Genomic DNA, 55,870 nt, shown 5'->3' with positions numbered 1-55,870 from the left:
CACGCGACGACAGCGACCATGTCGCCTGAGTGCCATCGCGCTGAAGCAAAACGGGAAGCGCAATGTAGGACCCTTCCGGCCCCTCCGCGAAAAGATCGATTTCGTCGGTTTCGGAGACTTTGGCCGTAATCACGAACTGGTGACCCTTGTCGGTGGTCTTGGCATCAAGGCCGAGAACCTTGGGAGCAGCATTGCTCATGGCAGCTGGTACAAGTTCCAGATCGCGGTCGATGAGTTTTGTCGCCAGCGCATCGGTCTTGTCGTCCGGAGAAAGGCTCAAGGACAGGTTGGCATCGCCGGGCACGCATATGTCCTTGCAAATACCGAAGAACATGGAGAGAGACAGATCAACCGGCTCTCCGGCGTTTTCAGGCGTGACGATCACCGGCAGAACAACAGCATCATGATAAACGATGGAATTAGAAAACCCGTCGTCGTAGCGACTGGGCGCAGGGAACATGACATCGCTTTTCTGCAGGTTCTTCGACGCTTCAAAGTCGATCATCGGCGGAATGCCGGCCTCGCCCGGAAAACGCCAGTAGGTGTGCCAACCTGGCTCCATCGAGAATTCGATGCCGGCCTTGTAGGTGCCATCCTGCAGCGGCCCGGACGCAATCAGGCGCACTGCGCCGCCGTGGACGCTTGCCCATTCGGTTGCCGCAGCGCTGGCCGCACCTGAGGCAAGGAACGGCAGGGACGTACAAAATGCGAGTATTATGAACAGTCGTTTTACCATGCCTCTTTGCTAGCGGATCTGAGGCTGTTCGTCATCATTGGCCGTGCCCTGCTTGCGTCATATCTGCGTGACAGGGTGGTGAGGTCACGCAAGCTTGGCGCGTGCTCACAATGATACTATTCCGCAGATCCCGGCGTTAACAATTTGGTAAAGTCGGGGTACTCTTTTGGATCTTTGATTTGAGCAGAGCGGCGAGACCAGTTGGCGGGACCGGCTACAGGGAACGATGATCGGTTTCATGAAGGAGCACGGAATGACGGATTCGCTCGAAGGTCAGTTTCTGATCGCCATGCCAAACATGGATGACGGACGCTTCGATCATTCTGTGATCTATGTCTGCTCGCATACGGAGCAGGGCGCCATGGGTTTGGTGCTCAACCAGGTCGCGCGGCATCTCAGTCTTGAGGACCTGCTTTTTCAGCTCAACATTCTGAACGACGAAAACGCCATTCGCCTTCCCACCAGAATTCGGGAAATGAACGTCCACAAGGGCGGCCCGGTCGAAATGGAACGTGGCTTTGTTCTGCACACGAATGACTACGTGTTGGACAGGTCGACCCTTGAGATCGACAACGGAATTTGCCTGACCGCGACACTGGAGATCCTGAAGGCTCTCGCCGAAGGTCGCGGTCCGGAGAAGGCAATGCTCGCACTTGGCTATTCCGGATGGGCGCCCGGACAGCTGGAAAGCGAGATCCAGGCAAATGGCTGGCTTACCGGCCCAGCCAGTCGGGACCTGGTGTTTGATCCGACTTTTGACGACAAGTGGCAAAGAGCTTTGCAATCCATCGGCATCGATCCGGCCATGTTATTCGGCACTGCTGGTCACGCGTGATTGCGACCGACTGCTGCAAATCGACGCTTAAGGCGGTTTGCAGGCGAGGGTTTTGTTTTAATTCCGGCTAAGTTTGCTCTAGGGTGCGCCAAAGGCGAATACGCTTGATGAGTAACGACAGTTTGGAGGCAATCGGGCGGTGAAATACTTCAGTACGCGCGGCGAAGCACCTGTTCTCGGCTTTTCCGAGGTTCTCTTGCAGGGACTGGCGCGCGATGGCGGCCTCTATCTCCCCGAAACATGGCCCACGTTCGACGCCGACAAGATCGCGTCCTTTGCTGGAATGCCCTACGCAGACGTCGCCTATGAGGTGATTCAGCCGTTTGTGGCCGGCGAGATTTCTGATCAGGAACTAGGCGATATGATTCGTGACGCCTATGCCGGGTTCCGGCATGAGGCCGTTACGCCACTGGTCCAGATCGGCGCCAACAGCTTTGTCCTCGAACTTTTCCATGGTCCGACGCTGGCCTTCAAGGACGTGGCAATGCAGCTGCTTGGCCGCATGATGGACCATGTCCTGACCAAAAAGGGACTGAGAGCGACCATCGTTGGCGCAACCTCCGGGGATACCGGCGGTGCGGCGATCGAGGCGTTTCGTGGGCGCGACCGGACAGACATTTTCATTCTGTTCCCGGATGGGCGCGTGTCACCGGTGCAGCGCCGGCAGATGACGACGCCGACAGAGGCGAATGTCCATGCTTTGGCTCTGACCGGCAACTTCGATGATTGTCAGTCCATCGTGAAGGGCATGTTCAACAACTTCGGCTTTCGCGACCGGGTTGCGCTTTCAGGCGTGAACTCCATCAACTGGGCGCGAATTCTGGCCCAGATCGTCTACTATTTTGTGTCCGGGGTTGCCCTCGGCGCACCGCATCGCAAGGTGTCTTTCACCGTTCCAACCGGGAACTTCGGCGACATCTTTGCGGGTTATGCGGCCATGCAGATGGGGCTGCCGGTCGAGAAGCTGGTCGTCGCCACGAATGTGAACGACATTCTCGCAAGGGCATTGGAGACAGGCCGTTACGAAATGCGCGGTGTGACCGCAACCAGTGCGCCGTCGATGGACATTCAGATTTCGTCGAACTTCGAGCGACTGTTGAGCGAAGTCAGTGGCCGCGATGGCAGCGCTGTACGCCGCATGATGAACCAGCTGACACAGTCAGGCAGCTTCACCATCGAAGACGGCCCTCTCGCGGCCATGCGGGAGAAATTCCTTGCCGGGCGCTGCAATGAGGCGGAAACCGCCGAGACCATCGACAGCGTTCTGAAACAAAGCGGTTATCTGTTGGATCCGCATACGGCGATTGGTGTCCATGTTGCCAAGGCGCATGACAGCGGCGAAACGCCGATGATCATCCTGGGCACTGCGCATCCGGCGAAGTTCCCGGATGCTGTCGAGGCGGCTTGTGGTGTGCGACCTGCTCTTCCACCCGAACTCCAGCCGATGATGAGTGCAGAAGAACGCCAGGAAATCCTGCCCGCGGAGCAGGATGCAGTTGAACGCCACATCGAAGAGCATGCCCGCGCCGTGCATAGCGGGGTTTGACCATGCAGGTACGTATAACGAAACTGTCGAACGGCCTGACCGTGGTGACCGACGAGATGCCGCATCTGAAGACGGTTGCGCTTGGCGTCTGGGTGCGCACCGGGTCCCGCGCCGAAACGAGTGAGCAGAACGGTATCACCCATCTGCTTGAGCACATGGCTTTCAAGGGAACCCTGTCTCGCACAGCGCGTGAAATTGCCGAGCAGATCGAGGCTGTCGGTGGGGAGCTGAACGCCTCCACCAGCATCGAGCATACCAATTACTATGCCCGTATTCTCGCCGAGGATCTGCCACTCGCAGTCGATCTACTGGCTGATATTCTGCAGAACTCGACCTTCGACAAGGATGAGCTGGTGCGTGAACAGCATGTCATCCTTCAGGAAATTGGCGCTGCCTATGATTCCCCCGAAGATCGCGCCTTTGATTTGTTTCAGGAGGCTGCCTGGCCGGATCAGGCGTTGGGCCGACCCATTCTTGGAACGCCGGAGACCGTCAAGGGCTTCTCTCACGACGCCCTGAACAAGTATCTGGTTGACCGGTATCGCGGGCCTGACATGGTCCTGTCAGCAGCCGGTGCCGTCGATCATGACGAACTGGTTCGCTTTGCGGAAGAGAAGTTCAAATCCATTCCGTCGTCACCTGCCCAGGCTGAAACGCCAGCTCTCTACAAGGGCGGAGAGCAACGGCTGACAAAGGACCTGATGGAGGCCCAGATCCTGATCGGCTTCGAGGGACGACCTTACAAGTCGAAGGATTATTATGCGATCCAGATCCTGGCGTCCGTCCTGGGCGGAGGCATGTCGTCGCGCCTTTTCCAGGAAATTCGGGAAAAGCGCGGGTTATGCTACGCGATATACTCCTTCCACTGGGCGTTCTCGGACACGGGTCTTTTCGGTCTGCATGCCGCGACCAGTCGCGAAGACATCGCCGCCTTGATGCCTGTCATTGTCGATGAGCTGAAAACGGCCGGCGAAACCATCACCGACCAGGAAGTCGCACGTTCCAGAGCACAGATCCGCGCGGGCCTTATGATGGCACTTGAAAGCCCGGCGGCACGGGCGGGACAGATCGCCCGCCAGATCCTGGTCCATGGCCGCATTCTCAGCATCGAGGAAGTGTCAGACAAGATCGATGCGGTGACCGTTGAGGATATTCGCCGGGTGGCGCGGGAAACCTTCGTTGATTCGACACCGACGCTGACAGCCGTGGGGCCAGTGGATACATTGATGAATGTTGACGAGCTCGCCAGCCGCCTCGCTGGATCAGAGCCTCTGTCCGCAAAGCAGGTTGCCGGCCAAGCAGCAGGCGCAATGTAGTAAGGACAAAAGAGGGGAGGCAGCCATGTCTTTGTTGCGACCCGTGCTTTCCCTGGATACCGATCCGCGTATCGAGACCGACGGACATTATTTGCGTCCGCCGGTCATGACCGATTTCCGCCAATGGGCCAAGTTGCGCGCAGAAAGCCGCACCTTTCTCAGCCCTTGGGAGCCGATCTGGCCTGCAGACGACCTGACAAAGGCAGGCTTTCGCCGCCGTTTGCGGCGCTATGCCCGCGACCGACGGGATGGGCGTAGCCAACCATTTCTTTTGTTCTGCGCGCGAACCGATGAAATTCTTGGCGGGTTGACCCTGTCGAACATCCGCCGCGGTGTCAGCCAGTGTGTGACGCTCGGCTACTGGATGGGCGCCGCGCATGCTGGCAAGGGCCACATGTCCGCGGCGGTCTCCGCCATCCTGCCATTTTGCTTCAATGATCTTGGTCTGCATCGGATTGAAGCGGCCTGCCTGCCATCCAATGAAGCCTCAATCCGTCTTCTTCAAAAAGCCGGATTTGAGCGCGAAGGGTATGCACGCAATTATCTATTGATTAACGGGACTTGGCAGGATCACATACTGTTCGCCTGCCTGGCCGAAGATCATGCCAAAAAACGCTCCGCGCTTCCGCTTTCTTACGGGGGCAAGCTGAAAGAATTCTTGTGACATGCAACGCAACCCGGTACTTCTTCGCCCCATGTGGAATGTGATACCGGAACAGCTTGGAGGCGCAGTAAAAAGCCTCGCTGTATTGTTGATTGCGCTGCTGGGTATCCTCGCAGCCAATCACGCACGCGCCGTCGAACCAATCCAGGTCCCACTTGACGTGGATGCCCTCGATCTGACGAATGCGATTGAGATTCACGCCGGCACAGGTCCCCGAATTCAGGTGTCCACTGCGCCCGGTGCAGACGGTATTGTTCGACGGATCGAAGTATCATCGAGGGATGCGAGCAACACGGACTGGGCGGTCTTTGCTCTGACGAACACCAGCGACGAGCAGATCGACAGGCTTCTGGTTGCGCCCTTCTTCCAGCTCGTTGGATCCCGCCTGTTCTGGCCGGATCTCGGCTCCTCCCGGATCGCGTCGATCACGCCAAGCCAGGGCATTGCGCCTGAGCGCCAGAAAAGTCTCGAAGCGGATGTGTTCCTCATCACGCTCGACCCTGGCGCCATCGTCACTTTCGTGGCTGAGATGACAACGCCGGATCTTCCGCAATTCCGGCTGTGGGAGCCTGACACCTACAAGGAAACGATCAACGCCTACACGCTCTACCGAGGCATTATCCTTGGTATTTCGGGTCTTCTCGCGCTCTTTCTGACGATACTCTTCGTGGTCAAGGGAACGGTCATGTTTCCGGCGACCGCCTCGCTTGCCTGGGCAGTGCTGGCCTATCTGTGCATCGATTTCGGTTTCTTCAGCCGTGTTTTCAATTTGACCCAGGGTGATGATCAGCTCTACCGCGCTTGCGCCGAAGTGATGCTGGCAGCAAGCTTGATCATTTTCCTCTACGCCTATTTGAACCTGAACCGCTGGAACATTCATTACAGCCACCTGGCGCTGACGACCTTGGTGCTTCTTCTTGGGCTTCTGGGCGTGGCGGTCTGGGATCCTTCGATTGCAGCCGGTATCGCGCGCCTGTCGCTTGGCATCATCGGCGTTCTCGGCTTCGCGACGGTCATGTTGCTCGCCTTCCAGGGCTATGACCGGGCCATCATGCTCATCCCCACATGGTTCCTGCTGATCGCCTGGCTGATCGGCGCGGCGCTGACGGTGACAGGCGGCCTGGCAAATGACATCGTTCAGCCGGCCCTAGGTGGCGGGCTTGTGCTTATCGTGCTGCTGATCGGATTCACGGTCATGCAGCATGCTTTCGCCGGCGGTGCGATTGCCCAGGGCCTGATCTCTGATGTGGAGCGCCGCGCTCTGGCGCTGACCGGGTCAGGAGACATCATCTGGGACTGGGATGTGGACCGGGACCGGATCTTTACCGGCAACGAAGTCGAAGACCTGCTCGGCCTGCGCCACGGAACTCTGGATGGTGCGGCAAGGGATTGGCTTGAGATCCTGCACCCTCAGGACCGGGATCGTTTCCGCGCGACGCTCGACGCCGTCATCGACCAGCGACGTGGCAGGGTGCAGCAAAACTTCCGGCTGAGATCTGAGGATGGCCATTTCCGCTGGTTCCGTCTGCGCGCGCGTCCGATTGTCGGGTCGGATGGTGAAGTCATCCGCTGTGTCGGAACGCTCCTCGATATCACCGAAGAACGCACCGCCGAGGAACGCCTTCTTCATGACGCGGTCCACGACAATCTGACCGGCCTGCCCAACCGCGAACTGTTTATGGATAGGCTGAGGATGGCTCTGGCGCGCTCGCGCGCCGAAGGCAGCGGTAAGCCGGCAGTTCTGGTCATCAACCTCGACCGCTTCAAGCAGGTCAACGACAGCATTGGCCTGTCTGCTGGCGACAGCATTCTCTTGACTGTGGCGCGTCGTCTAGGGCGTCTCGTTGGACAGCAGGACGCGCTTTCCCGGCTGAGTGGCGACCAGTATGGCCTTGTGCTCCTGTCCGAGCAAGAACCGGATCGCGTGGTGACCTTGGCAGATTCCCTGCGCAAGGCCGTGCGCGCGCCCATCACCTTCGGTGATCGCGAAATCTTCCTGACCTGTTCTGTCGGCATAGCGCTGTATGAGGGCGAAAAGCAGAGCGTTGAGGACCTGGTCACCAACGCTGAGATCGCCCTTAATCATGCCAAGCGGCTGGGCGGCGACAGGCAGGAGGTCTTCAGGCCGATCCTGCGGCCCCTGGGCAAAAACGTTGTCGACATGGAAGCGGACCTCCGCGAGGCGATTAAGAAGGAGGCGCTCGGCGTCTTCTTCCAGCCGATCGTGCGTCTTGAAGATCAATCCATCGCAGGATTTGAGGTCCTTGCGCGCTGGACACATCCAAAGCGTGGCAAGATTGCGCCGTCTGAATTCATACCGATTGCCGAACAGTCCGGACTGATCAACGAACTCGGCACTTACATGATGGAAAAGGGGGCCGCTCAGCTTGCCTTCTGGCAGCGCGAAATCAAGATGTCCAAGCCGCTGTTTGCCAGCATCAACATGTCGTCGCGCCAACTGCTCAAGCATGACCTGATCAACGAAGTGAAGGCCATTCTCTCGCGCCTTTCACTGGCCCCTGGGACCCTCAAGCTCGAACTCACCGAGTCTCTCGTGATGTCCAATCCGGAGTATTCGGCAAAGGTCCTTGAGCGGTTGCGGGCACTGGGCGCGGGCCTGTCACTCGATGACTTCGGCACCGGCCATTCATCCCTGTCCTATCTGCAACGCTTTCCGTTCGACACGATCAAGATCGACCAGTCGTTTGTAAAAGCTGACGGTCAGTCCGCTCGCCCGGTCTTGCTGAGGTCCATCGTGGCGATGGGGCATGACCTGGGCATGTCAGTGGTCGCTGAAGGCGCAGAGAACGAGGCCGATGCGCTGGAGCTCTACCAGCTTGGCTGCGAATATGCTCAGGGCTACTTCTTTGGACAGGCCATGTCGGCCGACGAGGCAACCAAGTTGCTCCGCAGCATTCCGGCCGAGACCGAGCCTGCTTGAGGTAAGACTTGTGAGCACCACAGACGGTCTAGCCGGCGGTGATGTTCAGAAGGCCTGAACAGGAATAGTCTTCAGGGTACGACGATAGCCAATTCGTCTTTGGCCGCCTCGATCATCACGGGTGTTGTGCCGAAGGCATCACCATCGATCTGCACGGCCACAGGTCTCTTCGCGAAAAAACGGGCTTTTTCGAATGCCGTCACCGTTACGCCCTTGGCTTTGTGTACCCGCCCCATCAAGAGTGCGAGGCCAAACCGGACGGCAGAGACGGGATCGTCTTTTCGAAGCACAAGAACGTGCAGCCCATGGGTCGTTACGGACGCATCGGGGCAGACCACGAAGGGCCCACCGTAAAACCGGCCGTTTGTGGCCACCACAAGCTTGCCGGTGAACTTCTGTCCGTCCACATCCACATTGATATCGGAGCTTTCGCGGCTCATGCCGATTTTCAGCGCAGTAAAAACATAGGCGAGTTTGCCGAATTTCCGCTTCAACGCCAGCGAAATGCCGTGAACCACTTCTGCATCAAATCCGGCGGAAGCCATCAGGATGAACGGGTGGCCGTTCGCAAGCCCAAAGTGCAGCGGCTGGGTACGGTGGTTCAGAATCGCCCGTGCAATTGCAGCCGGACGGCTGGGCAGGCCCAGCTCGTGGGCGAGCACATTGGCCGTGCCGCATGGGATCACCGCAAGGTCGGGAGCCGCCGGGTTGGTCTGAAAACCGGCGATCGCATCATTGACGGAGCCGTCGCCGCCGGCAATCGCCAGGACGTTCACGGCAAGACGCGGATCGGCCGCAACCTCGCCGATCTCGCCCGCATGCGTCGTCAACCTCAGCGTGACGCGGCAACCGGCCTCCGTCAGATAAGACTGGATTTTCTCGAGCTTGCGTGGATTGTACCCACCGCTTGTCGGATTGGCGAGGATGAGGACGGTCTTGCCCTTCGCCTCGGGCGCGAGGTCAGGCAGCGCATGGGAGGGGGACCAGAGGGGTCTCATGTGTCTGACCCTTCTTCGTCGCCGGAATAGCCAGGCTTGTAAGGAGCCATTCCCTTGCGCGCGAGTTCGTCGGCACGTTCGTTGTCGGGATGACCCGCATGCCCCTTGACCCAATGCCAGGTCACGTCATGGCGTTGACGCGCTTCATCCAGAGCCTGCCATAGCTCCACATTTTTGACTGGTTTGTTGGCCGCGGTGCGCCAGTTCTTGCGCTTCCAGCCAGCCATCCACTCCTTGATGCCGCTGCGCACATAGGTGCTGTCGGTGTAAAGATCGACTGCGCAGGGGCGCTTGAGGGCATTCAGAGCTTCGATGGCCGCCGTCAGTTCCATGCGGTTGTTTGTTGTCGAGCCTTCGCCGCCACACAGTTCCCGTTCATGCTCGCCAAAGCGCAAAATGGCGCCCCAACCGCCAGGCCCAGGGTTTCCTGAGCAAGCACCATCCGTATAGATCGTAACCTGATTGTTTTCTGTCATAGGTCCAATCCGTAGGATTTCACGCTTTCAACGCCTTGATGAAATCTGAGCTTCTTCAGGTACTCGCGCGGATCTTTCGGCGTGACCAGGGCGCCTTCAGGCACGCTCAGCCAGTCATAGAGCCGGGTCAGAAGGAAGCGCAGGGCCGAGCCGCGTGCGAGCAGCGGCAGGGCTTCGTATTCTGGTTCACTCAAGGGCCTGACCTTGGTGTAACCGTTCAGCAGCGCCCGGGCCTTGGTGACATTGAAGGCACCGTCCTGTTCAAAGCACCAGGCGTTGAGGCAGATTGCGACGTCGTAGGCGAAAGCATCGGTGCAGGCAAAATAGAAATCGATCAGACCGGACAGCTCATCGCCCAGAAAGAAGACGTTGTCTGGAAACAGGTCCGCATGGATGACCCCTGTGGGCAGATCCTTCGGCCACCGACCCTCCAGGTGTCTGAGTTCTTTTTCGATTTCCGCCGACAGGCCGGCCTGAACCCGGTCTGAATTCGAACCGCATTGCTCGAAAAGCGGACGCCAGTCGCCAACGGTTAGCGCGTTGGGCCTGACCATCGCAAAGTCAGCACCGGCCAGATGCAAGGCCGCCATGCCGGCGCCGAGCTCGGCGCAATGTTCCGGGCGGGGTCTTTTGACCCACATGCCCTCAAGAAATGTGACGATTGCAGCTGGTCGCCCGGCAAGCGTTCCCAGAAGCTCGCCCACCGTGTTGGCAACAGGCGTTGGGCAGGAGATCTCCTTCGCCGCGAGATGTTGCATCAGGTTCAAAAAGAATGGCAGGTCATTCGGATCGACGCGCTTTTCGTAAAGCGTCAGAATAAAGTAGCCAGCCTCTGTGTGCAGCAGAAAGTTGCTGTTCTCGACGCCTTCCGCAATGCCCTTGCACGAGAGCAAGGCACCAATGTCGTATGTGGCAATGAAGGCGGCGAGCTCTTCATCGGCGACGTCCGTATAAACTGCCATAAATGTCTACTCTGCAGCCGTGGGCGCTTGTGTGGGAGCTTCGCGCAATTCCCGCGGCAGGTTGAAGGCAATCGTCTCTTCGGCCGTGCGAACGGTCTCGACAGAAACGCTGTATCGGTCGGCAAAGGCCGCGATGATTTCTTCAACCAGTGTCTCGGGCGCAGATGCACCAGCGGTCAGACCAAGGGAAGAAATGCCGGAGAACGCGTTCCAGTCAATGTCGCTGGCTCGTTGGATCAGGTGAGACGTTGTACATCCTGCACGCTCGGCGACCTCGCGAAGCCGCTGCGAATTGGAAGAGTTGGGCGCTCCGACCACGATCATCGCGTCCACTTCAGGAGCGACGGCCTTGACGGCCTCCTGGCGATTGGTGGTCGCGTAGCAAATGTCTTCCTTGTGCGGAGCGACAATATCCGGGAACCGCTGTCGCAGCACCTCAACAATTCCCGCTGTGTCGTCCACAGACAGGGTCGTCTGTGTGATGAAGGCCAATTGCCGGTCAGTCTTGGGTTGGAAATCGAGTGCGTCGGCCTCGGTTTCGATCAGCGTCACGGTGCCTTCAGGAAGCTGACCCATGGTGCCGATCACCTCGGGATGACCCGCATGTCCGATCAGCAGAATTTCACGTTCGCGGCGATGATGAATCTCCGCTTCCTTGTGGACCTTGGACACCAGCGGGCAGGTCGCGTCGAGGAAGAACATGTTGCGTGAGCGGGCATCCTCGGGCACGGCTTTGGGCACGCCGTGGGCCGAAAAGATGACCGGCCGTTCCTGATCCGCTGCGGGAATCTCTTCGAGCTCTTCCACGAAGACCGCGCCTTTGGTTTTCAGGCCGTCGACCACGAACTTGTTGTGGACGATCTCATGGCGCACATAAACCGGACGGCCATATTTTTCCAGAGCCAGCTCGACGATCTGAATTGCCCTGTCCACACCAGCGCAAAAACCACGAGGTGCGCACAGGTGGATCGTCAGGGCAGGCCTCTCGGAGGTTGGTGCTGTCATTTTGGTCCTTCGGACTGTCATCAGTCCGCAATAAGGGGCGCGAGCTGGGTCCTGTCAAGGTTCAACTGAATCGCATGCAGCCTCAGTCTCGCCAAGGTTTGATGGACCTGCTATGTAGCGCGGCCGAAGCTTAAAGGGAAACATGCGGGTGAAACATGTGTAAGGGCATTGAAACTGTGGTTAAACGCCGGACGGGTCTCGTTCTCGCCGGAGCGCTTTGCGCAGGCTTGCTCGCCGGTTGCATGAGCAGTTCCGATGAAGTGACGTCAGGCGGTGCCAGCGTATCCTCCAAGTCAAAGAGCTGGCTGACGGGCATCACCACAAGCGGCAAGGGGCCCATCGAGGTCAACCCGGATGCTTTTGTTGCCGACGTCTACTGCCCGCCGATCCAGCTTCAGACCGGCACACACCTGATCATGAAATTTGCTCGGCGAAAGGAAGAAACGCCGGAGAACCTCCTCTATCAGGCAACTGTTGAAGAGTGGGCGCGGGAGTGCGCCCGCGAAGGAACGGATCAAACGCGCATCAAGATCGGTCTTTCCGGCGATGTTACTCCAGGCCCGGCGTGGTCTGGCGGTGAGGTCTTGCTCCCTGTCCGGGTCGCAGTCATTCCCTCAGGCAGTGATGCAAAGCCCCTTTACTCCGAAATTGTCTCGGTGCCGGTCACCGTTGGCGCCGGTGCGCCCAGCGAAGCCTGGACGCTGATCGAGAGCAAGTTCACGGTTCCGCGCAATCAGGAAATGAAAATCGTGGTCGGTTTCGACGAGGGAAAGCGCCGTTGAGAACGGTCGCTTATCGTTTGAGCCGTCTGGCTTATTGACAATAGGATAGGCGCGCCACAGAATTGATCACATCGACCCGGGTCGTTCTCGAGTCGACAGGATGCTCATTTGAGCTTCCGATAGCCCTAGCGGGAGAGGCCGGATGAAACAGACCGGCGCCGAAGGAGCAACCGCCCCGGAAACTCTCAGGCAAAAGGACCGCTAGGACATCAACGCTCTGGAAAGCAGTTAACCGGCCCGGTGAAACGGGAAGGAACGGCTCACCGAAGGAGTAACCGTTGATCACCTGTCTTTCGGGCTGGAGCAGCGGGAAATCTCTCAGGTACTCGGACAGAGGGGGTACGGACGGGCCGTTATGGCCGCGTTCCCGTGCAACCTTGAATCTGAGGACCTTACATGGCTGAGCCGGACGCTCCTGGCGATCTTCAAAAGACACCGCTTTACGACCTTCACGTCGAACTCGGCGCCCGCATGGTGCCGTTTGCCGGATACGAGATGCCGGTCCAGTATCCGGCCGGCATCATGACAGAGCACCTGCAGACCCGTGACAGCGCCGGTCTGTTTGACGTCTCGCACATGGGCCAGGCGAAGCTGGTTGGGCCGGACCATGAGACGACGGCGCGGGCGCTGGAAGCTCTTTGCCCTTCAAACATGGTCGAGCTGAAGCCGGGCAAGCAGCGCTACACCGTGCTGCTGAACGCCGATGGAGGCATTGTCGACGATTTGATGGTGACACGTCCTCGAGACGAAAGCCTCGACGGTCACCTTTTGCTCGTCGTCAATGCGTCTCGCAAACATGTCGACTATCCGCTGCTGGAAGCCGGTCTCCCAGACGGCGTTCGCCTGGAAATTCTCGATGATCGCGCGCTGATCGCGGTGCAAGGCCCCAAGGCGGTGGAAGCGGTCGCCGCTCACGCACCTGCTGCGGCCGATCTCGAGTTCATGTCCGGCGATTTCATGGAGTTCGACGGCATCTCCTGTCATATCTCCCGCGCCGGTTACACGGGCGAGGACGGCGTGGAAATGTCAGTGCCGGCCGGTGCTGCGGAAGCCATCGCCCGTGCGCTGCTTGCCGATGACCGGGTCGAGCCGATCGGCCTTGGTGCGCGTGACAGCCTGCGCCTTGAGGCCGGACTTTGTCTTTATGGCCATGATCTCGATGAAACCACATCGCCGGTTGAAGGCGCGATCACATTCTGCATGCAGAAGCGCCGCCGCGAAGAGGGCGGTTTTCCAGGTGCCGAACGCATCCAGGCTGAACTGAAGGATGGTCCTGGCCGTGTGCGTGTCGGGTTCAAACTCGAAGGCCGCGCGCCTGCGCGTGAAGGTGCCGAAATCCAGCTGCCCGGCGGTCCGGTGATCGGCACGGCGACCTCTGGCGGCTTTGCCCCCAGCGTCGGCGCACCGATTGGCATGGGCTATGTGCCAGCCGAACATGCCGCCACGGGCACCAAGATCAATCTCGTTGTGCGGGGCAGGGAACTGCCGGCGGAAATCGTCGACATGCCCATCGTGCCGAACCGCTATTACCGCAAACCCAAAGCTTGACTACATTTCAGAGAACGGACGCAATCATGACCACCTATTTCTCAAAGGACCACGAGTGGATCGCAGTTGAAGGCGATGTCGCAACGGTTGGCATTACCAAATACGCCCAGGAACAGCTCGGCGATGTTGTCTTTGTCGAATTGCCCGAGGCCGGAAAGGCGCTTTCACAGGGGGACGAGGCAGCTGTCGTTGAATCGGTCAAGGCAGCCTCCGAGGTCTATGCCCCGATCGATGGCGAGGTGGTTGAAGCCAATGAGGTGCTGGCCGAAGAGCCGGCCAAGGTCAATGAGGACCCCGAAGGCGGTGCCTGGTTCATCAAGATGAAAGTCGCCAACGCCGACCAGCTTTCCGACCTGATGGACGAAGCCGCCTACAAGGCGTTTGTGGACACTCTCTGAGATGCCGGGACACGTCTACACCGCCGAAGTGACATGGAAGCTCGATGGCGAGGACTTCGCCAAAGGCAAATATTCACGCGCCCATATGTGGCGCTTCGATGGTGGCGTGGAAGTGCCCGCATCAGCTTCACCCTCCGTGGTTCCACTGCCGTTTTCTTCTGAAAGCGCGGTGGATCCGGAAGAAGCCTTCGTTGCCTGCCTGTCATCCTGCCACATGTTGACATTTATCGATCTGGCGCGCCTCTCGAGGTATCGGGTGGAAAGCTATCGCGACAAGGCCGAGGGCGTCATGTCTCGCATCGATCGGGGCCGGATGGCTGTGACGAAGGTGATCCTGCGGCCGCAGATTACTCTTCTCGGCAGCTCGGCGCCTGACCCGAGCTTGTTCGCCGATCTGCATGAGAAGGCGCATGAAATGTGTTTCATCGCCAATTCCGTCAAGACCGAGATCGAGATTGCGCCAGAGCCTCTGCGCCTGATCCCGGCATAACAAAAGAGCCGAACCGCCATGCGTTACTTGCCTCTTTCCGACACTGACCGAGCTGATATGCTGGCGCGGGTTGGCGTTGACAGCATCGATGAGCTGTTTTCCGATATCCCGGAGAAGGCCCGCCTCAACGAGGTTCTGGACCTGCCGCGTCGTGCCGGCGAACTCCAGGTAGAGCGTCACCTGTCCAACCTGGCCGCCAAGAATGTACCGGCTTCCACTGTGCCGTTCTTCGTTGGCGCCGGTGCCTACAAGCACCACGTGCCGGCCACCGTCGATCACCTGATCCAGCGCTCCGAGTTCCTGACCTCGTACACGCCGTATCAGCCGGAGATCACGCAAGGCACGCTGCAGTATCTCTTCGAATTCCAGACCCAGGTTGCGCGCCTGACCGCCATGGATGTGGCCAATGCCTCCATGTATGACGGTTCCACCGGCACCGGCGAAGCCGTTCTCATGGCGCACCGGGTCACCAAGAAGAAGAAGGCAGTCCTCTCCGGAGGTCTGCACCCGCAGTACCGGGCCGTCGTCGAAGGCCTGTCTGAAATGGCCAACGATGATGTTGTGTCCTTGCCGGCAGACCCGACGGGCACGGAAGACATTCTCTCGCAGATCGATGACGAGACCTCGTGTGTTGTGGTGCAGTCGCCGTCCTTCTATGGCCAGCTCATCGACCTGAAGCCGATTGCCGAAAAGGCGCATCAGCACAAGGCGCTACTGATTGCCGTCTTCACCGAGGTTGTCTCTCTCGGCCTGATTGAGCCTCCCGGGGCGCAGGGCGCGGATATCGTCGTCGGCGAAGGCCAGTCCATCGGCAATGGCTTGAACTTCGGCGGTCCTTACGTCGGTCTTTTCGCCACCAAGCAGAAGTATGTCCGTCAGATGCCGGGCCGTCTGTGCGGCGAAACGGTGGATGCCGATGGCAAGCGCGGCTTTGTTCTGACGCTCTCCACCCGTGAGCAGCACATCCGCCGCGACAAGGCGACGTCCAACATCTGCACCAACTCCGGGCTCTGCTGTCTGGCTTTCACCATCCACCTGTCGCTTTTGGGCTCCAAGGGACTGGGCCAGATGGCGCGGATCAACCACGCCAACGCAGTGAAGCTGAAGCAAGAACTTGCCGCCATTTCCGGCGTTGATGTTCTCAACAGCGCCTATTTCAACGAGTTCACCGTCAAACTGCCGAAGGCGGCGGCAGGCGTCGTCGAAGCACTCGCTGAAAAGGGCATTCTGGCCGGTGTGCCGGTCTCCCGTCTGGAGCCGGGCAAGGCAGAACTTGAAGACCTGCTGGTCGTGGCGTCCACCGAAGTGAACACGGATGAAGACCGCGCCGCCCTTGCCGGCGCTCTGAAGGAGGTGCTGGCATGAGCATGAACACTCAGGGACGTCCGACCTCTGCGGGCGATGCAGGAACCGCCTTCCAGCCGAAAACCTTCACTGGCAACCGCGCACTCGACATGGAAGAGCCGCTGATTTTTGAAGTCGGCCATCTGGATGTGACCGGTGTCGATCTGGACGAGCCGGAAGGCTTCGAACCGCAGCTGGGCACCCACGCCCGCGCTGACGAACTGGATCTGCCGGGTCTCGCCGAACCGGAAGCCATGCGCCACTACGTGCGCCTGTCGCGCAACAACTACGCGATTGATGCCGGCCTTTATCCGCTCGGCTCCTGCACCATGAAGCACAATCCGCGGCTGAACGAAAAGATGGCGCGGCTGCCGGGCTTCTCCGACATTCATCCGCTTCAGCCTCTGTCCACGGTGAAGGGCGGCGTCGAGCTGATTGACGAATTGGCCCATTGGCTGATGGTCATGACCGGCACCTCCGCCGTTGCCATGAGCCCGAAGGCTGGTGCCCACGGTGAACTTTGCGGCATGATGGCTATCAAGGCCGCTCATACGGCAGCGGGCCGCGATCCAAAGATCGTTCTGGTTCCAGAGAGCGCCCATGGCACCAACCCGGCAACCGCGGCTCTTCTCGGCTACAAGGTCGTCTCTATTGATGCCAAGGACGACGGCACTGTTGATTTCGATGGCCTGAAAGCAACCATTGCCGAGCATGAAGGCAACATCGCCGGCATCATGCTGACCAATCCGAACACCTGCGGGCTGTTCGAACGCGACATCATCGAGATCGCCGAGGCGATCCATGCCGCAGATGCCTATTTCTACTGTGATGGCGCCAACTTCAATGCCATCGTCGGCAAGGCGCGTCCCGGAGATCTTGGCGTCGATGCCATGCACATCAACCTGCACAAGACCTTCTCAACGCCCCATGGCGGCGGTGGCCCGGGCTCAGGTCCGGTGGTCCTTTCCGACCGCCTGGCGCCTTTCGCGCCGCTGCCGTTCCTCCGCAAGGGTGAGAACGGTCCGGAGCTGGTCGAGACCACGGCCGAGGTCGAGGACGGAGAAAAGCCCTTCGGCCGCATGACCGCCTTCCACGGCCAGATGGGCATGTATGTGCGGGCTCTGAGCTATATGCTGAGCCACGGCTCCGATGGTATGCGTCAGGCCTCTGAAGACGCGGTGCTGAACGCCAACTATGTGCGTGTCGGCCTGCAGGATCTGATGACACTGCCGTTCGGTGAGCGTCCGTGCATGCACGAAGTGCTTTTCGACGACAGCTTCCTCAAGGACACGGGTGTCACCACCCTCGACTTCGCCAAGGCGATGATCGACGAAGGGTATCACCCGATGACCATGTACTTCCCGCTGGTGGTTCATGGCGCGATGCTGATCGAACCGACGGAATCGGAAAGCCGGGCCTCGCTCGACCTCTTCGTTGCAACCATGCGCGACCTGGTGATGAGCGCAAAGCGCGGTGAGACGGAACGCTTCTCTGGCGCGCCCTATCTTTCGCCCCGCCGTCGTCTCGACGAGACCTTGGCTGCCCGCAAGCCCGTCCTCAAGTGGACCGCCCCGGAACCGGCGGATGTTACGCCGGTCGCTGCGGAATGAAATATAAAATGCCTGCTCAGTATAAGTTAGCTGAGCAGGCATTGAGTTATATAAGGAAGAATGAGCCCAACCTCACGAGAGACCCCGATCATTATGATCGTTTTTTACTTGGGCGAGTGATTTGGTGTCGCGACCATCCAGGACTGATGCGCGCCTCTAAACTCGCACAGAACTAGGAATTTTTCGGAACTATCAAACTCGGAAAGTTCTTTGTGTTTGAATGGATTTCGACCGGCTTGTTCGAGAACCTCAATCGCATGAGTGCTGGCGAAATGCGTCGCTAGTTGATCGGTAATGCCTGGGGCAAGTGGCTCATGTAGTTCGATTATAAGTGTTGCTTTCGCAAACGTACTTGGGTCGAGTTCTTTGAGGATGGTCTCATGCCCCTCGATATCCATGATGATTAAAGAAGATGGGTAAGCGGTTAGGTCCTCTAGAAGACCATTGCAATCAACAGCGCCTTTCATAATGATATTTGAAGCTACTCCAAGGAGCTGTTTGCAAGCGGCTTTTGCATCTGCATTTATCTCATATCCGATCAGTGGGAGTTTCGGATGAAGATGTTGAATACACGAAAGATAGTAACCGTCTGACGTGCCTACATTGATTACGGCGTCGGGACTCCCATCGAGCCCATTCATGATTGCTGCTTGGATCTCTAATTCATACTCACCCAAGACACGGGATACATAATCGGCGCCAACCTGGGTGGAGCCTGGTTCAATGATTCTGGCCCCTTTGAACGGTCCCTTCAGAGCATCATGCCCAAGTTTTTGCAGGAGTGCCGCGTTAATCGCTGAAACATGTTTGTAGACAATGCTTCTATTTGTCTTTGTGCTGTTGGATGTCTTTATGACTGTGTAGCCGAGCGGCTTAAGTAGAGCGTTGGCGGCGCTTCGAAAAAGGCCCATGTTGTTATCCGTTGTATGATTCTGCTAACTAGTAGTATATACTGCTTATAAAGCGCTTTGATATCGGGATTGGAGCACAACTGAAGACGCTCATGAGTATCCCAGCACCAGCGTGCGTGCTTTTTGGCATTTTCCCGAAGCGTTAGTAAGCAAAAAATACCTAAATTGACGATATAAAAGAGATCTACACGCTTCTTCTGAGCGCGCTGCCTTGCTGTAATGCTTAGATGACGCATATATTAGCGGGAGGTGGTGGGACTGGAGAGCAATGTTTCCGCGGCCGGACTTTGATGAGTGCGTGGCATGCCCGATTGCTATCTGGAGCCGCTGAAAACTCAATATGTACGACCTAGTGATGAGTGCAAAGCGCGGTGAGACGGAACGCTTCTCTGGCGCGCCCTATCTTTCGCCCCGCCGTCGTCTCGACGAGACCTTAGCTGCCCGCAAGCCGGTCCTCAAGTGGACCGCCCCGGAACCGGCGGATGTTACGCCGGTCGCTGCGGAGTAGCTGATTTTGAAAAATTGAGTTGGAAGAAAACCCCGGCCATTTGGTCGGGGTTTTTGTATTGGACGCGTTATTGACAAATCAAACGTCATAATGACAATATTATTGTCATTATGAGTGGTGCTGCTGAAACTTCGGAGCTTTATGAGCTCATCCGACTAATACGTCCGGTGCATCGGCGACTGGCGAGAGCCGTTGAAGCCAAACTCGTTGGCACCGGCATATCCGTCGGCATGCGCGCAGTTATGGAAGTCCTGGACGAGGCGGGAGCAACGTCTGTCCCGGACATTGGCCGGGCACTGTTCCTGGCGCGTCAGCAGATCCAACTCCTGGTGAATGACCTGGAGAAATTGGGATTGATCGGACGGCACCCCAATCCAGCGCATAAACGCTCACCACTCTTCGCGTTGACCGACAGCGGACGTACGCAATTCGGCGAAATCAGAGCGGGTGAAGACGCAGATATTGCGCTTGTCAGCAAGAGATTCTCGTCAGCCGAGGTGGCTGCGGCGCAGCAAGTCGTCTGCGCGTTGCTCGATCATTTCGCTGAATTCGAGGATGACCCCAACCGGCCTCGTGGCCTCGAGTGATCCAGCAAGGAGATTTCAAATGGAGCTGATTTGGCTGTTGGCCGCCGTCGGAGGACTGATCGTCGCAGGCCTTGTCTTCTGGTCGGTCCTGGTTCTACGGAAACTGGGCACGCCGACACGAGGTGTGAAGATTGACGTTAAAACCCGGCGGAGGTCCGCGCTTGTCATCATCGATATTCAGGAGGATTTCACGCGGAATACCGGCAAGAACGCTTTTGACCCAGAGGAGCGGAAACAGGTTCTTGCCAGAACGAACAGACTGATTTCAAAAGCGCGGCAGGATGGTGAGGATGTGATCTTTGTTCAAAATGTCTTCCGGGATCTACCTGTCATCCTTGCCATGAAGATCGCGTCGGGAGGAATCGGAACACCCGGTCGGGACGGTCTTCGGCTTGACCGCGAGCTGGATGTTGGATCTGAGCCTGTGTTCGAAAAATCTATTGGCGACACTTTTTCCAACAAAGACTTCGACGCCTATTTGGCCGAAAAAGGGATCGGGTCCCTTAAGCTCGTCGGCCTCGATGCCTGTCATTGCGTTCAGCTCACTGCCAAGGGCGCGCTTCAAAGGGGGTATGAGGTCGAGGTTATCGAGCCGGCCTTGTTGACGGCTTTTCCCGAAAAGTGGCCGAGTTTCAGTACGGAGCTGATTGGGCTAGGGGCTCGTGTCTCCGACGAAACGGCTGTTTCTTGATGTGATCAATCTCAGGGCGTGAAATTTAGTTTCGATCCAGCTTGACAACCTCTGTGAACTTCCCGCATTTAAAGCTCCATGAAGCAGATCGCCGCACCCACTTTTGTGTACTTTTATTACGTCACCGACATATCGGCGGCTGCGTAGGATCTTGTCTCACTTCTAGAACCTCAAAAAAGCCGCCGCGTCAGGCGGCTTTTTGGTTTCAAGGCTCCTGGCGGGCAAACCCCCAGGAAAGCCGAAATGACAAATCACATGATCGAAGCCGGCAAGCCGGCCGCAAAACTCAAGTCTGAAGCCCTGCAGGTTCTGTTGGAACGCGGACTGGTGCATCAATGCACCGATCTGGAAGCACTGGATGCCAAGCTGGCCGCCGGGCCTGTGACAGCCTACGCCGGATTTGACGCAACGGCCGCCAGTCTCCACGTGGGCCATTTGATGCCGCTGATGACCATGCGTTGGCTGCAGAAGCTTGGTCACAAGCCGATCATCGTTCTCGGCGGTGGCACGTCCCAGGTTGGCGACCCGAGCTTTCGAAATGAAGCACGCCCTCTCTTGGAACAGCAGCAGATCGCGGCCAACATCGCGGGTATCCGGCGCTCCATAGAACGCTTGCTGGATCTGGAAGGCGAGGACGGCGCGCAGCTCGTCGACAATGCTGAGTGGCTCACCGAATTCCGCTTTCTCGAGTTCCTGCGCGATTACGGCGCCCATTTCACCGTCAACCGCATGATGACCTTCGACAGCGTCAAGTCGCGGCTGGACGCCCAGATGCCTCTGACCGTGCTGGAGTTCTGCTACATGATGCTCCAGGCGGTCGATTTTCTCGAGCTTGCCCGCAGGCATGACTGCTCCTTGCAGGTTGGTGGATCCGACCAATGGGGCAACATCATCAACGGCGTCGAGCTGGGACGAAAAGGCGAGGGGCGGCAGCTCTTCGGCCTGACCGTGCCGCTGATCACCACCGCGAGCGGGGCGAAAATGGGCAAGACGGCTGCGGGCGCCGTCTGGCTGCACCCCGAGCATTTGTCGCCTTTTGCTTTCTGGCAGTTCTGGCGCAACACGGCGGACGCGGATGTGCCGAAGTTCCTGCGCCTCTTCACCGAGCTGCCGATGAATGAAGTGATCCGTCTCTCCGAGCTTCAGGGCGCGGAGTTGAATGAGGCAAAGAAAATCCTGGCAACCCAGGTGACCACCATCGTTCATGGCGCAGAAGCCGCACGTCATGCGCTGGAGCAGGGCGATGCCTTGTTTGCCGGTCAGGCGGACAATCTGGAGCCGACCCATCGTCTGCCCCTGGTGAGACTGGCTGAAGGCCTGGGGCTCCTGGAGCTTCTGGTTGATGTCGGTTTTGCCACGTCCAATGGGGATGCCCGGCGGCTCGTGGAAGGCGGTGGTGTGCGCCTCAACTCCAAGGTTGTCGATGACCCGCGCCGCCGGATCTCAAGCGGCGACATCGGCGCGAAGGATGCCCTGACCCTCGCTGCCGGCAAGCGCCGTAAGGCCCTTGTCCGGTTTGAGTGAGGAGGGAACGCACCCGCAGCTTCATCCTGAGGAAGCCTTAAGGGCTGCCTCAGGATGAGCGAGCGCGACGTAAGGATCAAACGAAGCTCATATAGAGGCGTTTGAGGAAATTGAGCTGAGCTGCACGATTTTCGAACATGGCTTCCGGGTAATATTGCAGGTCGGTCTGGATCGGCGTTTCAACGGTCACACCACGTGGGCTCATGTCTGTCTTGATCACCTGGGCGGACTGGCCGAGTTGCATGAGCTGATCCAACAGGGCGGGGTAGTGAACTCCATAGAAGGTCTCTGCGGCCTCCGAGCTGGCGAAGGCATGGCCGGTGTGGGCATTGCGATCTGCAGCCGTGGCGTCCACCACCTTCATTGGCCGGTAGTAATTGTTGGTCTTGACCTGATCGCCGCCAAAGACACTGCCTTCCAACGGGCCGCTGTCCACGTAGACAATGGAATTGTTGAGATCAGGCCTGTGAACAGCAGCATTTTGATCGATGATTTCCTGGGTGGTCTTGGCGTTGAGCTTGAGGGTGGCAATGGCTGCGGTGATGTCCGTTGCATTATCGCCGAGATATGAAAACAGGATGTTGTCGTTGTCATCACGATTTTCCTCAAAGCTCTCGCCTGAAACCCAGGTTCCAGTGTAGAGCCCAACAACCCGTGTCGGCCTCTCGAACATGCCAAAGCCGGACCTGTGCAAGGGCCGCAACCGTAGGAAGGGACCTGCTCCGGTCATGTAGTAGGTGCTGGGAAGCTGACCTGGAGTGAACACATTTGCATGCGTGTCGATGTCGATCGTCGCAAACAGCCGGTTGGCCGGTTTGATCAGAGCGATTGGCGTTGGGGTCGGCATGTTCAGATCCTCATATTGTTCCGCTCGCTGCCTCGCGGTAGACCCTCGACGCGGTTGCTCCCGGCGCGCGTGAGACGCAAGAAACAGCGCCGCCAGAATCACCTCTGTGAGTGAAAGCGTCATCAGATCCTCCGGTCCGTGAGGCGAGCGTTCTTTCAAGAGGACGGGCGGGAAGCGTGCATGTGAAAGGAAAGCGGTCGATGCGTTTGACCGCATTCCACGCTGAAGATTTCGCTTGATCTGGAGCCACTCCAGGCGAGTAGGCTTGCTGCGTCATGATCGAGAATGAAGTTTTCATCGACGGTGAAAACTGGAAAGGCGGACACGATGCGAATTTCAGAAGCTGCCTCTGTGAGCGGGCTGAGCGTTGACACCATCCGGTTCTACGAAAAGTCGGGTCTATTGCCGCCGATCGGCCGTGGGCTGGATGGAAATCGCAAGTTCTCGGCCGAAAACGTCGATTGGCTTGTCCTCATGTCTTCGCTGCGGGAAACGGGAATGCCGCTTGAAAAGATGCGGCACTTTGCAGAGCTTTATCGCTCGGGCAATCGCACCATTTCGGAGCGCAAACAGGTGCTGCTGGATCACGCCGAACACCTTGAAACCAAGCGGGCTGCTCTTGATCATTGCGCCAGTCTGCTTGAGCGCAAACTCGGTCTTTATGCAGAAATCGAAGAGGTCCCAGCATGAGAATCATCGTCATTGGAGCCAAAGGTGATATTGGCCAGGCCGTCTGTGCTGAGCTGGGTGCTCGCCATGAGCTTGTCATGGCGGGGAGGTCGAGCGGCGATCTGCGTGTAGACATCGCCGACCGATCTTCCGTCGAAGCCATGTACGCAAACGCCGGTGCGGTGGATGCTGTCGTCTGCACCGCCGGGGATGTGCACTTCAGTCCCCTGGCAGACTTCACCAGCGAGGACTTCATGTCGACATTGCGAGAAAAGGTCATGGGGCAGGTCAACCTGGTGCTCGCGGGATTGGAAAGGCTTCCGGATGGCGGTTCCTTTACCTTGACTAGCGGAATTCTTGATCGTGAGCCGATCCGAACGGGTGCCTCAGCTGCAACGGCGAACGGAGCACTAGGCGGTTTCGTGAAGGCCGCCGCCATCGAGATGTCGAGGGGGCTCAGGGTCAATGTGGTGAGCCCCGGACTTCTGGACGTGTCCGCACCCAAATATGGCAGCTGGTTTCCAGGCCACGACCCAGTTTCATCCCGCCGCGTCGGTCTCGCTTATGACAAGAGCGTCGAGGGCGCGGCCACGGGGCAGGTGATTATCGTGGACTGAGAGGACGCCGCGGGGTTCCTTCACGCCCGGCCGTCGGTGAACTGCACCAGATCCCAAAGGTTGCCATAGAGATCTTTAAAGACGGACACGATGCCATAAGGCGCTTCGTTCGGCTCACGAATGAACTCGATGCCTTGGGCCCGGTAGGCTTCATAGTCACGCCAGAAATCATCGGTCCTTAAAAACAGAAACACACGGCCGCCGGCCTGGTCGCCGATGTAGTCTGCCTGATGATCATTGGACACGCGGGCCAGCACAATTGAAGCTGCACCTTCACCCTTTGGTTTCACCAAGACCCACCTTTTATCCTGCTCGGGCTGGTAGGTGTCCTCCACAAGCTCAAAGCCCAGCTGGCCGACATAAAACGCAAGGGCTTCGTCGTAGTCACGGACGACAAGAGCGACGTGGGCAAGGCTTTGGGGCATGAAAGGTCTCCGCAGATTGGGTGGCAACCTTAGGAGGCAGGCCATTCTGGTTCCAGCGAAAACCAGAACAAAACGCTTCGCCTACAATGCATGTGCCCAGGTTCACCAATCATAACAGCACGGTAACAACGGTGTTAGTTCAGCTGACATGCGCTTGAAACTGCGGAGGGGCGTCCCTTAGTTGGCCTCAGTCAACATGCGATAGCAGTGTCCGGCCTTTCTGCTGAGTGGCAGGACATCTTTCCAATCCTGAAAGGCAAACTTCATGAATTTACTCGCTCGCAGCGACCTGAAGAACATTATCCTGGCGGGGCTCGCCGGTGAGCTGGCCTTCGAACTGTACGGATGGCTGGTCTCGCCGGTTATCTTCGGTGTCAGGCTTGAGCCCGCCAATCTTGTTGCGGGCCTGGCTGGAAAGTTTCTCGGCCTGCCCCTCCCTTATGCCGCGGCTTTCGCGGTGCATTTTCTGATCGGCGCTGTGGTGTTTTCTTCGCTTGTCCTGCTGATGCAGCGTGTCAGCAGGCTTAGTTTTGCCGTTTCCGGGGCGCTCGTCGGATTTCTTCTTTGGTTTGTTGCGCAGGGCTTCCTCGCACAATTGGTCGGCCGCAGCTTCATGATGGGCTTTGGAGCCTACACCCAGTCCTCGTTTGTCGGCCATGTGGGCATGATGCTCATCATCGGGCTTGTCCTTCAGGCCATGATGAGACGTCAGGCACCAGGCGGAGCGGGCCAGACAACGGCAGCGGCGTAGTTTTGAACACGTCTGAGTGCACATAAAGAAAAGGCCCCTGCTTCATTGCTGAGGCAGGGGCCATTAGGAGCCGCGGGGATGCGAGGCCAGTTTCTCTTGTGTGTCCTGCTTATGCGCGCAGGCGGGATCTGATTTCTTCCCGGAGTTCATCAATCGGCGATCGCTTGCGGCCGCTCTTGATGTGCCAGAACGTCCAGCCGTTGCAGGACGCTGCGCCCTGAACCAACGCACCGACCTTGTGGATCGACCCCGTATGCTCGCCGCACTTGAGGGAACCGTCCGCACGAACAACCGCAAGATGGCGGCCCTTGGAACAGGTCAGTTCCGCGCCGGGTTCAAGTAGGCCCGCCTCGAGAAGGTTGCCGAAAGGAATGCGTTTTTCTGCGCGCTTGCCCTTTTGCATGTCGAGCGACGCGCCTGATCCCATTTCAATGGCATCGATCCGAGCTGTTGCCGCATCGATATAGGCCTGCTCACGCTCAACACCGACGAAGTTGCGCCCGAGCTTCTTGGAGACGGCGCCCGTGGTGCCTGTACCGAAGAAGGGATCCAGAACGACATCGCCAGGGTTGGAGGAGGCCGTCAGAACCCTGTAGAGCAAGCTCTCCGGCTTCTGTGTCGGGTGTACCTTCTGCCCGTCGCCGTCCTTCAGCCGCTCGCCGCCCGTACAAAGGGGCAGGTGCCAGTCCGACCGCATCTGGAGATCGTCATTGAAGGTCTTCAAGGCATCATAGTTGAAAGTCGGCTTCGCCGTCTTCGACTTGGTCGCCCAGATCATTGTCTCATGCGCATTGGTGAAGCGCTTGCCCCGGAAGTTCGGCATCGGATTGGACTTCAGCCAAACGATGTCGTTCATGATCCAGAAGCCGAGATCCTGAAGGAGCGCGCCAACGCGGAAGATGTTGTGATAGGAGCCGATCACGTAGATCGAGGCGTCATCCTTCATCACGCGCCGAGTGGCCAGAAGCCAGGCGCGGGTAAAGGCATCATAAGCCTCGAAGCTCTCGAACTGATCCCAGTGATCATCACAGGCATCAACCTTCGAGTCGTCCGGCCTGTGCAGGTCGCCGCCCAACTGAAGATTGTAGGGCGGATCAGCAAACACCAGGTCGACAGATTTCGACGGCAGTTTGTTAAGGGCGGCTACACAGTCGCCCTTCATGATTGTGTTGAGCCATGCAGGATTGCCGGCTGGCTCGGAAGAGTGGTGGGGTGCCACGGTGGACACCCCGGTACGCAGAACTCTCATTGCGACGCAATACCTCACGCAATTTCGAGTGCCATGGTTACCGGGTTTGGTAAATCAGGCGTTAAGTGCTGAAACTTAAAATTGTCGATGAATCAATAGTTTGTTTACATTAGTAAAAGCTTTACGAGAGATTAACCGAGTGTCCCGGCCCAAAACGACAGATTTCTGCTGATTTCATCCGGCATCTGTTCTCTTTGCATTTTTCATTGGTTAAATACTGCTGGATTGGCTTTCGAAATTTTTTCGAGATGCCGTCGCAGTCGGGCGTTTTGCCGCAACGTCAGGTTTTAACCGTGACGTCCAGGAGCCGGAAATTTTCTTTGATCAAGAAGCGCTGGGCACAATCGCCTGGCGTGTCGCCGAAGCGGTCTCTGCGCTGCTGCTGAGGGGTATGCAAAAATAATCGACTTACGAAAAAAATTTCACACAACTGGCGTATAACGATTGACGAAGGGGAACGAAGGGCCGAAGTTATTCGGTTAAATATAACAATAAGGAGAAACTATTGTCCGTCACCACTTACTTTCTGAACGGTTCGTCCACCCGGCCAATCGAATATTCCCCAGAGTGCCCCTTTGAGGCCTTCACAGATGCTGACAAGGCTGTCGATCGCCTGGTCGAGATTTTCGAACGCAACACCGCGTTTCTGCGCGACGCTTTTCAGGAGCTGATCGCCGGCAAGCCCCGTGAAGGCCGCGTTCGGGCGTTCTATCCCGAGGTTCGTCTGGTCACCGAAAGCCATGGCCGTCTCGACAGTCGCCTTGCCTATGGCTTCGTCTCCGGCCCCGGCGATCACGCAACAACGGTCACTCGCCCCGATCTTTTCCGTCACTATTTGAAGTCGCAAATTTCATTGCTCATGCGCAATCATGAGGTGCCGGTGATGATTGGCGCTTCGGAAATGCCGATCCCGCTTCACTTTGCATTCTATGACGGCACCCATGTCGAAGGTGGCGCCGCTGCCGCGCAGCTCAATCAGCCGCTGGCCGACGTCTTCGATCTTCCCGACCTGTCGGTGATGGATGATGCCATCGCCAATGGCACCTATGAGCCGGTCGACGGGGTCATGCCTCTGTCGTCCTTCACGGCACCGCGCGTGGACTACTCCCTTCACCGCTTGCAGCATTACACGGCAACGGCTGCGGAGCATTTCCAGAACTACGTGCTCTTCACCAACTACCAGTTCTACATCGATGAATTCTGCCGGATGGCACACGATCTCCTGGCCGATCCCGACAGCGGTTATGAAGCCTTTGTCGAACCCGGAAACCTTGTCACCCTCGCCGGTGATCTGGAGCCCAGCAGTGGCACTGCGCCAGCCCGGTTGCCCCAGATGCCGGCCTATCACCTCAAGCGCAAAGGGCAGGGCGGTATCACGATGGTCAACATTGGCGTCGGCCCCTCCAACGCCAAGACCATTACGGACCATGTCGCCGTGCTGCGGCCCCATGCCTGGCTCATGCTTGGCCACTGTGCCGGCCTGCGCAACAGTCAGACCCTCGGCGACTACGTGCTGGCCCATGGTTATGTGCGCGAGGACAATGTGCTCAACCAGGATCTGCCGACCTGGGTGCCGATCCCGCCGCTGGCAGAGGTGCAGGTGGCCCTCGAAGATGCCGTGACGGAGATCACGGGCTATGATGGCTATGAGCTGAAGCGGGTGATGCGAACGGGCACCGTGGCGTCCATCGACAACCGCAACTGGGAACTCTGGGACCAGCGCGGCCTTGTCCAGCGGTTCTCGCAGTCCCGCGCCATCGCGCTCGACATGGAATCAGCGACCATCGCCGCCAACGGCTTTCGCTTCCGTGTGCCTTATGGGACGTTGCTGTGTGTCTCCGACAAGCCGCTCCATGGCGAGCTGAAACTGCCGGGTATGGCGACGGACTTCTACAAGCGTCAGGTCGCTCAGCATCTGGAAATCGGAATTCGAGCCCTCGAAAAGTTGAGAGCAATGCCAAGCGAGAGCCTGCATTCTCGAAAGCTGAGAAGCTTCGCCGAGACAGCTTTCCAGTAAAAGGCTGGGCGGATACCGGGGCGGTCAGCAGACCGCCGCGTCGTCCCACCTCTTGTCCTCAAAGATGCGGCCCTTGTAGGCACCGGACAGTATGGCATCGCGCGCGTCGTCCCAGGATTTTGCCCAGGCTTTGGGATCCCGGAGTTCGCTCGCCGGGTCCTGCTTGCTGCGGGCGACGAATTCCGGGAAAGCAGGGCGACCTGTTGCTTGGCCAGTCGGCAGATAGCGCAGGTCGACGCTCCAGCGCAGATGATCCGAAACGTTTGGCAAGGCACGGTGCACATTCATCTTGTGGAACAGGACGGCGCCGCCTTTTTTGACGGGCAAGGGCGTTCCGACCCTCTCCTGCATCACTTTTTCAGGCACCTGGGGCTCTGATGCCAAGGCCAGATTGGAACAGTGCACTTTGGGGCCTTCGCGATGTGAACCGGCAACGGAGGTGAGACATCCGTTTTCGAGAGTTGCTTCGGTTATGGCCAGCCAGACCGTCACCTGCTCGGTCTCATCAGCTTCCGGGAGCAGGGCGACGATGTCCTGGTGCCAGGTCGTTGCTCCTACATTCGAGTGGCCCGCGACATCATCGCTCACCCTGCGTTGCGGAGGCTTCATCCGCATTTGCTGCACGGGGCTGGAGGAGATCTCCGGACCGATGATCGTTTCAACCAGGTTCAAGATGGCTGGGTGCCGCATCAGGTTGAAGACCGCCGGCCCGGTGTGCATATGGAAATGCTCCGGCTCGAGTCCCTCGTTGACCAGTGGCAATGAGACGTTGAAATACCGGTGCAGGTCAGAATATTCGGCGATGATGGCCGAGTAGCGGTCGCCAAAATCCAGATTTGCGTGAAGGTCGGATATCTTGCCCGCTGCATAAAGATACGCGGCGGTGTCGTCCAACAGCTGTGCATACTCCTGCTCGATCTCGACAAGATCTTCCTCGGGAACGAGACGATCAATCGCGAGGAAACCATTTTCTTCGAAGGATTTAAGCTGAGAGTCCGACAGGCTTTGGAAGGTCATTGCGCAGGTCTCCAAATGGCACGGGCGGCGGGCGCGTGTGGCTTTGCTTTCTCTTTCAAATTAAATATGCTCGCAGAAAAGCCATCCAAAAAGGCGGTAAATGATGCCTGTAAATTAAGATAGAGATTAACTTATGTCGAGCATTCCCCACCTCCGCCTTCTCGTGACATTTGATACCGTCTGTCAGCTGGGCTCCATGCAGAGGGCAGCCCAGGAGCTGAATGTAACGCCACCTGCCGTCACCCAGGCCATTCGTGCGCTAGAGCTGGAAATTGGCGTGCCTCTGCTCAATCGCAGCACCAAGCCCGCCTTGCCGACCGAGGCCGGCGAGCGACTGTCGAGCGCCATCCGGCACAGCTTTGCGCTGATCGAGGACACCATCGTGGACATTCGCCATCTGGCGGGACTGTCCGAGCAGCAGCTCAGCCTGTGTTGCACGCTTGGCATGGCGACCTATTGGCTGATGCCCAAGCTTTCCAGCTTTTACGGACGGTTCCCGGATATCACCGTGAACGTGCAGGCACCGCCTTCTGATCAGCCGGTTCTCTCGCCCGGCCTGGACATCGCCTTGCGATATGGACGAGGCGGCTGGACCGATGGCGAAACCTGGAAACTGTTTGACGAACGTGCCTGCCCCGTCGGAACGCCTCGGATGATTGGACAGGTGGCCGAAGCTGGCGGTCTGGAGGACGTGCCACTGATCGAGGTTCGTCTCGGATCGCCCCATCTCTGGGACACCTGGACCGACTATTTCGAACAGCGCGGTATCAAGCGCGCGCGTCGGCCAAGCCATGTGTTCGACAACTACGTGCAAGCTGTTCAGGCTGCGCTGGATGGCCGGGGTATCATGTTGGGCTGGCGGTCAATCACACATAAGTTGGTCGGCGATGGTTCCCTGGTGGAACTGCCCTCAGGCATCCATGATTTTGGAACATCCTATTTCGTGACCTGTTCCCACAGAAGCATGAGCAAACAATCGACGAAACACTTCATCGACTGGGTGACCGGCCTCGATCGTTAAGGCGTAGATCGGCTTGGCGTGACGCGGCGGGTCGGCCAGACCTCCAGAATACTTGCGCATAGCACCAGCGCCCCGCCTGCAATCTCTAGGCGGTCGAGATGTTCGCCAGCCAATATCGCGGCCGAGCCCGCACCCACAATGACTTCCATCATCAGGAGGATGCCGACGCGGGTCGGTTCAAGTCTCACCGCCGCCCACATCAATCCGGCGACAGACAACACCCACCATGAACCACCTGCTGCGAACGCAAGGGTCGTCAGCGGCAACATGTTGTCGCGAGGGATTTCATCTGGCCACGTCCCGAGAAAAATTGCGATGACCAAGGCTGCAGATACCGCTCCAAGGGCAAAGAGGAACGCGGCATCAAGCGGCTTGAGCTCTAGTTTGGTGCGGATGCCGGTGGTTGCCATCGCCCAGAGAACTCCGGCGGCCAAGCCCATCCATTCCCCAGCGCTTTTGGGCAGCGGCAGTTCACCGTCTGCGCTGAGCATGACCGTTAGCCCGGCCAGTCCGACGGCGATCGCCACAATGCGCAGGCGCGGCGTGTGCCAGCCCATGACATAGCGGCCGATCAAGGTGCTCCAGACGGGTGTGAGGAAGAAGAGCAGAATGATGATCGCCACTCTGCCATAGACAAAGCCGACGGAGTAGAGCGTGAAGGCCACCCCACCCAGGGCAAGGGAGACATTAGCGACGCGGTTCGACCGGATGATATGCCGCCAGTTTACGATCGCGGCAGGAGCTAGAATGACCACCGCAGCTGCGGTGATGGCCAGCGTTCCCCAGGCGCCTGGTAGCCCCATCTCTGTGAGTTGGCGAACCGGCAGCCAATAGAAGCCCCAAAGACTGCCAGTCGCGAAGACTATGACAGTGGCCAGCAGTTTCGTTCGATCATCGTGCATGGGTCTGTCTTAGCTGAGACTTTAACCAGGTTGCAACAAACCGCTGACTGGAAAAGAAAAACGCGGCACCGTGAAGAGCCGCGTTTCAGTGCGATGGGGCCACTTTGCGTGGTCTTATTCGGCCTCGTCCGCCGGGGCCGCATTCAGCAGGCCGTAGCGTTCAACGCCAATCTTCTCCAGAAGCTCAAGCTGGGTTTCGAGGAAGTCGATGTGACCTTCCTCGTCGCTCAGCAGCTCTTCAAACAATTTCATCGAGACGTAGTCGCCTTCGTCGCGGCAGATGTCGCGTGACTTCGAATAGGAGGTACGGGCGTCATATTCGCCGGCAAGGTCGCACTCAAGAACTTCCTTGATGTCCTGGCCGATGCGCAGAGGTGCGAGCTTCTGCATGTTCGGATGACCTTCGAGGAAGATGATGCGGTCGGTGATCTTGTCCGCGTGCTGCATTTCCTCGATGGATTCTTCGCGCTCTTTCTTGGCCAGACGGGCAAAGCCCCAATCGGCCAGCAGGCGGTAATGCAGCCAGTATTGGTTGATTGCTCCCAGTTCAAGGAACAGGGCTTCATTGAGTCGCTCGATAACTTTCGGATTGCCCTTCATGGCCACTACCTTCGCGTTACGGTCACTGGATGCGCTACATTAGAATTGTTCTAGTTTTAGGTCTAGTGCCCGACGCGCGATAATATGAAAAAAACCTGATCTTTTGACCGGAAAGATTGCTCTTGCAAACCATTAGCGGTTGCACGGCTCAAACGCTGATCCGATCGCCGGAAACATCTCTGCCTGGCGGACCGTCAACGGCAGTCAGGTGCCGCTCAGGCCTGCTTCTAGCGCTTTGCGCATCACCGTCGGCAAGGCTTCGTCCGTCTGTTGTTCCTTCTCGGACCACCAAAGCTCTTGAGGAGGTGAGCTTTCGGGAGCCAGGCGGCAGACGTAGATATCCAGTTCCAGATGGAAATGCGTGAAAGTGTGTTTGACGATGCCGCTGCGCTTGCGCCAATTTCCCTGGACCGGCGCATGTGAGAGCGCCGTCGATAGGTCGAAGTCATCCGCCCAGAATGTTCCAGGCACCTCAGTCATTCCGCCGAGCAGTCCTTTTGGTGGGCGCCGACCCAGCAGAACTGCATCGTCATGGTCTCGAATTGCGATAAAGGCTGCACCCTTTCTGGTGGGCTTGGCCTTTTTGGGTGCTTTTCTTGGCAAGGTTTCCGCCAGGCCTGAGCTCTGCGACTTACACTCCGTCATCCAGGGGCAAAGCGCGCAGGCGGGCCGTTTGGGCGTGCAGATTGTTGCGCCAAGATCCATCACTGCCTGGGCAAAATCTCCGGGCCGGTCGTTAGGCGTCAGCGCGTCCATGGCCTCGCGTATGGCCGGCTTGGCATCCGGCAGCGGCGTCGTGATCTCGTGAAGTCGCGATAGAACCCTCTCGACGTTGCCGTCCACGACCGCCGCGTGATGGTTGAAGGCGATGGCGGAAATTGCGGCGGCCGTATAGGGGCCGATGCCGGGCAGGGATTGCAGCCCTTCTTCCGTTTCGGGAAATCGCCCGCCAAGCTCGAAGGCAACCTGTTCAGCGCATTTCTTCAGGTTTCTCGCCCGTGAATAATAGCCAAGACCGGCCCAGGCCTTCATCACATCTTCCGTGTCAGCCGCGGCCAGATCCTCGACCCGTGGCCAGAGCGCGAGGAACTTGACGTAGTAGTCCTTGACGGCTGCGACAGTTGTTTGCTGAAGCATGATCTCTGACAGCCAGACGCTGTAGGGATCAGGCACAACCCCAAGCCTGCGGTCTTCCGGCGAGGTTCTCCAGGGCAGGGTGCGGGCATGACGATCATACCAGTCAAGCAATGCGTCGGATGTCGGTAAAGAATTCATGGTCCGAATGTGTCGCGCGGCGATGGTATTGCAAGTCGTAAACTTGAAAGCCTGGGGAAAAGAGAGGGATAAGACTGTGGGTCTTGGGTGGTGAGAAGCGCTAGTCTTTATTCTGACGCAAATCAGATCGATGGTGTATCAGTGAAGAACCATGACTCGGTTCGAAGCGAGTAAGGAGTAGCGTCATTTCTGCGATGCGAGCAAGGCAGGGGGCCAAACCGCTGGCCGATCTTGTCGGCAAGGCCATGACGCCTGCCTGCCGCAAGCGCGGATTTGCGTCCGTCGACATCTTGGCAGCCTGGCCCGACATCGTGGGCGAGCGTTACGGCGAAAGGGTGCAGCCCGACCGTATCATTTGGCCGCGGCGAACGGGCGAAGACGGCGAAATGACGGCCGATCCAGCGACGCTCGTGGTGCACACTGACGGTGCCACAGCCCTGATGTTGTCCCATGAGACCCGGCAGTTGATCGAGCGGATCAACACTTTCTATGGCTGGGCCGCCATTGGCCGCATAAAGATCACTCAAAAACCGGTGGAAGTCCGTCGCAAGCCCAAGCCCCGTGCGCTGCGCAGCCTGACGGGCGAAGAGGAGGCGCGCCTTGAGAGCCAGTTGGAGACAGTCGCCAACGATCGTCTTCGCGAAGCGCTCAAGAAGTTGGGCGCCCAGGTTATTGCGCGCTCTGGTGACGACAAGGTCTGAGGATCTGGTGCAGCTTATCATTCGCCGCGTTGGCCACCGATAACCTCCTCGTGATCGGAGCGTTACATCGCTTTCCAACTACGGCCATATTTGCTCTGTTGTGTTGACGCGAGCGGGCTGAATATGCACATCACTGCTGAAAGCAGGGATGCTGCATAAGCGGTGGCCCGAAATCACGACGTTAGACAGGACATCGCCCGTGACAATTTCCCGTAGAGACTTCCTTCAGACCGGATCCGGTCTTGCGCTTGCTGCCGCGACGATCTCCGTGTCGGGCACAGCCTTTGCCCAGAGCGTCGATCTGGATGAACTGCTGAAGCCGGGCCCTCTCGGCGACAAGATCCTCGGCGCCGAAGACGCACCGGTCACGATCGTTGAATATGCCTCCATGACATGTGGTCATTGCGCAAACTTCCACGAGAAGACCTATCCGGCGCTGAAGGCGGACTACATCGACACCGGCAAGGTCCGTTTCATCTTCCGCGAATTCCCGCTCGATGCCGTTGCCGCCGCAGCCTTCATGCTCGCACGCAGCGCGCCGCCGGAGAAGTATTTCGAGATTATCGACATCATGTTCGAAGAGCAGCGCTCCTGGGCGTTCACGGACAATCCGTACAATTCCCTGCTGAATTTCTCCAAGCAGATCGGATTTACACAGGAGTCCTTCGAGGAGTCCTTGACAAACCAGGGCCTGCTTGACGCAGTGAATGCTGTGCGGGATCGCGGCTCCAACGAGTTTGGCGTCAATTCGACCCCGACATTCTTTGTGAATGGAGAGAAGCACTCCGGAGCCCTGTCGGTTGAGCAGATTTCAGAGATCATCGAGAACGAACTTTGATCTTCCTGTAGCAGGCGGGGGGCAGCTGGTCGCGTTTGAGTCCGGCCTCTCCAATCCAACGACAGATACATCGGCGCACGCTCCAAGCTTTCAGGTGCGCCGATGAAGTTTTCCAAACTACGCGTTGTGGGCTTCAAGTCCTTTGTCGAGCCGATGGAGTTTGTCATCGGCAAGGGCCTGACCGGTGTCGTCGGGCCGAACGGCTGCGGCAAGTCCAATCTGGTCGAGGCCCTTCGCTGGGTCATGGGCGAAAACTCCTACAAGAACATGCGCGCGTCCGGCATGGACGACGTTATCTTTTCCGGGTCGCTGAACCGGCCCGCTCGCAACACCGCCGAAGTCACGCTCTTCCTCGATAATCAGGATCGAACCGCGCCCACTGCGTTCAATTCTGCCGACATGTTGGAAGTCAGCAGGCGGATCGAGCGGGAATCCGGCTCCAACTACAAAATCAATTCTCGTGATGTGCGTGCACGCGATGTGCAGCTTCTGTTTGCGGATGCTTCCACCGGCGCCCGCTCGCCAGCCATGGTGCGTCAGGGCCAGATCGGCGAACTGATTTCCGCCAAGCCGACCTCCCGCCGGCAGATACTGGAAGAAGCGGCCGGGATTTCCGGCCTCCACAGCCGGCGCAAGGAAGCGGAGATCAGGCTGCGGGCGGCCGAACAGAACCTGGAACGTCTTGAAGATGTGCTGGTGCAGATCGATGGCCAGCTTGACAGCCTGCGTCGACAATCCCGCCAGGCGTCGCGGTATCGCAATCTCTCGTCCGAGATCCGTGCGGCGGAGGCCTCTATTCTCTATCTGCGCTGGAATGATGCAGGGACGGCCTTGTCGGAGGCTGAAACGCATTTCAATGCCGCCCAGCAGCAGGTCGCCGAAGCTGCCGGCTTGCAGGCCGAAAGCGCTCGGATACAGGCGATCGCCTCCCATAAGCTGCCGGAACTGAGAGATGCTGCCGCGACCGCCGGCGCAGTGTTGCAGCGGCTGGTGATTGCGCGAAACGAACTGGATTCCGAAGAACGCCGGATCAAGGAGCGTCTTCAGGACCTCGAGCGCCGACTGGTTCAGCTCGGCGAAGACGTCACCCGCGAGCAAATGCTGGTCTCGGAAAACGACGAAGTTCTGGAGCGTCTCGCCGAAGAGCGTGCGGAACTGGTCGAAGAAAGCGAAACTGTTCTGGAGCGGGCAGAACTTGCCCGCGAAAAAGTGGCCGAGGTCGGTGAAGTACTGGCCGGCCACGAAAGCCGCTTGAGCGATGTGACGGCAGCTCAGGCGCGCGGATTGGCCGAGCGTCAACGACTGGAGCGTCAGGTCGTTGATGCGCGCCAGCGGTCAGAGCGCCTCGCCGCGCAGGCGCTTGAAGCGCGGACTGTGCTCGATGCGTTGAGCGAAGAGATGGCGACGCACGACGGAATGGCCGAGAGACAGGCCGCGGTGGAGCTGGCTGAAGAGCTGCTTCTGGAGGCGGAAGCAGCTGTCGAGCTTGCTGAAACGCAAACACGAGAGACCCGTGAACGGGAGCAAGCGGCACGCGGTCCGGTCAACGACGCCGAGAAGGCGCTTTCGGCCCTGGAGACAGAAGCAAAGACCCTTGAAAAGGTTCTCAACGTCTCTCTTGGCGGAGAATGGCAGCCCGCCGTCGACAAATTGACAGTTGCGCCGGGGTTTGAAACCGCCCTGGGTGCCGCGCTTGGCGAGGATCTCGACGCCCCGCTCGATGCTGCAGCGCCGGTGCGCTGGGGTGAAACGCCCGACGCCTCTTCAGATCCAGCTCTGCCGGAAGGGGTGAAGCCGCTTGGCGGGCAAGTCGATGCGCCGCACCAGCTGTCGCGTCGACTGGCACAGGTCGGGCTCGTCGAGGCGCAGGATGGCCCACGTCTGCAAAAACTCTTGAAACCCGGCCAGCGGCTGGTGTCAAAGGACGGGGACCTGTGGCGCTGGGATGGCTTTGTCGTCAGCGCCGATGCGCCGACCCCGCCAGCGCAGCGTCTTGCCCAGAAAAACCGCCTCGCAGAATTGTCCGACAAGATTGATGCGGCCCGCGTCGTTGTGGAGGACAGCCGTACCGAGCTGGAGCGGGCGTCAGGCAACGTCCGTCAGGCCGCCGAAAACGAACAGGCTGCCAAGGGCCGGACGCGGGGGCTCCAACAAGACCTGACAGCTGCACGTGAGGCGCTGGTCGTTGCCGAGCGCGCCTATTCCCAGCTTTCGAGCAAGAAGGCGGCCGCTGAAGAGCGCGCGGAACGGCTCGGTGAAGAAGCCGCCGAAGCACGCGAGACTCTGACAGAGGCAGAAGAAGAACTCGCCGGTGCGCCAGAGGTGGCCGGCTTTCAGGATGAGATCGCAGGCCTTCAGGCCGATGTCGCAGGAGCACGGGCAGCGCTCGCTGAGGCACGTGCCGTTTCAGAAGGCATTTCCCGCGAACAGCAGATGCGTGACCGGCGGCTGGAGTCCATTGCGCGCGAATACGACAGCTGGAAAGCCCGTGCTGCCAATGCCTCCCAGCAGATCGCGGTCCTCCAGGGGCGCAAGCAGGAGGCAGAAGACGAGCGGGCTGAACTGATTGAGGCGCCTGAGGAGATCGAACTGAAGCGGCGCAGTCTTTTCAGCGAAATTGCCAAGGCGGAAGACGCCAAGAAACAGAAAGACGACGACCTGCTTCGGGCCGAGACGGATCTTGCTGACGTCGACCACGCTGCTCGCGCCGCGATGGAAGGTCTGGCCGGGGCGCGCGAAGAAAAGATCCGCGCGGAAGAGCGTCTTGAAGCAGCGCGCCAGCGCAAGACCTCCATCGAGGCCCGGATCGATGAAGACCTCGAGGAGCCGGTATCGGCGTTGCCGGAGATCGCGGGGCTGAAGGAAGGCGCGCCACTCCCGGACCCGGAAGCGATCGAACGCAAGCTGGAGCGGTTAAAGGCCGAACGCGAACGTCTCGGAGGCGTGAATCTCAGGGCCGAGGAAGAACTTCGCGAGATTGATGAGCAGAAGACAACCCTTACCAGCGAGCGGGATGATCTGATCGAAGCGATTCGACGCCTGCGGACTGGCATCTCCAACCTGAACAAGGAGGCCCGCGAACGTTTGTTGTCCTCTTTCGAGGTGGTCAACGATCATTTCCAGCGGTTGTTCACGCATTTGTTCGGCGGGGGCACAGCCGAGCTGCAATTGGTCGATTCTGATGATCCACTGGACGCGGGTCTTGAAATCATCGCCCGCCCACCTGGCAAAAAGCCCCAGACCATGACGCTCCTGTCCGGCGGCGAGCAGGCCTTGACTGCCATGGCGCTGATCTTTGCCGTCTTCCTGACGAATCCGGCGCCGATCTGCGTTCTCGATGAGGTCGACGCGCCGCTCGATGACGCAAATGTCGAGCGTTATTGCGATCTGCTTGACGAAATGGCGCGGCGCACCGAAACCCGGTTTGTCGTGATCACCCATAATCCCATCACCATGGCCCGGATGAACCGCTTGTTCGGCGTCACAATGGCTGAGCGCGGGGTCTCGCAGCTGGTCTCGGTCGATCTGGAAACCGCGGAGCGATTCCGCGAGGCCGGTTAGGATCGCCAAATCCTTGTTGCAATGCGCGCAGATCCATTCGACTTAGGTCTGGCATTGTTGCTCTGCGTGCGAAATTTTTCATTTAAAACAAAAGCTTATCCGTCATATGGCGGTTCTTGACAGGGCAGGGGGTGCCGACTATGGTGCGCGCGGCTTACGGGGGTTGAATAACTGCCGGATCTGAGCGGATTGTTGCAGCGGGGAACATATGAACGGCTCTGCAGACGACGAACCGAAATCAGGACCGAAGGGCGAACTTCTGGAAGCTGAACTGTCAGAGCGACGGGACCGGTTGAACCGGATGCTGGACGACAGGCAGGAAGCCGAACGGGTTTCTGCAGCCAGGTCAAAAGGCAGCTCCTCCGGCTATGGCCAGGCAATGAAACTTTCTTCGGAATTCATTGCGGGCATTCTGGTTGGAGGCGGAGTCGGTTGGGTTCTTGATCAGTGGCTGGGGACGACGCCATTTGGCCTAATCGTCTTTTTGTTGCTGGGCTTTGGGGCTGGGGTCTTGAATGTTCTTAGGTCGGCGGGTTATGTCGCTGAACCAGAGAACAAGCTTCACTCCGATGAGACCGAAGACGGTTCCGACTGAATAATGTGTCCGCGCCGTAATTGGCGCGCCTTGAAATGAACGAGCGAAGAAGGCTGACCGGTGGCGAACGATCCGATCCATCAGTTCCAGATCCAGAAACTTTTCCCGATTGAAGTCGGGGGTATGGATTTCTCTTTCACCAATTCTTCGCTGTTCATGGTTGCGACCGTGGCAGCGGCGTCTGCTTTCCTGATCTTCTCGACCAGCGGTCGCGGCCTGGTCCCGACCCGCATGCAGTCCATTTCCGAAATGGCGTATGAGTTCGTGGCAGGAATGCTGCGAAGCTCCGCCGGAACTGAAGGCATGCGCTTCTTTCCGATGGTCTTTTCGCTGTTCATGTTTGTCCTGGTGGCAAACCTGTTCGGCATGTTCCCCTACTTCTTCACGGTCACCAGCCACATCATCGTCACTTTCGCGCTGTCGATGCTGGTGATCCTGACGGTGACAATCTACGGCTTCATGCGTCATGGCATGAAGTTCCTGGGTCTCTTCGTGCCAGCTGGTGTTCCCGGCGCCCTGATCCCGATTGTGGCGCCGATCGAAGTGATTTCCTTTCTTTCCCGTCCGGTTAGCCTCTCTGTTCGTCTGTTCGCGAACATGCTTGCCGGTCACATCACCTTGAAGGTGTTCGCAGGCTTTATCGTAAGCCTGAGCGCAATGGGCGCTGTCGGCATCTTCGGTGCAATTCTTCCGCTCGGAATGACGGTTGCGCTCACAGCGCTGGAATTCCTCGTCGCCTTCCTGCAGGCCTATGTCTTCACGGTCCTGACCTGCATGTATCTGAACGACGCAATCCACCCGTCACACTAAGCGTTTCAAGCTCATGCGGTGCCGAAGCGGCACCGCCTGGTGAGACAATCTGCAAAACACAATCTAGGAGCACGTGTCATGGAAGCAGAAGCAGCAAAGTACATCGGCGCCGGTATCGCATGCCTTGGCATGGGCGGTGCAGCTATCGCACTCGGCAACATCTTCGGCAGCTACCTCGCTGGCGCACTGCGCAACCCGACAGCAGCTGACGGCCAGTTCGGTCGTCTGGTTTTCGGCTTCGCCGTTACCGAAGCTCTGGGCATCTTCTCCCTGCTGATCGCCCTTCTTCTCCTTTTCGCGTAAGAACTCGCTAGTCCCTAGCGAAACTGACGCGACTCCGGTGGCGGCGCCCAGGCCTTCAAGGTAACAGCGCCGCCTAACCGGGATTTGGAGACAGGAAATGGCAAGCCAAACCCATTCGACTACCGAAGGCACGCACGAAGTGATCGAAGTGCCGCCGGGTGAACATGGTGCGGGTTTCCCGCCGTTCGACAGCTCGACCTTCGCTTCGCAGATCCTTTGGCTGGCCATCACCTTCGGCCTGTTCTACTGGATCATGAAGAACGTGGCCGTGCCGCGGATTGCTGGCATTCTCGAAGATCGTAAGGATCGTATCGCTGGTGACCTTGCCGAGGCCAATCGCCTCAAGCAGGAAACCGACGCTGCCATCGCCGCTTACGAACAGGCCCTTGCCGAAGCGCGCAACAAGGCTCATGGCATCGCCCATGACACGCGTGCCAAGCTGAAGGCCGAGAACGAAGCGCGCCGGGAAAAGGCTGAAACCGAGCTTGCCGAAAAGCTCGCAGCAGCAGAAACCCACATTGCCGGTATCAAGACCGAGGCCCTGTCACAGATTGGCGACATTGCCGGAGAAACCACCACAGCGCTCGTTGAAGTGCTGATGGGCAAGGCTCCGACAAAGACCGATCTGACCAAGGCGCTCAAGTCGGCGATGAACTGAGGAGACGACAATGGACGCAACATTTTGGGCCTTTGTCGGTCTCGTCCTCTTTCTCGCTGCCATGTTCTGGGTCAAGGTCCCGAGCAAGATCAGCGGTGCGCTGGACAACCGTGCAGATGACATCCGCAAGGAACTGGACGAAGCGCGGAAGCTCCGTGAAGAAGCCCAGGCTCTTTTGTCGGACTATCAGCGCAAGCGTCATGAAGCCGAAGGCGAAGCAGAAGCGATCATCGCTGAAGCAAACTCTGAAGCCGAACGTCTGACCGTTGAAACCAACAACGCTCTGGAAGAGATGATCGCTCGCCGTTCCAAGGCTGCGGAAGACAAGATCGCCCAGGCCGAAACACAGGCTATCGCCGAAGTTCGTGCACGTGCTGCGGACATCGCGGTGGCTGCGGCTGAACAGATCCTGTCCGCCAAGGTCAAGGACAAGGTGGCTGATGACATCCTGTCCAAGAGCATTGCTCAGGTGAAAGAAAAGCTGAACTGATCTGACCAAAGATCAGTTTGAACGAGAAGCGGCCTCCGGGCCGCTTTTTTGTTTTTGGGCACCGTTGCAGCCACTGATCTTTTCGTGTGTGATAATACTTGGAAGCCCAAGGGTAAGGGAGATGTTGCAATGGCCCTGGTATTTGACGAAGCCCAGATCAGGGCGGCCTTGAAGAAAGCCTGGTCACTGGAAACCGCCGTTCAATGGACAGAGGAAAATCCGGCTCTGGGGCAGTGCAACGTTACGGCAGCTGTTATTGAGGACCTCTTCGGCGGAGAAATCCTGCGCACTGCGCTGCCCGGTGTGATGCATTATTACAATCGCATTGATCGTCAGACGATAGATTTTACCGACAGCCAGTTTTCGGGGCCTCGGTCGGTGTTTGAGGCGCCTTCGTCCTATGATCACGAACTTACAACGCACGATGCGGCAATGGTTGGCATTCCACGACGGGAATTCGACACGCTGAAAGAAGCCTTAATCAAAGAGCTTTCAGATCCGACTCGTTGACCGAACCTGACGCCATCCGCACAGGTTTGAAGGACCTGCGATGCAGCGGGCAAGGCCCAAGCCTCGAGAGCGCTTCGCTATGCTTCGGCACGCCGTAGCCCTTGTGAACGGCGAATCCATATCCAGGGTGATGATCGTCGGCGCGCACCATCATTCGGTCACGTAGCACCTTGGCCACAATCGAGGCGGCCGCAATGCACAGGCAACGCCCGTCGCCCTTGATCAGGCTTTGTCCATCTTGTGTGAGACCAGGCGGCACGTCCCGTCCATCCACCAGAACCATCTTGGGGGACAAGGCCAGCGCACCGACAGCCCGCACCATTGCGCCAAGCGTGGCCGCCCGGACGTTCTTCTCATCAATGGTCACCGCGCTGGCGCTGGCAATGCCCACATGGGCCGATGTCATGATCTGATCGAAGAGAGCTTCGCGTTTGGCCTCGGTCAGTTTCTTGGAGTCGTTGAGACCTTCCGGCAGATTGTCGTAGTCCAGGATAACGGCCGCCGTCACCACCGGCCCTGCCCAGGGCCCGCGGCCCGCCTCATCCACGCCCGCCAGGAGCCCGTCAAACGACGCAGCATGGCGCCGCTCCACTCGGGCATCGGGCGCGTCGGGAAAGGGAAGGTCGAAGAGGGAAGGGGCAGTGCGCTTGCTCATCGCCCAAGTGTGCCGCTGTGCGTGTCATGCGGCAAGGCTTGCTCCTTAAAACAGGTCCAGCTGTACCCCACCTTTTTGCGGTGACACGAAAAGCTCCGTGTTGAGCTTGCGTCGGCGTGTGTTCAGCCCCAGGCGCTTGGCGGCGAGCTGAAAACGTTTGGCGATCTGGTCGGCATAGGGGCCCTTGCCGCGCATGCGCTCTCCCCAGTTGGCATCATAGTCCTTGCCGCCGCGCATGGAGCGGATCAGGCTCATCACATGCTGATACTGGCCGGGCCGTTCGCGCAGCAGCCAGTCGCGGAAGAGCTCGGAGACCTCACGCGGAAGGCGCAGAAGCACAAACCCGGCTTCGGCCGCGCCATGCTCGGCGGAAGCCTCCAGGATGGCTTCGATCTCGCTGTCGGTCAGCGCCGGAATAACCGGTGCAACCATGACGGAGGCCGGCACCCCCGCCTCGCTGAGCGCCTTGATCGCTTGCAGTCGTTTGTGCGGGGCCGATGCGCGGGGCTCCATGGACCTGCAGAGTTTCTTGTCGAGCGTCGTAACCGACAGGGCGACCTTGCACAGATTGCGCTCGGCCATGCGCGCCAGAATGTCGATATCCCGTTCCACCAGCGCTGACTTGGTCACAATGGCCACCGGATGATGATAGCGGTCGAGCACGTCCAGGATCTCGCGCATCAGCGTGTAGCTGCGCTCTGCGGGCTGATAGGCATCTGTGTTGGTGCCGATGGCGATCGGCTTGGGAACATAGCCAGGGGCGGAGAGTTCCCGCTCCAGAAGATCGGCAGCATTGGGTTTGGCAAACAGGCGCGCTTCAAAGTCGATCCCGGGCGAAAGGCCCATGAAGGCGTGGCTGGGTCGGGCGAAGCAATAGGTACAGCCGTGCTCGCAGCCACGATAGGGATTGATAGATCGGTCGAAGGAAATGTCCGGCGAGGCATTCCGGGTGATGATGGTCCGGGCTTTTTCTTCCTGCACGGTTGTCTTGAACGGAGGCAGGTCCTCATGGCTGTCCCAGCCGTCATCCACGATTTCCGTGGCCCGCGGCTCGAACCGTCCGGCCATATTCAACCCGGCGCCGCGACCGCGCCGGCGCTCGTCAGAAATGCCGATGGGCTGTAAAACACCTTCCGCCGCCTGGGCAGAGGCTGGCACTTGAGTGGGACCTTCCTTAGCGGCAGTCATGGGCATCGTGCGAATCCGATCACGAGAAATAAGAACATAATAGGAACATTAATCGAAACAAGAGGTGAAACAAGGCGTTTGCCTCGCCATTGCAAAAAAAAGGCGGTACAAGGAAGGTCATGATCAGTGTGATTGTACCGACCTTGAATTCCGAAGCGGACCTGGCTCATTGCCTTGCCGCACTCGTTCCAGCGGCCGCCGAGGGCGTCGTGCGAGAAGTGATCGTCGTTGACGGCGGATCCTCGGACAACACCGAACGCGTCGCAGACGCTGCGGGCTGCGATTGGCGCGAGGTCAAGGGACCACGCAGCGAGCGATTGGCGGCCGGGGCCCAGGCCTCACGGCGCGGCGAATGGCTGCTGTTTCTACCCGCCGACACGGTTCTTGAAGCCAGCTGGCATCACGAAGTGCAGAACTTCATTGAGCGTGCTGAACGGGCTGGCAGCGCTGACAAGACAGCTGCTGCCTTCAAGCTGCGGTTCGAGGCCTTCGGCATGGGCGCGCGCGTGTCTGAATTCATGGCCGTTGTCCGCTCAAGGTTCTTGGGCATGCCGGACGGCAGCCAGGGCCTGCTGATCTCCAGACGCTTTTACCAGAGCCTTGGCGGTTATCGGCCCCTTCGGGAGATGGAAGATCTGGACTTGGTTAAACGCATTGGCGGCCGGCGTCTCGTGTTCCTGCGCTCCGGTGCCGTTTGTTCTGGCCGTGGGTCCGAGCCGGGCCAGTCTGACAGCCTGATTTCAGGTTTTCGGAAGTCGGTCGCCCGCTTCTGTGTCAACACCCTTCGCCTGCCGCCCAAGGCACTGCTCAAGCTTCACGGCTGAGGCACTTCAACCGGTTGCGTATTCCTGACGGAAGTGCTCTGCCCAGTCCCGGTTGGTCTCATCGGCAAGCTTGGCGACGGGCAGTTCGACATCTTTCGCAAGATCACCATCAAGCCCCAACTTTGTCAGGACTTCCGCAAGAACACGCAGTGGGTCTTCTGACAGCGTGTCATAGGTGATGGTGAGCGGGTCGACGCCCTGAGCGGCGAACCACTCGATCCAGTCTCGGTCGAAAGCCTCATAACGGTCGTGCTCCGCCTTGATTGCCGGCCCGTCGTAGACCGGCTCGCGTGGGGCGCTGAGGCGCTCCAGCTCGCGTCCATCCGGCGCCTTGTGCCAAAGGCCGGTCTGCTGTGCCTTCACAAAGGAAATCGCCTGCTCAAGCTTGTCGGCCCGTGTCAGATGGACAAAGAGCACCCGTCCGAAGGCCGCCTCCATGCGCCCACGATCGCTCTGCGCTTCAGGATGGAGGAGGGCCAGCTCTTGCTGAAAGAAATCGAAACTGTGTCGCTGCAGTCTCAGGCCGAAGACGTCTGTTCCGCCCCTGCCTTTCGCGCGCGCCGCGTCAAACACCGCTTTGAGGTTCTCCATTTCACAAGGCCCACTCTCAAGACCGTAATAGTCAAGCCAGGCGTCAAGCGAGGGTTCGTGAAAATGGGACCCCGGCCGGCCGGCGACGCCGGTGGCCGACAGCAGCTTGCACAAGAGTGTGCTGCCGCTGCGCGGAGAGGTGCAGATTACATAGGCATCATAGACTGGCATGGACCGTCCGACTGAAAGCGCGTCACATAAAGCCCGTGACCTATCTACGCGATGTTTCAGCAAAATGACCACGAATAGAGGCGGAGCGCCAGGGGAGGGAACTATTCGGGATGTAAGTCGGCTTGTGGTGCATTGCAGGGCATGACTAAGCTTTAAGCTGCAACGCTCTGACACAGCGTTGGCAAGGTGAGGAGAAACCATGACCACGGCCGCAGCAGCAGTGCCAGCCACCCGCACAACCACCGGCATCATCATGATGTGCGTCGGCGTCGCGTGTCTCTGCGTCAATGATGCGCTCGCCAGGACCCTCGGTGAGACCTATCCGCCCGTGCAAATCCTCTTCATGCGCAACATCATCGCGCTGCCGTTTGCCGCGCTGATAGCCTACTTCCTGGGCGGAGCGGGCGCTTTGAGGACCTATAGTCTCGGCGCCCATATGGCGCGCGGCCTTTTGTGGATGGCTGCGGCAACGCTTTTCTTCACCAGCGTCACGCTTCTCGATCTGGCTGAGGCGACGGCGCTGGTCTTCGCAGCTCCGCTGTTCATCACGGCCCTGTCGGCCTTTCTCCTGCGCGAAACCGTCGGCTGGCGGCGCTGGAGTGCCGTTCTGGTTGGTTTCTTGGGTGTCCTGATCGTTGTCCGGCCTGGCGGCGGCAGCTTCCAGCCGGCACTGCTCCTGCCGCTCGCGACCGCGGTTCTTTATGCGGTGCTGATGATCGGTGCGCGCTGGGTTGATCCACGCGAGAGCGTCTGGACATTGATGCTTTATCTCGTCGGCGCGGGCGCGCTGCTCAGCGCTCTGGTCTGCCCCTTCTTCTGGGTCGATCTTGAGCCTCGACATCTTTGGCTCTTCGTCGCCATCGCCTTCTTCGGCACGATAGGCATCACGCTCATGACCCAGGCCTTTCGCCTTGCGCCTGCGACCGTGCTGGCGCCCCTCGATTACAGCGCGCTCATCTGGGCGACCCTTCTCGGCTGGCTGTTCTGGCGCGAAATTCCAGATCTCGCCACTTACCTCGGCGCCGCCATCATCATCGCCAGCGGTATCTTTATCGTGCTGAGGGAGGGACGCAGGAAGGGGTAGGGTGTGAGCGCTATCTGACTTTCTGCCGTTTGCTGGCATCCGGCTAAGGTTTTCCCGACAGACGGCTTTTTAGGTGACAGTTTGAAAGGCGGCCCGGATCGCCGACTTCATCGCCGCCAAAGGACGATCTTCTGGCAAGCCGCTCGCGGCCATGACCAGTTTGGATGTCGGAGAGGTCTGAAGCCCCAGTCTTTCGCTTTCAATTGAAAGGCCCGAATGGAGTGAAGATCGCCCCAGGAGCCCGACGGCAATTCCAGCATCTACCGCGGCAACAACGCCGGATACGCTCTGACTGGTATAGACGATGCGATAGGGTTTTCCGCGCTCTTCAAGCGAACTGATGGCTGCATTCCGCCACCAGCAGGCTTGATCAAACAGGGCCACGGGGAGGATTTCACATGTCGTGAAAGCTGAATTCTTTGAGGCCGCCCAACACGTCGGGTCTTCGAACAGAACTTCCTCGTTGGCGGCCGGTAGATTGACCTCATAGATAGCAAGGTCCAGTGCGCCCTTTTGAAGAGCGTTCGGGAAAACCGCGCTGAGCGCGCAGCTCACATCAAGTTCGACCTGAGGGTGTTGGCGGCTGAAGGTTGCGATGATCTGTGCAAGTTTCGCCCTTCCATGGTCATCAGGAATGCCGACCCGTAATTTGCCCGTCACGCACTCTCTGGCGATGTCGCGCAGTGCTGCGTCCAGGCGGTCGGTTACCTCCTGGGCGATCGGTAACAGGCGTCGACCGGTCTCACTGAGAACGACGCCGCGCCCATGCCGGTCAAAAACGGGTTTCCCGAGTATCGCTTCGAGGCGTTTGATCTGAAGGCTGGTGGCCGATTGTGATCGGCGAATCCGAGCAGCTCCATCTGAAATGCTTCCTGCTTGGGTGACCGCGACAAAGGTGCGAAGGAGATCACTATCCAGAGTATCCATTTAATTTTCCAATAGCTGAAATTCGAATTATTTATTTTATGTATGGGAGATCTGGCGGTAGCTTTCAAGCTGAAGGAGACGCCAATGACCAGTCAAACCGTTGCTCGCCATGAAGCAAGCCGGAAGGGAATGGGCAAGAAAAGCGCAGGCAAGAAACATGCACTGTGGGCTGCTTGTCTTGCTCTGATGGTTGGAGTCAGTCTGGTTTGGCCCGACCATATTGAACGTACAACACTCTTCGTATTTTGGGGCTTGGTTGCCGTCGCACCTATCGTCGTCCCGGGCATCATTCTTGCCGCGTGGATCATTGCGAGCGGTGCCGACAGCCACATCGCAGGGGCTTTTGAGGGACGGACGTTACGCACCGTGTTTGTGGCCTCTCTGATCGGGGCGATAACACCTGTTTGTGGCGTAACCGTTTTGCCATTGATGGCCGGGCTTTTGGCGGCGGGGGTGCCGCTGGCACCTATCATGGCATTTTGGCTGTCCTCACCGATCACGGATCCGGCAATGCTGGCAACGACGGCGGCCACGCTTGGCCTGAGCTTTGCGGTCGGGAAAACGGTGGCAGCTTTCGGCTTGGGTGTGTTCGGTGGTCTGATCACTGCCTTGTTCGCGCAAAGACCGTGGGCCCTTCACGCGCTTCGGGACAGCGGTTTAACCAAGCAGCTGAGCACCACGCAATGTACTCGAGCCCAGGTGTTTGATCCCTGGGTTTGGCGGACCAGTGCGCGGCGAAAATCGTTTATTCAGCAGTTGTGGGTCACGGCACGTCTGATCCTGATCTGCCTAACGCCAGCCTTCGCCGCGGAGTATGTGCTCAATGCCGCATTAGCGCCCGGATCGTTAGCGGCATATGTCGGGGAGGGGCAATGGTGGGCCATACCCGCGGCCGTGTTTGTTGGCGCTCCGGCCTACATTGACGGTTACGCGGCGCTGCCGCTGGCGCGTGGTCTGATCGACAATGGCATGTCCCAAGGCGCGGCCATGGCTTTTTTGATCTCAGGCGGAGTTGTCAGTATCTGGGGGGCTATGGCCATTGCCCCGGTCCTAAAACTGAAACCTTTTCTATTATACCTTTGCCTGGCCGTTCTCGGCTCACTTGCTGCAGGGTATGTGTTCGAGTGGGCTGTCTAGGTTGACCGGGTATTTCCTAACCCAAACATCGGGCGAAGTCGGCTACACCTGTTGAACTTACTTCCGTTCAAATTGCAGAAGACCAACGATTTCTTCGGCACGATAGGCATCACCCTCATGACCCAGGCCTTTCGCCTTGCGCCTGCGACCGTGCTGGCGCCCCTCGATTACAGCGCGCTCATCTGGGCGACCCTTCTCGGCTGGCTGTTCTGGCGCGAAATTCCAGATCTCGCCACTTACCTCGGCGCCGCCATCATCATCGCCAGCGGAATCTTCATCGTGCTGAGGGAGGGACGCAGGAAGGATTAGGGTGTGAGCGCGAGCTCGCGCATCAAAGTCGCCTTAGTCGTCGCGTCCGGGTTCATTTGGGTTGCTGGAAAACAATGCGATCTTGTTCCGTTGAGGGTCACGCAGGTAGCCAACGTAAAAACGCGGACCATACGCATCACGAAAACCCGGCTGCCCTTCGTCAAAGCCGCCGGCAGCAAGTGCGGCGGCGTGAAGGTCTCGAACCTGGCTTTGGCTGCGAGCCTCAAAGGCGACCATTGTGCCGTTTCCAGCGGATGCAGGACGGCCATCGAAGGTTGGTTTTACATAGAACTCCGGCAGCAAAGGAGCCTGGCCTGATGGCACGGGCAGCGCGAAGCTCAGGCCCTCGGGCCCTTCTTCCAGCTCGTAACCTAGAGCTGGCAGGAACGCACAATAGAACCGTTTGGCACCAATGATGTCATCAACGCCGACCGTGACGTAGGCAATCATGCTGCGTTTTCCTTCGCTAAATTCTTGCCCTGGCAATAAGCGCCATCAGCTCGTCGAACTCGCGCCGTGTGGTAAAGCGATGCTCGACGCAATACTCGCTCTCGCGGTTGCCACGCTCAAGGCACGATAGCATGAGCTGTTCAATCGCAGCCTCGCCTTCCATGCCGTCCACTTCGATCATCGGAAGGAAGCGTTTTAAGAACTCGGTCGTGTCGGACTGGTGAACGATGACAGTGTCCCATTCGGGCACGACGAAGAGAGCTTGATTTCCAAGGCCCCAAGCCCAGAAAGATCCTTCTGGCAGGCCAGTTTCAGGGCCGGGAATCCACCACAAATATCCATGCGCCCATCTCAGGCCGTCGTTCCCCGTTTCGGTGAAATCCTCAACTGCGCGGTCGATCCAGCTTTCAGGCAGAACTTGTTGATTGTCCGCGCGACCATTGTGAAGGTAAAGCTGGCCAAGCCTGACCAGATCCCGGGCCGACATGCGAAACGCCGCAGCCTTATGCATCGATAAATCAGCATCAAGGATATGGGACACCGCATCAACACTGAAGTCTTCCATGCCCGTCGGTCGAGCAACGCCCTTGTCAAATGCCTCCGCGATTCCAAGACCTGTGCGGTCTTCGAAAATCGTGGTGAGAGCATTGTAGTCCCAGTTGTTGTAGGCCCAAATCCTGCCGGGTTCGTTTTCCCCGTGGCCCAATCTTTTATCGATGTCGGCTTGTATCCCTCCCGAGGCCGCAGCCGGATGATTGATGCCCGACACACTCTTGAGCAGATTGAGAACCGTTGCTTGTCTTTGCTTCGCTGAAAGTGGCCCAGGAGTGTCGCTGACATTCAGTTCCTGCAGCGTGGCGTCCAGGTTGATCTGCCCCGGGCCTGAGCCGAGGTGCAAGCCGACGAGCGCGCTGAGGAACGATTTGCGCATCGAGTGTGTGGCGTATGGTTTTTCCAAATTGCCGAATGCGCCGACCACCTGATCGTTTGTAACGATGATGAAGCTGTCGGTGCTAAGCGTCGCGGCGTGGCTCAAGGCGGCATCGAGTCGACCGGAATGCCAGCCCAGGCTTTCTGCTTTTTCATCAGACAGGCGTGTTATGTCGAGCGCGCGCTCTGGCGCAGATGGTCTCGAGAGACCATTCTCGCCGGTCATGAACAAGTAGGTGAGACAGAGAGCTGCGATGACGATCAGACCGGATACCCAAAGGGCAGTCTTGCGTTTCATGATCTGTCTCTCCAATCGGCAGGATGATGCTTGGGCGAGCCTAGTCCGAAATTGCGACAATCAGTGGTTTGGCGGCTCTCAAGGTTCCTGATCGGTCTTCCGGGTAGGCCAAACTGGCTGCAAGGACTGGCGTCTTTTTGAATCTCCCGCCTCTACGCCTCCTGCAGTTTTCCGCGCTTCAGGTGTTCGTCCAGCCTTGGCATGATCTCGACGAAGTTGCAGGGCATGTGGCGGTAGTCGAGCTGAAGCTTGAGGATCCCGTCCCAGGCGTCCTTGCAGGCGCCGGGAGAGCCGGGCAGGGCAAAGATATAGGTGGCTCCCGCAACGCCGCCGGTCGCTCGTGACTGGATGGTCGAGGTGCCGATCTTGTCGTAGGAGATCCGGTGAAACACTTCCGAAAATCCGTCCATACGCTTTTCGAACAGTGGCTCGACGGCCTCCGGTGTCACATCGCGTCCGGTGAAGCCGGTGCCGCCGGTTGAAATCACCACATCGACGCCCTTGTCGGAGATCCAGCCCCGCACGACCGCCTGTATCGCCGGAACATCGTCAGCCACAATCTTCCGGTCAGCCAATTTGTGTCCCGCCTTCTCGATGCGGTCGGCGAGCGTCGATCCGGAGCGGTCTTCTTCCAGCGTTCGTGTGTCCGACACCGTCAGAACAGCAATGTTGAGCGGAATGAACGGGCGGCTTTCGTCAATACGGTTCATCGGGAAACTCCTCTGACCAAGACATAGTAGAGCCGGCGCCCCGGCGCCAGTCAGGGGCAGAGCGAGATGGGGCGAGCTGTGTCAAATATTCCAAAATGAGGCCATCTGAAGAAATAATGATAAATTATAGGTCAGTAATATTGACCTTTAATTGCTGGCGTGATTTATCGTTCAGACAACAAAAAAGACCAGCAAGAGAGAAACGCCATGACTGATTGGGCTCACCTCTACGCCGACCGCTCCAAGCGGATGGGTGCATCGGAAATCCGGGAGCTGTTGAAGCTCTTGGACCAGCCGGACATGATTTCCTTTGCTGGTGGCATACCCGATCCGGCGCTGTTTCCGGCAGATGCCTTCAAGCAGGCCTTTGAGGACCTGTTTTCAGACGGTGGCCATCAGACTGCTCTGCAATATTCGGTCAGTGAAGGCTACAAGCCATTGCGGGACTGGATCGCCGGCCAGATGGCAGCCATCGGTGTGCCTTGCTCGGCCGAGAACATCATCATCACGTCCGGTGCCCAGCAGGCGGTGGATTATCTCGGCAAGCTGTTCCTGTCGGCTGGTGACACGGCACTTGTCGGTTGGCCGACCTATCTCGGCGCGCTTCAGGCCTTCAACGCCTATGAGCCAGCCTACCAGCGGCTTGACCCCTTTGCGAACATGTCGGCGCAGGCCTATCGCGAGACGGCAGCGGCCGCAGGTGGTGCCGTCAAGTTCGCCTATACATCCGCTGACTTTGCCAATCCCACCGGCGAGACGCTGACCCTGGACGCGCGCAACGGCATTCTGGATCTCGCTGGTGACCTGGACATTGCCGTCATTGAGGATGCAGCCTATCAGTCCCTGCGCTTCGATGGTGAGGCATTGCCGCCTCTCATGGCACTGGACATTGCGCGCTGCGGCGACATCGAGGCGACGAGAACCATCTATTGCGGCAGCTTTTCCAAGACTCTGTCCCCTGGCCTGCGGCTTGGCTGGGTCTGCGCGGCCACGCCGGTTATTCAAAAACTCGTTCTGATCAAACAGGCCTCGGACCTTAATTCCTCGACGCTCAACCAGATGGTCATGGCGAAGGTTGCGATGAGCTGTTTCGAGGAACAGGTCACCAGGATCCGCAAGGTCTACAGCGAGCGGCGAGATCACATGCTGGCCGCTCTCGAGCGTCACATGCCCGCCGGTGTCACCTGGGGACGGCCTGAAGGCGGCATGTTCCTCTGGCTGCAATTGCCGGAGGCGATGGACGCAGGTGCCCTCATGGAGCAGTCTGTGACAAGCGCGAAGGTGGCCTTTGTGCCCGGCCATGCATTTTTCGCCGATGGATCGGGACAAAATTGCATGCGGCTCAACTTCACGTCATGTGGGCCGGATAGGATCGAGGAAGGCATCGCCCGGCTGGGGCGCCTGATTGCGGAACGGATGCCCTGGGCCGCTTGAGGCAGGAGCAAGTGATTGGACTGGAACGAGCGCCTCGACAACTATTGTGAACGGATCGGACCAGAGTTCTGGGCCGAACCACTCAATGCAGTGAGCAATCTGTCTTTCGTCGTTGCCGCGCTTTGGGCTTACGTTCTCTGGCGAAGGCAAACGCCCGGCGATTGGCCCGCCCTGTTCCTGATTGTCGTGGTCCTGGCCACAGGCGTTGGTTCCTTCTTGTTCCACACGGTCGCGACCCGCTGGGCGATGCTGACCGACGTGGTGCCGATTGCCATCTTCATTCACGGCTACCTGCTGCTGGCGTTGAGGCGCTATCTCGGTCTGCCATGGTGGGCGGCCATCGCCCTTGTTGCGGTCTTCCTTGTTGCGACACCCTATATCGCCGGCCTCGCGCAGCCGGTTGCAGCCTCATCTGCCGGCTATGTTCCCGCATTGCTCGCTATTTTCGCTATGGCGGCACTGGTCCGACCTAAGGGGCAGGGGCTGTCAAAGCCGCTCTTCGTTGTTGGGCTCTTGTTTTTGATCTCATTGACTTTTCGCACCATCGACGCCCCACTGTGTGCAGCTCTGGAAGTTGGAACGCATTTTCTGTGGCATATGTTCAACGGATTGGTGCTGTTTTTACTTCTTCGTCTTCTCATTTCGCAGCGTGCCGGTTACACCCCTTGAACAATCGTCTAATGCAGGTTCCTTTTGTCTCCTGTTCCCGCGCTGGTCCGGCAGGACCGTTCGCACCCGATCGGGGACGTAAGGGAAGGTCCCTGAACCGCCAATGGAAAGGCTGCGGATACCATGAGTGACAACAAGTCCACCGGCAGCGATCTCACGGAAGCCGCGCTCTTCTTTCACCAGCATCCGCGCCCGGGCAAGCTCGAGATCCAGGCAACCAAGCCCCTGGGCAACCAGCGTGACCTTGCGCTGGCCTATTCGCCCGGTGTGGCCGCGCCCTGTGAGGAGATCGCCAAGGATCCCGCCAAGGCGGCCGACTATACGGCCCGAGCTAACCTTGTCGGCGTGATCTCTAATGGCACGGCTGTTCTGGGTCTTGGTGCCATTGGTCCTCTGGCGTCCAAGCCGGTGATGGAGGGCAAGGCGGTCCTCTTCAAGAAATTCGCCGGCATCGACGTTTTCGACATCGAAGTGGACGAGCTCGACGTCGATCGTTTCGTCGACGCGGTCGCCGTTCTGGAGCCGACCTTCGGCGGCATCAATCTTGAAGACATCAAGGCGCCGGAGTGCTTCCAGATCGAAGCCAAGCTGCGCGAGCGGATGAACATTCCGGTCTTCCACGATGATCAGCATGGAACGGCCATCATCGTTGGCGCTGCCGTCCGCAACGGTCTGGAGCTGGCGGGCAAGAAAATGTCCGAAGCGAAGGTCGTCGCCTCTGGCGCCGGCGCCGCAGCTCTGGCCTGTCTGAACATGCTCGTCTCGCTCGGGGTCAAGCGCGAGAACATCTGGATTTCCGACATTGAAGGCGTCGTCTACGAGGGCCGCGAAGCCCTGATGGACGAGTGGAAGTCGAAGTTCGCGCAAAAGACCGACAAGCGCACGCTGTCCGAAATCATCGAGGGTGCGGACGTCTTCCTCGGGCTCTCTGCTGCCGGTGTCCTTAAGCCGGAGATGGTTGCCACCATGGGCAAGGGCCCACTGATTCTGGCGCTGGCCAACCCGCGTCCGGAAATCATGCCCGAGGACGCCCAGGCGGTTCGCTCGGATGTTGTCATGTGCACGGGACGCTCCGACTACCCGAACCAGGTCAACAATGTTCTGTGCTTCCCCTACATCTTCCGCGGTGCTCTGGATGTCGGCGCGACCTCCATCAACGAGGAAATGAAACACGCCGCCGTTGAGGCCATCGCCGAACTGGCAAAGGAAGAGCCGTCCGATGTGGCGGCCCGTGCCTATGGCGGCGCGACAGAGACCTTTGGTCCGAAATACCTGATCCCGTCGCCTTTCGATCAGCGGCTGATCCTCAGGATTGCGCCCGCGGTCGCCAAGGCAGCGATGGCAACCGGCGTCGCCACACGTCCGATCGAGGACTTCGACGCCTATCTGGATCGCCTGAACCGCTTCGTCTTTCGGTCCGGCCTGATCATGAAGCCGATCATCCAGGCCGCCGGTCAGGATGCCAAGCGGATCATCTATGCTGAGGGCGAGGATGAGCGCGTGCTGCGCGCCGCCCAGGTTCTACTCGAAGACAAGGTGGCGATACCGGTTCTGGTCGGCCGTCCCGACGTGCTGCAGAGCCGCTGCGAGCGCTTCGGTCTGAAGATCCGTCCAGGCACCGATTTCGAATACATCAACCCGCAGGACGATCCGCGCTACCGTGATTATGTCGACGACTATTTCGCCTGTGTCGGCCGCAAGGGCATGCCGCCCGATGCTGCACGTACCGTGGTGCGGACCAACTCGACGGTCATTGCTGCTCTGGCCGTGCGCCGCGGGGATGCGGATGCGGTCATCTGCGGACTTGAAGGCCGTTTCATCCGTCATCTGCGCGACATTCGCCAGATCATCGGCTTGCGCGATGGGGTGCGTGACCTGTCCGCCTTGTCGCTCTTGATCAACAGCAGTGGCGCGATCTTCCTCTCGGATACATTCGTGAGCGAAGAGCCGACCGCAGAGGAGCTTGCCGAGATGGCAGCCCTTGCCGCCGAGGAAATCCATTGCTTCGGCATTGAGCCCAAGGTGGCGCTTCTATCCCTGTCGAATTTCGGCTCGCGCGACACCGCCTCGTCTCGAAAGATGCGAGACGCGCTGGAAATCCTTTGGGAGCGCTGTCCGAACCTTGAGGTCGACGGCGAAATGCACGGGGATTCAGCGCTCAACGAGATGCTGCGCAAACGGGTCATGCCGGACAGCCGCCTGAAGGGCGAAGCAAACCTGCTGCTGTTCCCGAACCTTGATGCCGCCAACATCGCGCTGAACCTTTTGAAAGTTGCTACCTCGGCCCTTCACGTTGGGCCGATCCTGTTGGGCACGGCGAAGCCGGCGCATATCCTGACCCCTTCGGTGACCTCGCGCGGCGTGGTCAACATGTCGGCGCTGGCCAGCGTCGAGGCTCAGAAAAAAGCCGGGGCCTGAGCGCAAGGACAGGCGTCGTGAGACAAGACCGGCGGCGGGGCGATGCGCTCTGCCGCAGGAACTGTTATTCGCGATAGGACGATTATCCTTGACATTGTCGCCCACTCGGCAGATAGGGAGGCGTGCATTATCCGGTTGCCGCGTGAGCAGCCCGCCCCTTGCAAACTTTCGGCACGATCCGGAAAAGTTCCAAGAAGAACCGCAAGATACTGCAAAACCCCTCCTTTCAGACGGGGTATCCTTTTCCAAGTTCCCATTTCACGCGGGGTTCTGACGGCATTTGCCGCCTTTCAAGGACAGTTCGGTCCTGGGCGCAGCACCTGCCGCAACCGCTAAATGGCTCTCGA

General features: G+C 58.7%; 55 protein-coding genes, 1 pseudogene and 2 riboswitches (1 of these 58 only partly in view). Of the genes and pseudogenes, 36 read left to right on the top strand and 20 right to left on the bottom strand.

The window, feature by feature from the left end; translation table 11 throughout:
- Window positions 1–736, bottom strand: the 5' portion of a protein-coding gene (locus tag IG617_RS17085; protein WP_192110452.1) for a protein-disulfide reductase DsbD domain-containing protein. It extends 113 nt beyond the left edge of the window; the window shows 736 of its 849 coding nt (coding positions 1–736); its start codon is at window positions 734–736; its stop codon lies beyond the left edge, outside the window.
- Between the two features lie 253 nt (window positions 737–989).
- On the opposite strand from IG617_RS17085, the gene IG617_RS17080 reads away from it, so the two are divergent.
- The 5 genes from IG617_RS17080 (at window position 990) to IG617_RS17060 (ending at window position 8,038) form a co-directional block, all read left to right on the top strand.
- On the top strand, window positions 990–1,571 hold the full coding sequence (locus tag IG617_RS17080) for a YqgE/AlgH family protein (protein WP_246542175.1): 582 nt from the start codon (window positions 990–992) through the stop codon (window positions 1,569–1,571).
- A gap of 139 nt (window positions 1,572–1,710) precedes the next feature.
- On the top strand, window positions 1,711–3,117 hold the full coding sequence (gene thrC / locus IG617_RS17075) for a threonine synthase (RefSeq protein ID WP_192110450.1): 1,407 nt from the start codon (window positions 1,711–1,713) through the stop codon (window positions 3,115–3,117).
- 2 nt (window positions 3,118–3,119) lie between these two features.
- A complete protein-coding gene (locus tag IG617_RS17070) occupies window positions 3,120–4,433 on the top strand; it encodes a M16 family metallopeptidase (RefSeq protein ID WP_192110449.1) in 1,314 nt (437 codons plus the stop codon).
- 25 nt (window positions 4,434–4,458) lie between these two features.
- Window positions 4,459–5,097 carry a GNAT family N-acetyltransferase gene (locus IG617_RS17065; RefSeq protein ID WP_192110448.1) on the top strand — a complete coding sequence of 213 codons (639 nt, stop codon included), beginning with the start codon at window positions 4,459–4,461 and terminating at the stop codon, window positions 5,095–5,097.
- Between the two features lie 31 nt (window positions 5,098–5,128).
- Complete coding sequence (locus IG617_RS17060; RefSeq protein WP_192110658.1) at window positions 5,129–8,038, top strand: EAL domain-containing protein; 2,910 nt, start codon at window positions 5,129–5,131, stop codon at window positions 8,036–8,038.
- Between the two features lie 71 nt (window positions 8,039–8,109).
- On the opposite strand, the gene IG617_RS17055 is transcribed toward IG617_RS17060, so the two are convergent.
- The 4 genes from IG617_RS17055 to ispH are packed head-to-tail and all read right to left on the bottom strand — an operon-like array spanning window position 8,110 to window position 11,479.
- Window positions 8,110–9,036: a diacylglycerol/lipid kinase family protein gene (locus IG617_RS17055; RefSeq protein WP_192110447.1), complete on the bottom strand. Its 927-nt coding sequence runs from the start codon at window positions 9,034–9,036 to the stop codon at window positions 8,110–8,112.
- Window positions 9,033–9,512: a ribonuclease HI gene (gene rnhA, locus IG617_RS17050; protein WP_192110446.1), complete on the bottom strand. Its 480-nt coding sequence runs from the start codon at window positions 9,510–9,512 to the stop codon at window positions 9,033–9,035. The genes IG617_RS17055 and rnhA overlap by 4 nt, the downstream gene beginning before the upstream one ends.
- Entirely contained in the window at window positions 9,509–10,474 is a 966-nt protein-coding gene (locus IG617_RS17045; RefSeq protein WP_192110445.1) for a homoserine kinase, read from the bottom strand. Before IG617_RS17045 ends, rnhA begins: the two co-directional genes overlap by 4 nt.
- Before the next feature lie 6 nt (window positions 10,475–10,480).
- Window positions 10,481–11,479: a 4-hydroxy-3-methylbut-2-enyl diphosphate reductase gene (ispH, locus tag IG617_RS17040; protein ID WP_192110444.1), complete on the bottom strand. Its 999-nt coding sequence runs from the start codon at window positions 11,477–11,479 to the stop codon at window positions 10,481–10,483.
- A 155-nt stretch (window positions 11,480–11,634) separates the two neighbouring features.
- Between ispH and IG617_RS17035 the strand changes: the two genes are divergently transcribed.
- The 6 genes from IG617_RS17035 to gcvPB all read left to right on the top strand — a co-directional run bounded on the left by IG617_RS17035 (window position 11,635) and on the right by gcvPB (window position 17,651).
- Window positions 11,635–12,261: a hypothetical protein gene (locus tag IG617_RS17035; protein ID WP_192110443.1), complete on the top strand. Its 627-nt coding sequence runs from the start codon at window positions 11,635–11,637 to the stop codon at window positions 12,259–12,261.
- 119 nt (window positions 12,262–12,380) lie between these two features.
- Window positions 12,381–12,472: riboswitch (glycine riboswitch) on the top strand.
- Window positions 12,473–12,605, top strand: a riboswitch (glycine riboswitch). It abuts the riboswitch before it with no gap.
- 52 nt (window positions 12,606–12,657) lie between these two features.
- A complete protein-coding gene (gene gcvT, locus IG617_RS17030; RefSeq protein WP_192110442.1) occupies window positions 12,658–13,809 on the top strand; it encodes a glycine cleavage system aminomethyltransferase GcvT in 1,152 nt (383 codons plus the stop codon).
- A 26-nt stretch (window positions 13,810–13,835) separates the two neighbouring features.
- On the top strand, window positions 13,836–14,207 hold the full coding sequence (gene gcvH / locus IG617_RS17025; protein ID WP_192110441.1) for a glycine cleavage system protein GcvH: 372 nt from the start codon (window positions 13,836–13,838) through the stop codon (window positions 14,205–14,207).
- 1 nt (window position 14,208) lies between these two features.
- On the top strand, window positions 14,209–14,697 hold the full coding sequence (locus IG617_RS17020; protein WP_192110440.1) for an OsmC family protein: 489 nt from the start codon (window positions 14,209–14,211) through the stop codon (window positions 14,695–14,697).
- Window positions 14,698–14,715: 18 nt separating this feature from the next.
- Window positions 14,716–16,062, top strand: a complete 1,347-nt coding sequence (gene gcvPA, locus IG617_RS17015; protein ID WP_192110439.1) for an aminomethyl-transferring glycine dehydrogenase subunit GcvPA — start codon at window positions 14,716–14,718, stop codon at window positions 16,060–16,062.
- Window positions 16,059–17,651, top strand: a complete 1,593-nt coding sequence (gene gcvPB / locus IG617_RS17010) for an aminomethyl-transferring glycine dehydrogenase subunit GcvPB (protein ID WP_192110438.1) — start codon at window positions 16,059–16,061, stop codon at window positions 17,649–17,651. The genes gcvPA and gcvPB overlap by 4 nt, the downstream gene beginning before the upstream one ends.
- Window positions 17,652–17,755: 104 nt before the next feature.
- Here the strand turns inward: gcvPB and IG617_RS17005 are convergent, their stop codons facing one another.
- On the bottom strand, window positions 17,756–18,562 hold the full coding sequence (locus IG617_RS17005; protein ID WP_192110437.1) for a hypothetical protein: 807 nt from the start codon (window positions 18,560–18,562) through the stop codon (window positions 17,756–17,758).
- Between the two features lie 340 nt (window positions 18,563–18,902).
- Here IG617_RS17005 and IG617_RS17000 point away from each other — a divergent pair.
- The 4 genes and pseudogenes from IG617_RS17000 to tyrS form a co-directional block, all read left to right on the top strand.
- Window positions 18,903–19,070 (top strand): annotated as a pseudogene (locus IG617_RS17000) (aminomethyl-transferring glycine dehydrogenase subunit GcvPB); the annotation flags it as partial.
- A 110-nt stretch (window positions 19,071–19,180) separates the two neighbouring features.
- Complete coding sequence (locus IG617_RS16995) at window positions 19,181–19,657, top strand: MarR family winged helix-turn-helix transcriptional regulator (RefSeq protein ID WP_192110436.1); 477 nt, start codon at window positions 19,181–19,183, stop codon at window positions 19,655–19,657.
- A gap of 19 nt (window positions 19,658–19,676) precedes the next feature.
- Window positions 19,677–20,348 (top strand): cysteine hydrolase family protein, encoded by a 672-nt coding sequence (locus tag IG617_RS16990; RefSeq protein ID WP_192110435.1) that lies wholly within the window; start codon window positions 19,677–19,679, stop codon window positions 20,346–20,348.
- Between the two features lie 243 nt (window positions 20,349–20,591).
- Window positions 20,592–21,872: a tyrosine--tRNA ligase gene (gene tyrS / locus IG617_RS16985; RefSeq protein ID WP_192110434.1), complete on the top strand. Its 1,281-nt coding sequence runs from the start codon at window positions 20,592–20,594 to the stop codon at window positions 21,870–21,872.
- 76 nt (window positions 21,873–21,948) lie between these two features.
- Here the strand turns inward: tyrS and IG617_RS16980 are convergent, their stop codons facing one another.
- Window positions 21,949–22,842 (bottom strand): hypothetical protein, encoded by an 894-nt coding sequence (locus IG617_RS16980; protein ID WP_209008565.1) that lies wholly within the window; start codon window positions 22,840–22,842, stop codon window positions 21,949–21,951.
- Window positions 22,843–23,046: 204 nt separating this feature from the next.
- On the opposite strand from IG617_RS16980, the gene IG617_RS16975 reads away from it, so the two are divergent.
- Together IG617_RS16975 and IG617_RS16970 are read left to right on the top strand one after the other, a co-directional pair.
- Window positions 23,047–23,409: a MerR family transcriptional regulator gene (locus tag IG617_RS16975; RefSeq protein ID WP_192110433.1), complete on the top strand. Its 363-nt coding sequence runs from the start codon at window positions 23,047–23,049 to the stop codon at window positions 23,407–23,409.
- On the top strand, window positions 23,406–24,005 hold the full coding sequence (locus tag IG617_RS16970) for a short chain dehydrogenase (protein WP_192110432.1): 600 nt from the start codon (window positions 23,406–23,408) through the stop codon (window positions 24,003–24,005). The genes IG617_RS16975 and IG617_RS16970 overlap by 4 nt, the downstream gene beginning before the upstream one ends.
- 20 nt (window positions 24,006–24,025) lie before the next feature.
- On the opposite strand, the gene IG617_RS16965 is transcribed toward IG617_RS16970, so the two are convergent.
- A complete protein-coding gene (locus IG617_RS16965) occupies window positions 24,026–24,430 on the bottom strand; it encodes a VOC family protein (RefSeq protein WP_192110431.1) in 405 nt (134 codons plus the stop codon).
- 265 nt (window positions 24,431–24,695) lie between these two features.
- On the opposite strand from IG617_RS16965, the gene IG617_RS16960 reads away from it, so the two are divergent.
- Complete coding sequence (locus tag IG617_RS16960) at window positions 24,696–25,181, top strand: hypothetical protein (RefSeq protein WP_192110430.1); 486 nt, start codon at window positions 24,696–24,698, stop codon at window positions 25,179–25,181.
- A gap of 109 nt (window positions 25,182–25,290) precedes the next feature.
- Here the strand turns inward: IG617_RS16960 and IG617_RS16955 are convergent, their stop codons facing one another.
- On the bottom strand, window positions 25,291–26,430 hold the full coding sequence (locus tag IG617_RS16955) for a site-specific DNA-methyltransferase (RefSeq protein ID WP_192110429.1): 1,140 nt from the start codon (window positions 26,428–26,430) through the stop codon (window positions 25,291–25,293).
- A 526-nt stretch (window positions 26,431–26,956) separates the two neighbouring features.
- On the opposite strand from IG617_RS16955, the gene IG617_RS16950 reads away from it, so the two are divergent.
- Window positions 26,957–28,447 (top strand): AMP nucleosidase, encoded by a 1,491-nt coding sequence (locus IG617_RS16950; protein WP_192110656.1) that lies wholly within the window; start codon window positions 26,957–26,959, stop codon window positions 28,445–28,447.
- Between the two features lie 24 nt (window positions 28,448–28,471).
- Here IG617_RS16950 and IG617_RS16945 read toward each other — a convergent pair whose 3' ends face one another.
- Window positions 28,472–29,464, bottom strand: a complete 993-nt coding sequence (locus IG617_RS16945) for a phytanoyl-CoA dioxygenase family protein (RefSeq protein WP_192110428.1) — start codon at window positions 29,462–29,464, stop codon at window positions 28,472–28,474.
- Window positions 29,465–29,597: 133 nt separating this feature from the next.
- On the opposite strand from IG617_RS16945, the gene IG617_RS16940 reads away from it, so the two are divergent.
- The gene (locus tag IG617_RS16940; protein ID WP_192110427.1) at window positions 29,598–30,485 is read left to right on the top strand and encodes a LysR substrate-binding domain-containing protein; all 888 of its coding nucleotides are present in this window, start codon (window positions 29,598–29,600) and stop codon (window positions 30,483–30,485) included.
- On the opposite strand, the gene IG617_RS16935 is transcribed toward IG617_RS16940, so the two are convergent.
- The 3 genes from IG617_RS16935 to mutY form a co-directional block, all read right to left on the bottom strand.
- Complete coding sequence (locus IG617_RS16935) at window positions 30,482–31,387, bottom strand: DMT family transporter (RefSeq protein ID WP_192110426.1); 906 nt, start codon at window positions 31,385–31,387, stop codon at window positions 30,482–30,484. The two genes, IG617_RS16940 and IG617_RS16935, sit on opposite strands and share 4 nt — an antisense overlap.
- Window positions 31,388–31,501: 114 nt before the next feature.
- Window positions 31,502–31,987 (bottom strand): bacterioferritin, encoded by a 486-nt coding sequence (gene bfr / locus IG617_RS16930; protein WP_153770896.1) that lies wholly within the window; start codon window positions 31,985–31,987, stop codon window positions 31,502–31,504.
- Window positions 31,988–32,191: 204 nt separating this feature from the next.
- On the bottom strand, window positions 32,192–33,262 hold the full coding sequence (mutY, locus tag IG617_RS16925) for an A/G-specific adenine glycosylase (protein ID WP_192110425.1): 1,071 nt from the start codon (window positions 33,260–33,262) through the stop codon (window positions 32,192–32,194).
- A gap of 194 nt (window positions 33,263–33,456) precedes the next feature.
- Here mutY and IG617_RS16920 point away from each other — a divergent pair, with 194 nt between their 5' ends.
- The 9 genes from IG617_RS16920 (at window position 33,457) to IG617_RS16880 (ending at window position 41,728) form a co-directional block, all read left to right on the top strand.
- Window positions 33,457–33,963 carry a DUF721 domain-containing protein gene (locus tag IG617_RS16920; protein WP_192110424.1) on the top strand — a complete coding sequence of 169 codons (507 nt, stop codon included), beginning with the start codon at window positions 33,457–33,459 and terminating at the stop codon, window positions 33,961–33,963.
- A 199-nt stretch (window positions 33,964–34,162) separates the two neighbouring features.
- Complete coding sequence (locus IG617_RS16915; protein WP_192110423.1) at window positions 34,163–34,801, top strand: thioredoxin domain-containing protein; 639 nt, start codon at window positions 34,163–34,165, stop codon at window positions 34,799–34,801.
- Between the two features lie 102 nt (window positions 34,802–34,903).
- Window positions 34,904–38,362: a chromosome segregation SMC family protein gene (locus tag IG617_RS16910; protein WP_192110422.1), complete on the top strand. Its 3,459-nt coding sequence runs from the start codon at window positions 34,904–34,906 to the stop codon at window positions 38,360–38,362.
- Between the two features lie 208 nt (window positions 38,363–38,570).
- A complete protein-coding gene (locus IG617_RS16905; RefSeq protein WP_192110421.1) occupies window positions 38,571–38,957 on the top strand; it encodes an AtpZ/AtpI family protein in 387 nt (128 codons plus the stop codon).
- Window positions 38,958–39,017: 60 nt separating this feature from the next.
- Window positions 39,018–39,767 (top strand): F0F1 ATP synthase subunit A, encoded by a 750-nt coding sequence (locus IG617_RS16900; protein ID WP_153770902.1) that lies wholly within the window; start codon window positions 39,018–39,020, stop codon window positions 39,765–39,767.
- A 78-nt stretch (window positions 39,768–39,845) separates the two neighbouring features.
- Window positions 39,846–40,070: a F0F1 ATP synthase subunit C gene (locus IG617_RS16895; RefSeq protein ID WP_153770903.1), complete on the top strand. Its 225-nt coding sequence runs from the start codon at window positions 39,846–39,848 to the stop codon at window positions 40,068–40,070.
- A 97-nt stretch (window positions 40,071–40,167) separates the two neighbouring features.
- Window positions 40,168–40,728, top strand: a complete 561-nt coding sequence (locus IG617_RS16890; protein ID WP_192110420.1) for a F0F1 ATP synthase subunit B — start codon at window positions 40,168–40,170, stop codon at window positions 40,726–40,728.
- 10 nt (window positions 40,729–40,738) lie between these two features.
- Entirely contained in the window at window positions 40,739–41,218 is a 480-nt protein-coding gene (locus IG617_RS16885) for a F0F1 ATP synthase subunit B family protein (RefSeq protein ID WP_153770905.1), read from the top strand.
- A 129-nt stretch (window positions 41,219–41,347) separates the two neighbouring features.
- On the top strand, window positions 41,348–41,728 hold the full coding sequence (locus tag IG617_RS16880; RefSeq protein ID WP_192110419.1) for a YunG family protein: 381 nt from the start codon (window positions 41,348–41,350) through the stop codon (window positions 41,726–41,728).
- Here the strand turns inward: IG617_RS16880 and IG617_RS16875 are convergent.
- Window positions 41,700–42,383 (bottom strand): ribonuclease HII, encoded by a 684-nt coding sequence (locus IG617_RS16875; RefSeq protein ID WP_192110418.1) that lies wholly within the window; start codon window positions 42,381–42,383, stop codon window positions 41,700–41,702. The genes IG617_RS16880 and IG617_RS16875 overlap by 29 nt on opposite strands.
- Before the next feature lie 45 nt (window positions 42,384–42,428).
- Window positions 42,429–43,577, bottom strand: a complete 1,149-nt coding sequence (locus IG617_RS16870) for a PA0069 family radical SAM protein (protein WP_192110417.1) — start codon at window positions 43,575–43,577, stop codon at window positions 42,429–42,431.
- A 113-nt stretch (window positions 43,578–43,690) separates the two neighbouring features.
- Between IG617_RS16870 and IG617_RS16865 the strand changes: the two genes are divergently transcribed.
- The gene (locus tag IG617_RS16865; RefSeq protein WP_192110416.1) at window positions 43,691–44,395 is read left to right on the top strand and encodes a glycosyltransferase; all 705 of its coding nucleotides are present in this window, start codon (window positions 43,691–43,693) and stop codon (window positions 44,393–44,395) included.
- A gap of 6 nt (window positions 44,396–44,401) precedes the next feature.
- Here IG617_RS16865 and IG617_RS16860 read toward each other — a convergent pair whose 3' ends face one another.
- Window positions 44,402–45,157: a Stf0 family sulfotransferase gene (locus tag IG617_RS16860; RefSeq protein ID WP_192110415.1), complete on the bottom strand. Its 756-nt coding sequence runs from the start codon at window positions 45,155–45,157 to the stop codon at window positions 44,402–44,404.
- 199 nt (window positions 45,158–45,356) lie between these two features.
- On the opposite strand from IG617_RS16860, the gene IG617_RS16855 reads away from it, so the two are divergent.
- Window positions 45,357–46,241 (top strand): DMT family transporter, encoded by an 885-nt coding sequence (locus tag IG617_RS16855; protein ID WP_192110414.1) that lies wholly within the window; start codon window positions 45,357–45,359, stop codon window positions 46,239–46,241.
- A gap of 69 nt (window positions 46,242–46,310) precedes the next feature.
- Here the strand turns inward: IG617_RS16855 and IG617_RS16850 are convergent, their stop codons facing one another.
- A complete protein-coding gene (locus IG617_RS16850) occupies window positions 46,311–47,168 on the bottom strand; it encodes a LysR substrate-binding domain-containing protein (RefSeq protein WP_192110413.1) in 858 nt (285 codons plus the stop codon).
- Between the two features lie 84 nt (window positions 47,169–47,252).
- On the opposite strand from IG617_RS16850, the gene IG617_RS16845 reads away from it, so the two are divergent.
- Together IG617_RS16845 and IG617_RS16840 are read left to right on the top strand one after the other, a co-directional pair.
- Window positions 47,253–48,305, top strand: a complete 1,053-nt coding sequence (locus IG617_RS16845; RefSeq protein WP_254170598.1) for a permease — start codon at window positions 47,253–47,255, stop codon at window positions 48,303–48,305.
- 51 nt (window positions 48,306–48,356) lie between these two features.
- Window positions 48,357–48,614 (top strand): DMT family transporter, encoded by a 258-nt coding sequence (locus IG617_RS16840; RefSeq protein ID WP_254170597.1) that lies wholly within the window; start codon window positions 48,357–48,359, stop codon window positions 48,612–48,614.
- Window positions 48,615–48,647: 33 nt separating this feature from the next.
- Here IG617_RS16840 and IG617_RS16835 read toward each other — a convergent pair whose 3' ends face one another.
- From IG617_RS16835 to moaB, 3 genes are all read right to left on the bottom strand, one after another.
- Complete coding sequence (locus IG617_RS16835; protein WP_192110412.1) at window positions 48,648–49,064, bottom strand: VOC family protein; 417 nt, start codon at window positions 49,062–49,064, stop codon at window positions 48,648–48,650.
- A gap of 16 nt (window positions 49,065–49,080) precedes the next feature.
- Window positions 49,081–50,292, bottom strand: a complete 1,212-nt coding sequence (locus IG617_RS16830) for a serine hydrolase domain-containing protein (protein ID WP_192110411.1) — start codon at window positions 50,290–50,292, stop codon at window positions 49,081–49,083.
- 152 nt (window positions 50,293–50,444) lie between these two features.
- Entirely contained in the window at window positions 50,445–51,002 is a 558-nt protein-coding gene (moaB, locus tag IG617_RS16825) for a molybdenum cofactor biosynthesis protein B (RefSeq protein ID WP_192110410.1), read from the bottom strand.
- Between the two features lie 207 nt (window positions 51,003–51,209).
- On the opposite strand from moaB, the gene IG617_RS16820 reads away from it, so the two are divergent.
- From IG617_RS16820 to IG617_RS16810, 3 genes are all read left to right on the top strand, one after another.
- Window positions 51,210–52,436, top strand: coding sequence for an aminotransferase-like domain-containing protein (locus IG617_RS16820; protein ID WP_192110409.1), 1,227 nt, complete (start codon window positions 51,210–51,212; stop codon window positions 52,434–52,436).
- A gap of 15 nt (window positions 52,437–52,451) precedes the next feature.
- Window positions 52,452–53,105 carry a ceramidase domain-containing protein gene (locus tag IG617_RS16815; RefSeq protein ID WP_192110408.1) on the top strand — a complete coding sequence of 218 codons (654 nt, stop codon included), beginning with the start codon at window positions 52,452–52,454 and terminating at the stop codon, window positions 53,103–53,105.
- A gap of 123 nt (window positions 53,106–53,228) precedes the next feature.
- Window positions 53,229–55,523, top strand: coding sequence for an NADP-dependent malic enzyme (locus tag IG617_RS16810; RefSeq protein WP_192110407.1), 2,295 nt, complete (start codon window positions 53,229–53,231; stop codon window positions 55,521–55,523).
- Window positions 55,524–55,870: the final 347 nt, after the last annotated feature.

This window comes from Roseibium polysiphoniae, assembly GCF_014842925.1.
Taxonomy (GTDB): domain Bacteria; phylum Pseudomonadota; class Alphaproteobacteria; order Rhizobiales; family Stappiaceae; genus Roseibium; species Roseibium polysiphoniae.
This window is presented reverse-complemented; position numbering and strand designations above follow the sequence as displayed.

Coding starts and splice junctions, on each gene's coding strand:
- IG617_RS17080 (WP_246542175.1), top strand. CDS start 990: ATGACGGATTCGCTCGAAGGTCAGTTTCTGATCGCCATGCCAAACATG.
- IG617_RS17070 (WP_192110449.1), top strand. CDS start 3,120: ATGCAGGTACGTATAACGAAACTGTCGAACGGCCTGACCGTGGTGACC.
- IG617_RS17065 (WP_192110448.1), top strand. CDS start 4,459: ATGTCTTTGTTGCGACCCGTGCTTTCCCTGGATACCGATCCGCGTATC.
- IG617_RS17060 (WP_192110658.1), top strand. CDS start 5,129: ATGTGGAATGTGATACCGGAACAGCTTGGAGGCGCAGTAAAAAGCCTC.
- IG617_RS17055 (WP_192110447.1), bottom strand. CDS start 9,036: ATGAGACCCCTCTGGTCCCCCTCCCATGCGCTGCCTGACCTCGCGCCC.
- rnhA (WP_192110446.1), bottom strand. CDS start 9,512: ATGACAGAAAACAATCAGGTTACGATCTATACGGATGGTGCTTGCTCA.
- IG617_RS17045 (WP_192110445.1), bottom strand. CDS start 10,474: ATGGCAGTTTATACGGACGTCGCCGATGAAGAGCTCGCCGCCTTCATT.
- ispH (WP_192110444.1), bottom strand. CDS start 11,479: ATGACAGCACCAACCTCCGAGAGGCCTGCCCTGACGATCCACCTGTGC.
- IG617_RS17035 (WP_192110443.1), top strand. CDS start 11,635: ATGTGTAAGGGCATTGAAACTGTGGTTAAACGCCGGACGGGTCTCGTT.
- gcvT (WP_192110442.1), top strand. CDS start 12,658: ATGGCTGAGCCGGACGCTCCTGGCGATCTTCAAAAGACACCGCTTTAC.
- gcvH (WP_192110441.1), top strand. CDS start 13,836: ATGACCACCTATTTCTCAAAGGACCACGAGTGGATCGCAGTTGAAGGC.
- IG617_RS17020 (WP_192110440.1), top strand. CDS start 14,209: ATGCCGGGACACGTCTACACCGCCGAAGTGACATGGAAGCTCGATGGC.
- gcvPA (WP_192110439.1), top strand. CDS start 14,716: ATGCGTTACTTGCCTCTTTCCGACACTGACCGAGCTGATATGCTGGCG.
- gcvPB (WP_192110438.1), top strand. CDS start 16,059: ATGAGCATGAACACTCAGGGACGTCCGACCTCTGCGGGCGATGCAGGA.
- IG617_RS17005 (WP_192110437.1), bottom strand. CDS start 18,562: ATGGGCCTTTTTCGAAGCGCCGCCAACGCTCTACTTAAGCCGCTCGGC.
- IG617_RS16995 (WP_192110436.1), top strand. CDS start 19,181: ATGAGTGGTGCTGCTGAAACTTCGGAGCTTTATGAGCTCATCCGACTA.
- IG617_RS16990 (WP_192110435.1), top strand. CDS start 19,677: ATGGAGCTGATTTGGCTGTTGGCCGCCGTCGGAGGACTGATCGTCGCA.
- tyrS (WP_192110434.1), top strand. CDS start 20,592: ATGACAAATCACATGATCGAAGCCGGCAAGCCGGCCGCAAAACTCAAG.
- IG617_RS16980 (WP_209008565.1), bottom strand. CDS start 22,842: ATGACGCTTTCACTCACAGAGGTGATTCTGGCGGCGCTGTTTCTTGCG.
- IG617_RS16975 (WP_192110433.1), top strand. CDS start 23,047: ATGCGAATTTCAGAAGCTGCCTCTGTGAGCGGGCTGAGCGTTGACACC.
- IG617_RS16970 (WP_192110432.1), top strand. CDS start 23,406: ATGAGAATCATCGTCATTGGAGCCAAAGGTGATATTGGCCAGGCCGTC.
- IG617_RS16965 (WP_192110431.1), bottom strand. CDS start 24,430: ATGCCCCAAAGCCTTGCCCACGTCGCTCTTGTCGTCCGTGACTACGAC.
- IG617_RS16960 (WP_192110430.1), top strand. CDS start 24,696: ATGAATTTACTCGCTCGCAGCGACCTGAAGAACATTATCCTGGCGGGG.
- IG617_RS16955 (WP_192110429.1), bottom strand. CDS start 26,430: ATGAGAGTTCTGCGTACCGGGGTGTCCACCGTGGCACCCCACCACTCT.
- IG617_RS16945 (WP_192110428.1), bottom strand. CDS start 29,464: ATGACCTTCCAAAGCCTGTCGGACTCTCAGCTTAAATCCTTCGAAGAA.
- IG617_RS16940 (WP_192110427.1), top strand. CDS start 29,598: ATGTCGAGCATTCCCCACCTCCGCCTTCTCGTGACATTTGATACCGTC.
- IG617_RS16935 (WP_192110426.1), bottom strand. CDS start 31,387: ATGCACGATGATCGAACGAAACTGCTGGCCACTGTCATAGTCTTCGCG.
- bfr (WP_153770896.1), bottom strand. CDS start 31,987: ATGAAGGGCAATCCGAAAGTTATCGAGCGACTCAATGAAGCCCTGTTC.
- mutY (WP_192110425.1), bottom strand. CDS start 33,262: ATGAATTCTTTACCGACATCCGACGCATTGCTTGACTGGTATGATCGT.
- IG617_RS16920 (WP_192110424.1), top strand. CDS start 33,457: ATGCGAGCAAGGCAGGGGGCCAAACCGCTGGCCGATCTTGTCGGCAAG.
- IG617_RS16910 (WP_192110422.1), top strand. CDS start 34,904: ATGAAGTTTTCCAAACTACGCGTTGTGGGCTTCAAGTCCTTTGTCGAG.
- IG617_RS16905 (WP_192110421.1), top strand. CDS start 38,571: ATGAACGGCTCTGCAGACGACGAACCGAAATCAGGACCGAAGGGCGAA.
- IG617_RS16895 (WP_153770903.1), top strand. CDS start 39,846: ATGGAAGCAGAAGCAGCAAAGTACATCGGCGCCGGTATCGCATGCCTT.
- IG617_RS16890 (WP_192110420.1), top strand. CDS start 40,168: ATGGCAAGCCAAACCCATTCGACTACCGAAGGCACGCACGAAGTGATC.
- IG617_RS16885 (WP_153770905.1), top strand. CDS start 40,739: ATGGACGCAACATTTTGGGCCTTTGTCGGTCTCGTCCTCTTTCTCGCT.
- IG617_RS16880 (WP_192110419.1), top strand. CDS start 41,348: ATGGCCCTGGTATTTGACGAAGCCCAGATCAGGGCGGCCTTGAAGAAA.
- IG617_RS16875 (WP_192110418.1), bottom strand. CDS start 42,383: ATGAGCAAGCGCACTGCCCCTTCCCTCTTCGACCTTCCCTTTCCCGAC.
- IG617_RS16870 (WP_192110417.1), bottom strand. CDS start 43,577: ATGCCCATGACTGCCGCTAAGGAAGGTCCCACTCAAGTGCCAGCCTCT.
- IG617_RS16865 (WP_192110416.1), top strand. CDS start 43,691: ATGATCAGTGTGATTGTACCGACCTTGAATTCCGAAGCGGACCTGGCT.
- IG617_RS16860 (WP_192110415.1), bottom strand. CDS start 45,157: ATGCCAGTCTATGATGCCTATGTAATCTGCACCTCTCCGCGCAGCGGC.
- IG617_RS16855 (WP_192110414.1), top strand. CDS start 45,357: ATGACCACGGCCGCAGCAGCAGTGCCAGCCACCCGCACAACCACCGGC.
- IG617_RS16850 (WP_192110413.1), bottom strand. CDS start 47,168: ATGGATACTCTGGATAGTGATCTCCTTCGCACCTTTGTCGCGGTCACC.
- IG617_RS16845 (WP_254170598.1), top strand. CDS start 47,253: ATGACCAGTCAAACCGTTGCTCGCCATGAAGCAAGCCGGAAGGGAATG.
- IG617_RS16835 (WP_192110412.1), bottom strand. CDS start 49,064: ATGATTGCCTACGTCACGGTCGGCGTTGATGACATCATTGGTGCCAAA.
- IG617_RS16830 (WP_192110411.1), bottom strand. CDS start 50,292: ATGAAACGCAAGACTGCCCTTTGGGTATCCGGTCTGATCGTCATCGCA.
- moaB (WP_192110410.1), bottom strand. CDS start 51,002: ATGAACCGTATTGACGAAAGCCGCCCGTTCATTCCGCTCAACATTGCT.
- IG617_RS16820 (WP_192110409.1), top strand. CDS start 51,210: ATGACTGATTGGGCTCACCTCTACGCCGACCGCTCCAAGCGGATGGGT.
- IG617_RS16810 (WP_192110407.1), top strand. CDS start 53,229: ATGAGTGACAACAAGTCCACCGGCAGCGATCTCACGGAAGCCGCGCTC.